We start from the raw sequence: 56,846 nt of genomic DNA on the forward strand, positions 1-56,846 counted from the left end.
CTCGCGGGAGGGAAGCCTGATCGACTTCGGTGTGGAGCACGCCATCGTGAAGAAGTCCGGGGCGTGGTACACCTACGACGGTGAGCAGCTCGGTCAGGGCAAGGAGAACGCGCGTAACTTCCTGCTGAAGAACGCCGACATCGCCGCGGAGATCGAGACGAAGATCAAGCAGAAGCTCGGTGTCGGGCAGCCCAAGCAGGTCGAGACCGCCGACGAACTCGCCGCTCGCCGCCCGGCGTGATTCGGGGTAGTCGGTGACCGACGACATCACCGACGGGGGCCAGGCGCACCACCTGGCCCCCGTCATCCCGCTGTTCCATCGGGGGAGAAGCGACGAGCGCGCTCCGAGCCGTGAGCGCACCGTGAACGATTGGCATACGACGTGGACCGCGTCCACGGATGACGACGAGGTCGTGCGCGGAGCGATACCGCAGCGGAACGAGGAACCTTCCGACAACGTGGCCGCGGCAGAGAAGTCACTGCTGAAGAAGCTCCGGGTGCGTTCTCTGTCGGTGCGCGAGGCAGGCGACATCCTTCGCTCGGCGGGCGTCGCCAGCGACGTCGCCGACGCGATCATCGACCGCTGCCTGCGTCACGGATATCTGGATGACCTCCGTCTGGCGGAGCAGCTGGTGTACACCGCCACCGAACGGAAGGGCCAGGGGCGCAACGCCATCATGCGCACGCTGCGCCAGCGCGGCATTGACTCGGCCATCGCGGAGGCCGCGCTCTCCGAGGTCGTGGATGACGACCGGGAACGTGCGCTGGAGTTCGCGCGGCACAAGGCGAGGGCCTTCCGTGACGTCGACCGCGACACGGCTCTTCGCCGCCTCGTCGGGCAGCTCACGCGTCGAGGCTACTCCGGCAGTGTCGCGATGGCGGCGGCCCGATCGGCGCTCGACGAGGCCGCGCCGACGGGCGTTCGCTTCACCGAGTGAGCCGGCCCGTCCGCGCCGCCGATCGGACCGAAGCCGTCGTTGCGGCTCGTAGAATGGCTGGATCATGACTTCTCCGTCTTCCGCGCCGACGTTGATCGCTCCCTCTGAGGCCGCACGTGCCAGCGACGGTCGCGCACGCACGTACGAGGTACGGACTTTCGGCTGCCAGATGAACGTCCACGACTCGGAGCGACTCTCGGGATCCCTGGAGAGCGCCGGCTACGTCCGTGCCGAGGCGGGCAGCGAAGCCGACGTCATCGTGATCAACACCTGCGCCGTGCGGGATAACGCTGCGGGGAAGCTCTATGGGACTCTCGGTCACCTCAAGAGCCGCAAGGAGAAGCACGAGGGAATGCAGATCGCCGTCGGCGGCTGTTTGGCGCAGATGGACAAAGACGCGGTGCTGCAGAAGGCGCCCTGGGTCGATGTCGTCTTCGGAACCCACAACATGGGTTCGCTCCCCGGGATGCTCGAGCGCGCGCGCCACAACGGCGAGGCGGAGCTGGAGATCCTGGAGTCGCTCGACGTCTTCCCGTCCACCCTTCCCACCAAGCGCGACGCGGTGCACAGCGGGTGGGTCTCGATCTCGGTCGGGTGCAACAACACCTGCACCTTCTGCATCGTCCCGAGCCTTCGGGGCAAGGAGAAGGACCGGCGGCCGGGCGACATCCTCAGTGAGATCCGCCTCCTGGTCGACGACGGCGCCATCGAGGTCACTCTCCTCGGACAGAACGTCAACAGTTATGGCGTGGAGTTCGGCGACCGCCAGGCCTTCGGAAAGCTCCTGCGCGCTGCGGGCGAGATCCCGGGGCTGGAGCGCATCCGCTTCACCAGCCCGCATCCGGCCGCCTTCACCGACGACGTGATCGACGCCATGGCAGAGACCCCGGCGGTCATGCCGCAGTTGCACATGCCGCTGCAGTCCGGATCGGACCGCATTCTCAAGGCCATGCGGCGGTCGTACCGCAGTGAGCGGTTCCTCGGCATCCTCGATCGCGTCCGTGAGCGGATCCCGAACGCCGCGATCACCACGGACATCATCGTCGGCTTCCCCGGGGAGACGGACGAGGACTTCGAGGACACGCTGCGCGTGGTGGAGAAGGCGCGCTTCGCGAGCGCCTTCACCTTCCAGTACTCCATCCGGGAAGGCACGCCCGCGGCGACGATGCCCGACCAGGTTCCCAAGCACGTGGTGCAGGAACGTTACGACCGTCTCGTGGCGTTGCAGGAGCGGATCTCGCTGGAGGAGAACCAGCGGCAGCGCGGTCGCCGGCTCGACGTCCTGGTATCGACGGGCGAAGGAAAGAAGGACACCGCCACGCGGCGCCTCACCGGTCGCGCGGAGGACAACCGACTCGTGCACTTCGAGGTGCCTGAGGGGTCCGAGGTTCCTCGCCCCGGAGACATCGTCAGCGTGACGGTCACGCACGCCGCACCCTTCCACCTTCTCGCCGACAGTCTCGACGGTACGCCGTTGACGGTGCGCCGCACCCGCGCGGGCGACGCGTGGGACCGTGCGCAGGCGGAGTCCTGCGGTGTGCCGGTCTCCGGCGCGGCCGATGGCCCCCGCGCCGTGGGGCTGGGGATGCCCACGCGCCGCGTCGGCTCGTGACCCCTGTCGCTCACGAGAGCGGCCCGCGCCTGTGGGCCATCGTGGGCGCGACGGGAACCGGCAAGACCGATCTCTCGCTGCGACTCGCCGAGGCTCTGATCGGCCGCGGCCGGGGAGCGGAGATCGTCAACGCCGACGCCATGCAGCTCTACCGTGGCATGGACATCGGCACCGCCAAGCTGCCGCCGTCTGAGCGGCGAGGTGTGGCCCATCATCTCTTCGATATGCTCGAGCCGAGTGAGGATGCCGCCGTCGCCTGGTATCAGCAGGCCGCGCGTGAGGCCGCCGACGATGCGTTCTCGCGCGGCGTCGACGTCATCCTCGTGGGGGGCTCCGGTCTCTACGTGTCGAGCGTCCTCTACGACTTCCGTTTTCCCCCTCGGGACGAGAGACTGCGCGCCGAGCTCGAGCGGGAGCTCGCGCAGCACGGCGCCGCAGCCCTCTACGAGCGCCTCCGTCACGCCGACCCGGCAAGCGCCGCCCGCATCGACCCCCGCAATGGGCGTCGGGTCGTGCGCGCCCTCGAGGTGGTCGCGCAGGGGGCCAAGGGGCACGGGGCTGCGCTTCCCGACCACCCGGTGCTCTGGCGTGGCGATACCACGGTCATCGGTGTCCACCTCGATCGCGCGGAACTGGTCGAGCGTCTGGACCGCCGTGTCGAGGGGATGTGGGCGGCGGGTCTGCTCGACGAGGTCCGCGCCCTACGGGATCGTGGCGTGGAACGTGGTACCACCGCGCGACGCGCCATCGGCTACGCGCAAGCGCTCGAGCAGCTCGACGGCCGGCTCGACCAGGACGAGGCGATCGCCCAGACGCAGAGCCTCACCCGGCGCTACGCGCGTCGCCAAGTGTCGTGGTTCCGCCGCTATCCGCACGTGCGCTGGACGGCCCCCGACGCCGACGCCGCGCGCCTGGCAGACTCGAGCGCATGACTGTCGCCATCCGACCCTTCGACCTCGCCGACACCGATGCGGTCGTCGCCCTGTGGCAGGAGACGGGACTCACCCGTCCCTGGAACAACCCGTACCAGGACATCCGTCGGAAGCTCACCGTCCAGCCCGAGTTGTTCCTGGTCGCCGTCGACGACAAGGACGTGGTCGGTACGGTGATGGCCGGATACGACGGCCACCGGGGCTGGCTCTACTACCTCGCCAGCGCCCCCGCCCGTCGCGGACAGGGCATCGGGCGACGTCTCGTGGAGGCCGCCGAGGAGAAGCTCATCGCCCTCGGATGCCCCAAGGTGCAGCTGATGGTGCGGACGGAGAACCTCGAGGTGCACGACTTCTACTCGGCGCTCGGCTTCGAGCCGTTCGAGACGTGGACGACGGCGAAACGTCTCATCTCCGACTGAGGGCTCAGGCGGCCGCCGCGGGGAACCTAGACTTGACCGGTGACCACCATCTCGTTCACCAAGGGCCACGGCACCGGCAACGACTTCGTCATCGTGCCCGATGTGGACGGCACCTTCCCGCTGACCGAGCGACAGGTCGCGGCGCTGTGCGATCGTCGCTTCGGAATCGGCGGCGACGGCGTGCTGCGGGTGGTGCGCACGAGCCACGTCGCCGACGCCGACGCCGAGGCGGATGCCGAGTGGTTCATGGACTACCGCAATGCCGACGGATCCGTCGCGGAGATGTGCGGGAACGGGATCCGTGTGTTCGCGAAGTACCTGGTCGAGACCGGCCTGGCCACGATCTCGGCGGATCAGCCGCTGCGGGTGGCGACGCGGGCGGGAACCAAGACCCTGACGAGGACCGAGGGCGGTTTCGAGGTCGACCTCGGTGTCTGGCGTCCCGAGGCCGACGAGGTGCTCGTGCGCGCCCGCGGCATCGACGTCGCGCGTCCCGGCCAGGGGATCGACGTCGGCAACCCGCACGTCGTTGTCGCGCTCTCCAGCTCGGACGAGCTCGACGATCTAGACCTCAGCGTCCACCCGCTCCTTCAGCCCGAGCCGTCGGCAGGGGCCAACGTCGAGTTCGTTGTTCCCGACGAGCCCCTCGTCCAGGACGGCGTGGGCGGGATCACCATGCGCGTGTTCGAACGCGGTGTCGGCGAGACCCTGTCGTGCGGAACGGGAGTGGCCGCCGCGGCGCTCGCTGTCCGGCTGTGGGCGGGGCCCGCGGCCCCCACCCAGTGGCGCGTCGCCGTGCCCGGCGGGACCCTCGGCGTCCGTGTCGAACAGCACGCCGACGGTGAGCACGTGTTCCTGTCGGGGCCTGCCACGCTGGTGTTCTCGGGCGAGGTCACCCTGGCCTGATCAGGTTGTCCGCGCCGCCGGGATGTCCGTCGCGCTCACGGGACGGAGATGGCCCCGGTCGGAGGACTGCCGTGACGGCGCACTTTGATGACGCGGAAGCCCCGCCCCGTCGCTGCGCGCGTCACGGTGTATCCGCCGGCAAGCGTCGCATCGAGCCACCTCTGCAACGAGTCCGATCCGAGGTTCCGCTGCACGACCAGCCAGGCGTCGCTGCGCTCATCCAAGCGGGGGATCCAGCGTTCGAGCAGGCCGTGGAGCTCGTTCTTGCCGACCCGGATGGGCGGATTGGAGCGGATGGTGCGGAAGACGACATCGTCGGGAACATCGTCGGGAAGCGCCGCGTTGACATTGGTGAGACCGAGATCGCGCGCGTTCCGGCGCACGAGATCCAGTGCACGTTCGTTCACGTCGACGGCCCACACCGTGGCGTGGGGGGCATCCAGCGCCAGGGTCAGGGCGATGGGCCCCCATCCGCAGCCGAGATCCAGAAGGTGACCGCCGGCCGGCGGCGGGGGTGTGTTGGCAAGCAGCACCCCGGTGCCCGAGTCCACGTGATCGGGACTGAAGACGCCGCCAGCGGTGGTGACCTCCACGGGTCGGCCCGCGAGGGTCACACGGATACGGCGGAGGTTCTCAGCGCTGGCCGGCGTCGCGCTGAAGTAGTGATCGCTGGCCATTGCCTTCGAGCGTAGCGGAGGACAGTCCGCGCGCGGGAGGCTAGAGTTCACGGGTGAACCCGGGTCGATCCACGGATCGACGAGGAAAAGGATGACATGACAGACACCAGCACTTCCCACGACGCCGACGAGACCTCGGTCGACCCGGTCGATCGGGTGCTCGCGCACGCCGAGGGACGCAGCGGAGTGCGCGTGTTCGGGGCTGCCCAGGCCTTGCAGCACGAGTCGACCGTCGCCTACGGCGACACCGACGGCGAGCAGTGGGATCGCGAGGAGCGGGCGGCACTGCGGCGGGTCGCCGGGCTGTCCACGGAGCTCGAAGACGTCACCGAGGTGGAGTACCGGCAGCTGCGACTCGAGAACGTCGTGCTCGTGGGTGTCTACCCGCAGGGCAGTCAAGAGGACGCCGAGAACTCCCTCCGGGAACTCGCCGCGCTCGCCGAGACGGCGGGAGCCGTCGTGCTCGACGGCGTGCTCCAGCGCCGGCCCCATCCCGACCCGGCGACCTACATCGGGCGCGGCAAGGCCGCCGAGCTCCGCGACCTCGTCGCTGCGGTCGGTGCCGACACCGTGATCGCGGACACCGAGCTCGCGGCGAGCCAGCGGCGTGCGCTGGAAGACGTCGTGAAGGTCAAGGTCATCGACCGCACGACCGTGATCCTCGACATCTTCAGCCAGCACGCGAAGAGCCGCGAGGGCAAGGCGCAGGTCGAGCTCGCCCAGCTCGAGTACCTCCTTCCCCGGCTGCGCGGCTGGGGTGAGTCGATGTCCCGGCAGGCCGGTGGCCAGGTCGGTGCGGGCGGGGCCGGAATGGGATCCCGTGGTCCGGGTGAGACCAAGATCGAGCTGGACCGTCGCCGCATCCGCACGCGCATGGCGCAGCTCCGCCGCCAGATCCGCGACTTCGCCCCCGCACGCGATGCCAAGCGTGCCGAGCGCAAGCGCCACACGATCCCGTCCGTCGCGATCGCGGGGTACACGAACGCCGGGAAGTCGAGCCTCCTCAATCGGCTGACCAGCGCGGGCGTGCTCGTGGAGAACGCGCTGTTCGCCACGCTCGATGCGACGGTCCGCCGCGCGCAGGCGTCCGACGGCCGCGTCTACACCCTCACCGACACCGTCGGTTTCGTCCGGAACCTCCCACACCAGCTGGTCGAGGCCTTCCGCTCGACCCTGGAGGAGGTCGGCGACGCGGACGTCATCGTCCATGTCGTGGACGGGTCACACCCCGACCCGGCGGCGCAGGTGACGACCGTACGCGAGGTGATGGCCGACGTGGGCGCCCGCTCCACTCGGGAGATCATCGTCTTCAACAAGGCCGACCTCGTCGACGACGACACCCGCCTGGTACTGCGAGGGCTCGAGCCGCAGGCGGTGTTCGTGTCGTCGCGGACGGGAGAAGGGATCGACGAGCTGCGAGCGGCGATCGAGGAGGCCCTGCCGCTTCCCGCCGTCGAGGTGCGCGCTCTGGTTCCGTACGACCGCGGCGACCTCGTCAACGCCGTGCATGAGTCGGGTCACTTGCTCTCGACCGAGCATCACGAGGACGGCACGGTGCTGCACGCCCACGTGAACGAGCGTCTCGCGGCCGAACTGGCTCCCTACGCCGTCGCCGCCGGCTGACCGGGGTCGTCGGTCGCGCCGCCCGCACCCGCGAGAGGAAACGGCGGCACTCCCGGAGGGGCGAAGCCGAAGACGGTCCCGAGGAAGGCGAGTTCGCTCTCCAAGGCGTGCACGATGGTCTCGGTGCGGCGGAAGCCGTGTCCTTCGCCCTCGTAGAGCACGTAGGCGTGCGGAACGCCCCGCGCCGCCAGCGCGTCGCGCACCGCCTCCGACTGCGAGGGCGGGACGACGGCGTCCTCGTCTCCCTGGAGGATCAGAACGGGCACGCGCAGACGGTCGGCGTGCTGCAGCGGGGAACGCTGGATGTAGAGCTCCTCGGCCTCGGGGAGCGGGCCGATGAGACCGTCGAGGTAACGTGCCTCGAAATCGTGGGTGTCGGTGGCGAGGGTGCGCGCGTCGGCGACGCCGTAGCGCGAGACGCCTGCGGCGAACACGTCCGTGCCGACGAGTGCGCCCAGCACCGTCCATCCTCCCGCGGAACCGCCTTCGATCGCCAAGCGGTCACCATCGGCGACACCGGCGTCGACGAGACCGCGCGCGGCCGCGGCGACGTCATCGACGTCGACGATGCCCCACTGCCCGCGAAGGCGCTCGCGGTACTCCCGGCCATAGCCGGTCGAGCCGCCGTAGTTCACGTCGAGCACCCCGATCCCACGGCTCGTGAAGAACGCCGTCTTCGTGTCTGCGACGCCGGCGACGTGAGAGGTCGGGCCTCCATGGACCCACACGAGGTACGGCGGACGCTCGCCGGCGGGGCCGGTGACCTCGGGATTCGTCGGGGGATAGTCGAACGCGTGCACCGGGCCGTGTGGCCCCTCCACGGTGAGGCGGCGCGGCTCCGGAAGCCAGCCCGCGTCGAGCGGGAAGGCAGCACCCCGGACCAGCTCGACGGAGCCGTCGACCCCCACGAGCCAGATCCCGGTGACGCCCGGCGCGGTTCCGGAGACGAGGGCCGCACCCGCCCGTGACGCCTCCACGAGCAGGCGGGACCGCGGCGGCACGGCAACAACCGTGGTCGCACCCGACGGTGCGATCAGCACCAGCTCATCGTCTCCGTCGGTGCGTACCGCGAAGAGGCCGTCTGCTCCGCAGAGGCCGTACCACCGCGATCCCAGGGTCCACAGGGCCCCGCCCGTGTCGGCGTCGGCGGGAGCCACGGCATCGGCCGGAGTGCCCGCGGCGAGGCGCGCCAGGTCTCCCCGGTAGAGGTTCCACCGGCCGGTGCGGTCATCGACCCAGATGAGGTCGCCGTTGGCTGTCCAGGTGGGCTGGAGCGCAGAGGTCACGCCCGAGGTGATGTCTCGCACCGACTCGACCCCGGAGGAACCGAGGCGACCGACGCGGATCACCGTCCGGTCCCACGGCATGTGGGGATGGTCCCAGGCGACCCAGGCCAGGTGGGCGCCGTCGGGGGAGAGGGTGGGCTGGGCGAGGAAGTCGCTCCCCTCCGCGAGCACCTCGACGCGTCCGCCGTCGGTATCGATGGAGACGATCGATCGCGTCGGGACCGGACGGCCGTCGTGCACCTCGCGGACCGCCAGCAGCCGGTCGCCGTGGACGGCCAGACCGCCGAACCGCGTCGAGTCCGCCTCGGGGGTCAGCGGTGACGGGGCGGCGCCCGGCGAGAGCCGCCACACGCGCTGATCGGATTTCTCCACGAAGAACAGGGTGCCCTCCGCGGTGGTGGCCCACGACCCTCCGCCGTACTCGTGGACGCGAGAGCGGGCGCTGAAGGGAGCCGGCAGCACGGTGGCGACCTCTCCCGTGCGCGTCCGGCGGAAAATCGCCGTGCGTCCGCCTTCGGAGGCGACAGACTCACCCCACCAGATCTCGTCGCCGACGAAGGCCGCGCCCTCGAACCGCGGGGCGGCTGCGGCCGCATCGGCGGCGGAGAGAGGGGAGGGCCAGGAACCATAGGGAAGCGAGGCACGCATGCCTCCACGCTACGCCCGCCTGCAACACGACGTCACACATCCGTGGCCGCGGGAGCCGCGCCCTATAGTGGTGCCATCGACGCCCGGCACCGCCGGGCAGGAGCGACAGCCGAGCCCGGCACCCGCCCGCGATGACCGTCCCCGACCTGCGTCGGAGTGATGGCCGCGGCCCGCCGGCCTCCCTCGATGCGCGTTGCGCATCCCGCCCCTGACCCGAGAGCTGTGATGTCGACCCCCGAACCCGCATCGGTGCCCGTCTCGTTCGAGATCTACCCGCCGCGCACGCCCGAGCGGCTGCCCGCGCTCCACGAGACGATCCGCCAGCTCGCCTCCGCGGATCCGTCGTTCATCTCGGTCACCTTCGGCGCCGGGGGATCCCACGGCGGAGCGTCGCTGGATGTCCTCACGCACATCCTGACCGAGACGCATGTCTCGCCGCTCGCGCACCTCACCTGCGTCGGAAGCACGTACGCGCAGGCGGGTGCACTCATCCGGGAGTTCCTCGATGCCGGCATCACCCGCTTCCTCGCCCTGCGCGGGGATCCTCCCGCCGGATCGGCCGAAGGCGACGACTTCCTCGGCGATCTCGAGACCGCCGCGCAGCTGGTGCAGCTGATCGACCGGGTGCAGGCCGAGCGTGCACCCTACAGCGAGGAGAGCGTGCCGGGCCTGCCCGGAGCTGCGCGCGTCGCCCCGCGCGAGAAGGTGCAGATCGCCGTCGCCGCGTTCCCCAACGGGCACCCGCGGTCACGGCACCGGCACGAGGACATCGATGCGCTGCTGGCCAAGCAGGCCGCGGGAGCCACCCTCGCCATCACGCAGTTGTTCTTCCACGCCGAGGACTATCTCGATTTCGTCGATCGCGCCCGCACCGCGGGGGTCGTGATCCCGATCCTTCCCGGTCTCATGCCGATCACGTCGCGCTCGCGCCTGGAGCGCGTGCTGGAGCTCACGGGGGAAGCCCGCCCGACGGCGCTCGCCGCCGCACTCGAGCAGGAGACCGACCCTCGCCGCCAGCGGGAGGTCGGGGTGGCCGCCGCCGCCGATCTCGTCCGCGCCGTCGTCGCCGGCGGTGCGCCGGGCGTCCATCTCTACGCGTTCAACAACCACGAGACGGTGCTCACGGTGCTCCGCGACGCCGGCATCCTTCTTCCCGAACAGGAGCAGTCATGACTTTCCCCTCCGGCACGATCCTCGGCTACCCCCGCATCGGGCGTCGGCGTGAGCTCAAGCGCGCGATCGAAGCGCACTGGGCGGGAGGCCTCGACGAGGCCGGCCTGCAGGAAGCCGCCGCCGGGATTCGTTCCCGCACACGGGCGCGGCTGGCCGAGCTCGGGCTGGGGGCGCGTGATTCGGCGATTCCCGAGAGCTTCTCCTTCTACGATCAGGTCCTCGACGCGATCGCGACGCTCGGAGCGCTCCCCGCTCGGTTCGCCGATCTGCGGGGGGCGGACGGGCGCATACCGTTGTCGGCATACTTCACTGCGGCCCGGGGCGATCAGGATCGGGCGCCGCTGGAGATGACGAAGTGGTTCGACACCAACTACCACTACCTCGTTCCCGAGATCGGGCCGGAGACGGCATTCTCGCTCTCGGATCGTCGGGTGATCGACCAACTGAAGGAGGCGCGGAGCGAGGGCTACCTCACGCGACCCGTGCTCGTCGGGCCGGTGACCTTCCTCGCGCTCGCGAAGGCTGCTCCCGGCGCGCCGTCGGGCTATCGGCCGCTTGATCGGCTGGCGGAGCTGGTGCCCGTCTACCGCGAGCTCCTGGCCGAGCTGCAGCAGGCCGGAGCCGAGTGGGTGCAGCTGGACGAGCCGGCGCTGGTCAGCCAGTCGCTGGGCTATGACGACGACGAGCTCGCCGCTGCCGCACGCCACGCCTACGCGGTTCTCGGATCCGCCTCCGCGCGGCCGTCCCTCCTGGTGGCGGCCCCGTACGGGCAGCTCTCCGACGTCGCCTGGCGCACGCTGGCGGCGGCGCCGGTGGAAGCGATCGCGGTCGACCTGACGCGCGGCCGAGTACCGGCGGCGGTGCCGGGGCTGACGGAGAAGACGTTGGTCGGCGGTGTGATCGACGGGCGGAATGTGTGGCGGGGCGACCTCGAGGTGGCGTGGGATCGGCTGGAACGACTCCGCGAACTCGGCGCCGCGCACGTATCCGCGGGCACGTCGACCTCCCTCCAGCACGTTCCGCACGACGTCGAGGACGAGCCCGACCTCGACCGCAGGCTCGCGTCGTGGCTCGCGTTCGCCGACCAGAAGACGGGGCAGGTCGCCGCCCTCGCCCGCGCGCTCGAGAACGGGCGTGAGAGTGTGCGTGAGGAGTTCGCCGCGGCGTCGGACGCCTGGCGGGACCGCCGGAGCACGCCGGGGGTGCGAGACGGAAAGGTGCGGGAGCGTCTGGCGTCCCGCACCTCGGAGACCGCGCGGCGTGTTCCGTACTCCGACAGGCTGTCGGCGCAGGAGGAGTTGGACCTGCCCCTCCTCCCGACGACGACGATCGGCTCGTTCCCGCAGACAGCCGAGATCCGCCGGGCGCGTGCCGCGCGTCTGTCCGGTGACCTGTCCGACGCCGAGTACGACGGCTTCCTCAGAGACGAGATCGCCCGGGTCATCGCGCTCCAGGAGGACCTGGGCCTCGACGTCCTGGTGCACGGCGAGGCCGAGCGCAACGACATGGTCCAGTACTTCGCCGAGAACCTCGACGGCTTCGCCGTGACCCGCAACGGCTGGGTGCAGTCGTACGGGTCGCGCGCGACGCGCCCGTCGATCCTCTGGGGCGACGTGTCACGGCCCGGCGCCATCACCGTGAGGTGGTCGGAATACGCTCAGTCGCTCACCTCGCGGCCCGTGAAGGGAATGCTCACCGGCCCGGTGACGATCCTCGCCTGGTCGTTCGTCCGGGACGACCAGCCCCTCCGCGAGACGGCCGACCAGGTGGCGCTGGCCCTGCGCGACGAGATCGCCGATCTGGAGGAGGCAGGCATCCGGATCGTCCAGGTCGACGAGCCTGCGCTTCGTGAACTGCTGCCCCTGCAGAAGGCGGCGCAGCCCGAGTACCTGGACTGGTCCGTGGGATCGTTCCTCCTGGCCACGGCGGGAGCGCGACCCGAGACCCAGATCCACACCCACCTGTGCTACTCCGAGTTCGATGTCGTCATCGAGGCGATCGCGGCACTCGATGCCGACGTCACCTCGATCGAGGCGGCCCGAAGCGGAGGCGAGGTCGTCTCGGACATCGCGGCGGCGGGCTTTGCGCACGGCGTCGGGCCGGGCGTGTACGACATCCACTCGCCCCGGGTGCCGTCTGCGGACGAGATCGCGACGACCCTCGAGCGCGCCACCGCCGCACTGCCTCTGCGCCAGCTGTGGGTCAACCCCGACTGCGGACTCAAGACCCGCGGGTACGTCGAGACCGTCGAGGCTCTTCGTCACCTCGTCGCGGCCACCGCGACCGTGCGAGCTCGCGCCACGCAGGACGCCTGAGCGAAGGCCCCTGGCGCGTCGGATGCCGCGACGCGCCGGGGTCTTTCGTGGCAGAGCCGAGTACGTCGTCGCGGAGATGTCGTCGGAGCGTGCGCGCCACGTGTCTAGACGGCGCGCAGGACCGCGACGACCTTCCCCAGCACGACCGCGTCGTCACCCAAGATCGGCTCGAACGCGCTGTTGCGGGGGAGGAGCCACGTGTGCCCGTCGCGCTGACGGAAGGTCTTCACCGTCGCCTCGCTGTCGAGCATTGCGGCGACGATGTCGCCGTTGTCGGCGGTGGCCTGTGACCGGACGACGACCCAGTCGCCGTCGCAGATGGCGGCGTCGATCATCGAGTCGCCGCTGACCTTCAGCATGAACAGCTCGCCCTTGCCGACCAACTGGCGGGGGAGCGGGAAGATCTCCTCGACCTGCTGATCCGCGGTGATCGGAACCCCCGCGGCGATGCGGCCGACCAGCGGCACCATTGCAGCGTCGCCGACGGCGGGGGCGAGGTCGGCCGGGTTCTCCGCGGCGGTGCCGGGAAGGTCGATCAGCACCTCCATGGCGCGGGTCTTGCCGGGGTCACGGCGCAGGTAGCCGCTCAGCTCGAGCTGGTTGAGCTGATGCGTCACGCTGGACAACGACTTGAGCCCCACGGCGTCGCCGATCTCGCGCATGCTCGGCGGGTATCCGTGCCGGGCGATCGAGCGCTGGATCACTTCGAGGATGGCCAGTTGCTTGTCGCTCAGACTCTTGCGTCGCCGGGTCTGGGACCTCTCGCGAGAACTCCGCATGTCGTCCATGGACGAGGCTCCTCTCGGTGCTCCGGAAGGCACTCGCCTTCGAATGTCGGAGGTAGGTGATGGGGTCTGATCATCGAAACCGTATCCGGTATCGATGGAGAACTCCCGGACCCGAGCGCGTGTCGCGTTCGATTCATCTGCGATCACTCTCCGCTTGACAGCACCAGAATATCGAAGATACATTCGGAAAAGAGATTCGCACCCGGTTCTCCCGGCCGAGCGTCGGGTGCGAATCTCTGATCCTCAGGAGGAGCCATGACCACCATCGAGTTCGCCGCCCGCACGATGCCCGCTCGCCGCACGCGGCTGCGCATCACGTCGCGTGGACGGCGTGCGCTGGCCGTCGTGGCGTCGCTGCCCGCCGTGATCGCTCTGGCCATCGCGGTCATCTCCGGAGGAGCCGCGCTCGCGTCGGGCGAGGCGGGAGCGCCAGCGGGAGAGTTCCAGACGGTCACGGTGCTGCCGGGCGACTCGCTGTGGTCGATCGCGGAGGAGGTGGCGCCCGCCGCCGACCCGCGGGACGTCGTGGACGCGATCGTCCGCCTCAACGCCCTGGGATCCTCCGAGCTGGCAGCCGGCTCGACGCTCGCGATCCCCGCGGAGTACGTCGACGCGCGCTGACCCGCCCTACCATGGGTGGAGTGACGCTTCGTCTGGATGACCTGCCCCTTCGTGACGATCTCCGTGGGCTCGTGCCATATGGCGCGCCACAGGCGCCCCTCCCGGTCGCCCTGAACGTCAACGAGAACACACACCCCGTCCCCGAGGACGTCGCCGACGACATCCTCGACTCGATCGCGCAGGCCTTGCGGGAGATCAATCGCTACCCCGACCGTGAGTTCACGACGTTGCGCGAGGGCTTCGCGGACTATCTCGGGCACGGGATCACGCGCGAGCAGATCTGGGCCGCGAACGGGTCCAATGAGGTCCTGCAGCACGTGCTGCAGGCCTTCGGCGGGCCGGGGCGCCGCGCGTTCGGTTTCAGCCCGACCTACTCGATGTACCCCCTCCTGACGCGTGCGACCGGAGCCGAGTACGTGTCGGGCACGAGGGAGTCCGACTATTCCCTCTCGATCGAGTCCGCCGTTCGGCAGGTCGAGGAGGTCGATCCCGACATCCTGTTCCTCTGCGCGCCGAACAATCCCACCGGCACCCCGCTCCCGCTCGAGGTGATCGAGGCGGTCTACGCGCACAGCCGGGGAATCGTCGTCGTCGACGAGGCCTATCAGGAGTTCGCCCCGCGTGACGAGCCGTCTGCGCTCACCCTCCTCCCCGGGCGCGGCCGCCTCGTGGTCTCGCGCACGATGAGCAAAGCCTTCGCCTTCGCCGGTGCGCGAGTGGGCTACCTCGCCGCTGACCCCGCCCTGATCGATGCCTTGCGCCTCGTGCGCCTGCCGTACCACCTGAGCGGGCTCACGCAGGCGGCCGCGGTGGCCGCTCTCCGTCACGCTCCGACGATGCTGGGCATGGTCGATGAGATCGTGGCGCAGCGCGACCGGATCTCGGCGACGTTGGATGCCCTGGGCTACCTGCCGCACGAGACGTCGACCAATTTCGTGCTCTTCTCGGGGGTGGAGGATCCGGCGGCCACGTGGTCCGCTCTGTACGAGCGAGGCGTGCTGATCCGCGACGTCGGCATCCCACACAGCCTGCGCGTCACGGCGGGCACGGAGGCGGAGTCGACCGCGTTCCTCGACGCGCTCGCCTCGGTGTAGCGCCGGTCGTGCGGCCGCTGCTCGGTAGACTCGGCCCATGACCACATCTGCGCCCCGCGTGGCCTCCCTCCGTCGCGCGACGAGCGAGTCGACGGTCGAGCTCGAGCTCGACCTCGACGGCACGGGAACGAGCACCATCGAGACCACGGTCCCCTTCTTCGACCACCTCCTGACCGCCTTTGCCAAGCACTCGCTGACCGACCTCACGGTGCGGGCGTCGGGCGACACGCAGATCGATGCGCACCACACGGTGGAAGACGTCGCGATCGTGCTGGGACAAGCCATCCGCCAGGCGCTGGGCGACAAGTCGGGGATCTCCCGGTACGGCGACGCCCTCGTCCCGCTCGACGAGGCTCTGGCTCAGGCCGTCGTCGACATCAGCGGTCGCCCCTACCTCGTGCACGGTGGCGAACCCGAGGGCTACGAGTTCCACCTCATCGGCGGGCACTTCACGGGTTCCCTCGTTCGCCACACCTTCGAGGCGATCGCCTTCCACGCCGGGCTCACGATGCACGTGACGCTCCTGAGCGGGCGTGATCCGCACCACATCGCCGAGGCGGAGTACAAGGCGTTCGCTCGTGCGTTCCGGCAGGCGAAAGCCCTCGACCCGCTCGTCCACGGGGTCCCGAGCACCAAGGGAGCTCTGTGACGGACGGATCGGCGCCCCTCGTCGCGGTTCTCGACTACGGATCGGGCAACGTCCATTCCGCGGTGAAGGCCCTGGCCTCCGCCGGCGCGGACGCGCGACTGACCTCGGATCGTGGTCTCATCCAGGATGCGGCAGGGCTTGTCGTTCCCGGCGTCGGCGCGTTCGCGGCGGTGATGGCCGCCCTTCGCGAGAGCCGGGGCGACGAGGTCATCGAGAGACGCCTGGCGGGGGGTCTTCCCGTGCTCGGCATCTGCGTGGGCATGCAGGTCCTGTTCGAGCAGGGCGTCGAACGGGGACAGGTCGCCGAGGGCCTCGGACAGTGGCCGGGGACGATCGTCGAACTCGATGCTCCGGTGCTTCCGCACATGGGCTGGAACACGGTGCGAACAGGCGAAGGCTCGACGCTGTTCCGGGGGGTGGAGGAGGAACGCTTCTACTTCGTGCACTCCTACGGACTGCCGACGTGGGAACTGGATGTCATCCGGCCCTTCCGTGCGCCCGCCGTCACGTGGTGCGACTACGGGGCGCCCTTCGTCGCGGCCGTCGAGAACGGACCGCTCTCGGCCACGCAGTTCCACCCGGAGAAGAGTGGCGAGGCGGGGATCCGGCTGCTGGCCAATTGGATCGAATCGCTCCCGCACGGCTAGTCTCTCTCCTTGTGTGTACGCGCCGCCGCGCGTCTCGAACCACCCCACGGAGCCATGAACGATTTCGCGTCCACCCCTGAACTGATCCTCCTTCCCGCGGTCGACGTCGCAGACGGCAAGGCCGTCCGGCTCACGCAGGGCGAGGCGGGAACCGAGACGAGCTACGGCGACCCCGTCGACGCGGCGCTGCAGTGGGCGCAGGAGGGTGCGCGCTGGGTGCACCTCGTGGACTTGGACGCCGCCTTCGGGCGAGGGAACAACGCGCCGGTGCTCCGCAAGGTCATCAAGCAGCTCCGCGGCGTGCAGGTGGAGCTCTCCGGCGGCATTCGCGACGACGCCACCTTGGAAGCGGCCCTGGAGTCCGGCGCGGCCCGCATCAACCTCGGCACCGCAGCGCTGGAGAACCCGGAGTGGGCGGCTGATGTGATCGGCCGCTACGGCGATGCCATCGCGGTGGGACTGGATGTGCGGGGGACGACGCTGGCGGCCCGCGGCTGGACGCGCGAGGGCGGCGACCTGTGGCAGGTGCTGGATCGCCTCGAAGACGCCGGGTGCAGCCGCTACGTCGTCACCGATGTGACCAAGGACGGCACTCTGCGGGGTCCGAACGTCGAGCTGCTGCGCGAAGTCGTCTCGCGCACACCCAAGCCGGTGGTGGCTTCGGGCGGCGTGTCGAGCCTTGACGACATCGCCGCGCTGCGGGAGCTCGTTCCGCTCGGCGTCGAGGGTGCGATCGTCGGCAAGGCACTGTACGCGGGGGCGTTCACCCTCGCCGAGGCTCTGGATGTCGCCGGAGCCTGAGGACGCCTGCCACCCCGCCGCAGACTCGGCCGGGGTGCCGTGGGCCGGTCGCCGGTTCGAGGAGAACCCCCACGCGGGCGACGACGGATCGGCAGACCCCGCCCTGTTGGCTGCTCTCCTCCGGTTCCGCGCCGGCGACGGGTCGCAGACCGAGGTGGTCGACGCTCTGCGTTCGGCGCGGGTGCTGGCTCCGCTGGTCGCCGAGAAGGGTGAGGAAGGCGTGGCTCCCAGTGGCCTTGCCGTCGACAAGACCCAGGAGCTGTCGGTCGTCACCGTCGCCGCTCCCGACGGGCGTCGCGTGCAGCCGGTGTTCTCCTCCGTCGAGACCCTCGCGCGATGGGATCCCGCCGCGCGCCCGGTTCCGGTGGAGGCGGTGCGCGCCGCGCTGGCCGCCTCTGCCGATGACACCGACCTGATCGTCCTGGATCCGACGTCCGAGACCGAGTTCGTCGTGCGTCGTCCGGCGGTATGGGCGATCGCCCAAGGCAAGGAGTGGGAGCCGAGCCCCCTCTCTCCGGCGGTCCACGCCGCGCTCCAGGAGAGCGTCGCGCACGAACTGGCGGTGCTGGACGTCTCCGTGGCGGCGGGCGATCCCGATGCGCGGTTGCGCGGTCCTGAGCTCGTCGTCACGCTCGAACTCATCGACGGGCTGGACCCCGCGGTGCTCGACGCGATCCTGGCGCGCCTCGCCCAGCGATGGGCGGCCGACGACCGTATCGCGGTCCTCGTCGACTCGCTCTCGGTGAAGCTCCGGCGCGGACGGTAAGCCGTCAGGTCACGGGGCCGGTGTACTTCTCCCCGGGACCCTTCCCGATCGGGTCAGGAATGACCGACGCCTCGCGGAACGCGAGCTGGAGGGAGCGGAGGCCGTCGCGGAGCGACCGCGCGTGCATGTCGCTGATCTCGGGTGCTCCCGCCGTGATGAGGCCCGCGAGCGCGTTGATCAGCTTTCGAGCCTCATCCAGGTCTCGCTGCGTCTCGGGGGAGTCGGCCAAGCCGACCTTGACGGCGGCGGCGCTCATGAGGTGAACGGCGGTCGTGGTGATGACCTCGACCGCCGGGACGTCGGCGATGTCGCGCGTGGCCGATTGTGCGGCGCGCTCCTGTTCCTCCCAGCGGCGCTGCCGCTCGTCGTCCGGCCCGGAAACGGGCTGCTCGGCCAGGAAGTCGTCGTCGCGCGACGGAATCGTGTCCACGTTCTGCTCTCTGCTAGACTTGGCGCGCACCGGAGTGTTCTGCTCCGGATCGAAAGAGGATCACATCCCACCCGCGCTTGCCGCTCCAGGCTACCGGGTCTTGCGCTCCACCCCGTCCAGGCGGGGTCGTCCCCCGTCGAGATCGTGGGGGAGCAGGGCGTGGAACTGAACGCCGATGTGCGCATCGAGCGGGTGGACGTGGTCATCTTCCGCCCCCGTCCCGGACCCGGGTCGGGGTTGCAGTCCCCGCACGAACAGGAGTCCCGCACATCAGCGATCCCCGCACCAACGACCGCATCCGCGTCCCCGAGGTCCGCCTCGTCGGCCCCGCGGGTGAGCAGGTCGGCGTCGTCCGTATCGAGGTGGCGCTGCGTCTTGCCCAGGAAGCCGATCTCGATCTGGTCGAGGTGGCCCCCAACTCGAAGCCGCCCGTGGTCAAGATCATGGACTACGGCAAGTTCAAGTACGAGGCAGCGCAGAAGGCCAAGGAAGCTCGCCGCAACCAGGCCAACACCGTCCTGAAGGAGGTGCGCTTCCGACTGAAGATCGAGGCGCACGACTACACGACCAAGCTCAAGCGCGCCGAGGGCTTCCTGCAGGCGGGCGACAAGGTCAAGGCCATGATCCTCTTCCGCGGACGTGAGCAGTCCCGCCCCGAGCAGGGTGTGCGGCTGTTGCGCAAGTTCGCCGAGGACGTGGCCGAGTTCGGCACGGTGGAGTCCAACCCCACGATCGACGGACGCAACATGGTCATGGTCATCGCCCCGCACAAGAACAAGTCCGAGGTGAAGACTGAGCAGAACGCCCAGCGTGCTGCCAACAAGGAGGCTGCGCGTCAGGCGCGCAGTGCGACGGGCACCGAGTCCGACGACGCCTCCGCCGCCGAGCCCGCTCCCGCGGAGTAAGGCTGCCGCAAGGCCCACGAGCTCCCGCCCCGCGGGAACCACAACGAAGGAAGAATCATGCCGAAGCAGAAGACCCACTCGGGCGCCAAGAAGCGCTTCAAGGTCACCGGAAGCGGAAAGATCAAGAAGCAGCAGGCGAACCTCCGCCACAACTTCGAGGGCAAGCCGACCAAGCGCACTCGTCGCTTGTCGGCCGACAAGATCCTGGCCCCGGGCGACGCCAAGGTCGCCAAGAAGCTCCTCGGCATCTGATCGCCGACGCACACCCTAGGAAGTAGAAGAAATGGCTAGAGTCAAGCGGGCCGTCAACGCCCACAAGAAGCGTCGCGTCATCCTCGAGCGCGCGTCCGGCTACCGCGGACAGCGTTCGCGCCTGTACCGCAAGGCGAAGGAGCAGGTCACCCACTCGCTCGTCTACGCGTACCGCGACCGCCGCAAGCGCAAGGGCGACTTCCGCCGCCTGTGGATCCAGCGCATCAACGCCGCCAGCCGCCAGAACGGCCTGACGTACAACCGCTTCATCCAGGGCCTCGGCCTGGCGGGCGTGCAGGTCGACCGTCGCATGCTGGCCGAGCTCGCCGTCAACGAGCCCGCCGTGTTCGCCTCGCTCGTCGAGACGGCCAAGAAGGCACTGCCGGCCGACGTGAACGCGCCCAAGGCGTAACGCACGGCAGATACAACGTCCGAGAGGGCGCTCTCCTCGTGAGAGCGCCCTCTCGTCGTTCTCGGTGCATCGTGGGGGAGGCGGACGGTGACGCGCCTCTACACTGAGAGCGTGCTCGAGAACCCCCGTTCCCCGCGCGTGCGCGCTGTCGCCAAGCTCACCAAGCGCAGCGCCCGGCAAGAGACCGGCCTGTTCCTCCTGGAAGGACCGCAGGCGGCCCGAGAAGCCCTGGCCTACCGCGCCGAGTCGATCGTCGAGTTGTTCGCCACTCCGAGCGCGAGTGACCGACACCCCGAGCTGCTGGCCGCGGCCGAGCGCGCCGGCATCCGCGTCGAGCAGACCACCGACGCGGTACTCGACGCGATGGCCGACACCGTCACGCCGCAGGGCATCGTCGCGGTCGCCCGGCAGACGCCGGCGGCGATCCAGGACATCTTCCTCGGAGCCCCGTCTCTGATCGCGATCTGCGAGGAGGTGCGAGACCCCGGCAACCTCGGCACCATCATCCGGGCCGCCGATGCCGCGGGAGCAGACGCCGTGATCCTCACGGGGCGCACGGTCGACCCCTACAACCCGAAGGTCGTCCGGGCCACGACCGGTTCCCTGTTCCACCTGCCGATCGCCCTCGCCGCAGACGTCGGCGAGGTGGTGGACCGCGCCCACAGCGCGGGCCTTCGTGTCGTGGCGGCCGACGTGGGCGGGGGCGACTTCCTCGCCCATCGCGGTGATCTGGGGGCACCCACCGCCTGGCTGTTCGGGAACGAGGCCCGCGGTCTCGACGAGCGGGCGCTGTCGCTGGTCGACCTCACCCTGCGCCTCCCGATCTTCGGCCGCGCGGAGTCGCTGAACCTGGCGACGGCGGCCAGCGTGTGCCTGTACGAGAGCGCTTTCGCACAGCGATCCGCGACTCCCTGACGACCCGACGGCACCGGCGTCCGGCACGCGGACGCTGCTGTTTCGCGCGTGTTCCGTCGCGTCACGATTGGATGAAGACTGCTGTGGATAATCCTGGACGCCAGCTGAAAAACGAATACGCTGGCCGGATGACGGGCTCTGCAGACGGGGCGGCTCCGCCCACCTCGAACATCTCAGTACGACGCGGCGACCCTCTGGTGGTCATCGAACACGTGCAGAAGCACTACGGCGATTTCCACGCCCTGAAAGACATCGACCTCACGGTCAACCGGGGCGAAGTGGTGGTGGTGATCGGCCCGTCCGGGTCGGGCAAGTCCACGCTCTGCCGCACGATCAATCGGCTCGAGACCATCACGAGCGGCACGATCCGCATCGATGGGAAGGAGCTGCCGAAGGAGGGCAAGGGCCTGGCCGCTCTGCGCGCCGACGTCGGGATGGTGTTCCAGTCGTTCAACCTCTTCTCCCATCTGACGATCCTCGAGAACGTCACCCTCGGACCGATCAAGGTCAAGGGGATGAAGAAGGGCGAGGCCGAGACCCTCGCGCGTCAGCTGCTCGATCGCGTCGGCGTCGGGCACCAGGCCGAGAAGCTGCCGGCCCAGTTGTCGGGCGGCCAGCAGCAGCGCGTCGCCATCGCCCGCGCACTGGCCATGAAGCCGAAAGTGATGCTCTTCGACGAGCCCACCAGCGCCCTCGACCCCGAGATGATCAACGAGGTCCTCGACGTCATGGTCGGTCTCGCGCAGGACGGCATGACCATGATCGTCGTCACTCACGAGATGGGCTTCGCGCGCAAGGCGGCCGACCGAGTGGTGTTCATGGCCGACGGGGAGATCGTCGAAGAGGCCGCTCCCGACCAGTTCTTCACGAACGCGCAGAGCGACCGCGCGAAGGACTTCCTTTCCAAGCTCATCACGCATTGAACGCGTCCGCGCCCTGCACCGGCGCGGCGATCTACGGACGACACGAAACGAAAGAGGAGATCACATGCGACTGACACGTATCGCGGCCGCCGCGGCCGGAATCGCCATCGCGGCACTGACGCTCACGGCGTGCAACAGCGGCACGCCGGGCGCGGGACCCAACGAGCCGGGTGGAGAGACCACCGAGAACCCCTGGACCGTCGCGACCGACGTGTCGCTGGAGGGGAGCCCCACCTTCGACGCGATCAAGGCGCGCGGAAGCGTGAACATCGGCGTCAAGGAGGACCAGCCGAACCTCGGTTACCTCGACCCGGCCACGAGCGTGCGCAGCGGCTTCGACATCGACATCGCTCGCTGGATCGCGGCATCGCTCGGCTACGACGAGGACAAGATCAACTACGTCGTCGTCGACTCCGCCAACCGCGAGCAGGCGATCATCAACGGCCAGATCGACTACTACGTCGGCACCTACTCGATCACTGACGCACGCAAGGAGCAGATCTCCTTCGCCGGCCCGTACTTCGTCACCGGGCAGGGACTCCTGGTCGCCAAGGACTCCTCGATCACGGGCGTCGACGACCTCACCGCCGACACGGTCGTGTGCTCGGTGACGGGCTCGACCTCGATCCAGCGGATCAAGGACGAGACGCCGGCGAAGACGGTGGAGCTGAGCAAGTACTCGGAGTGCGTCGAGCAGGTCAAGAACGGCCAGGCCGACGCCGTTACGACCGATGAGGCGATCCTCATCGGCTACGCGGCGTTCGACCCCGACAACCTCAAGGTCGTCGGAGAGCCGTTCAGCGAGGAGCGCTACGGCGTCGGTGTGGCCAAGGGCGACACCGCGTTCGTCGAGTTCGTCAACGCCATGCTCACCGACGGCGGGGACGTCTGGACCGCGATCTTCGAGAAGAACCTGGGTCCGGCGGGCGTTACGGGCACCCAGCCGGCGGTCGACCCGGCCGAGTGATGTCCGGGTGGGGGCGGCCTCGGCCGTCCCCACCTCCGTCCCCTTCAGGAACAGGAGCACCGTGGAACAGATCTTCGCGTACCCCGACCTCTGGCAGCAGGCGCTGGTCGGCACCCTCGTGCTGTTCTTCGCGGGCGGTGCCATCGCCATCGTCCTCGGGTTCGTCGTGGGGGCGATGCGGGTATCGCCCATCCCGATCGCGCGCGCCGTCGGAGCGGTCTACGTCAACGTCATCCGGAACACGCCGCTCACCCTCGTCCTGTTCTTCTTCGCCTTCGCCGTGCCGATCCTCATCGAGGTGCCACGCGGCAGCTTCCTGCTGCTCGCGATCCTCGGCCTCGGTATCTACACCGCGACCTATGTCGCCGAGACGCTCCGCTCGGGCATCAACACCGTTCCGGTCGGCCAGGCCGAGGCCGCGCGCGCCCTGGGCATGGGGTTCGGCCAGGTGATGGGCTACGTCGTGCTGCCGCAGGCCGCGCGGTCCGTGATCCCGCCGATGATGAGCGTGCTCATCGCGCTCCTGAAGAACACGACGGTGGCCGCCGGGTTCTCGGTGATGAACCTCGGGAGCATCCGCGCCAACATGAGCGAGAAGGGGGAAAACCAGATGATCACGATCCTCCTCGTCATGGTCGTCTTCGTGGTGATGGTCTTGCTGCTCGCCTGGCTGCAACGCACTCTTGAGAAGAAGTGGAGGATCGCACGATGAGCTCCGTCCTCTACGACGTCCCCGGTCCCCGGGCCATCGCACGCAATCGCCTCATCGGCGTCGTGACGGTCCTCGTCGTCGTCGCCGCCGTCGCGTTCCTGGTGTGGCGTCTGTTCGACACCGGACAGTTCTCCGCCCAGAAGTGGAACCTCTTCACCTACACGCGGGTCTGGCAGATGATCGGCCAGTCCACGCTGGCCACGCTTGCCGCCTTCGCCGCGGCCGCAGTCGGAGCACTCGTCCTCGGATTCGTGCTGGCGATCGGCCGGCTCTCCGACCATGCGTGGGTCCGCGTCCCGTTCACCGCCCTCGTCGAGATCCTCCGCGCAGTGCCGGTGCTGATCTTCATGATGCTGCTCTTCTACGGCCTTCCCGTCATCGGCATCCGCGTCAGCAGCTACTGGGCCGTGGTCATCGCCCTGGTCGCATACAACGGTTCCGTCCTCGCGGAGGTGATCCGCGCCGGCGTCGAGTCGCTCCCACGCGGTCAGAAGGAGGCCGGCTACGCGATCGGCCTGCGCAAGGCCGGGGTCTTGCGCCTGATCCTGTTGCCGCAGGCCATCCGCGCGATGATGCCGGTCATCATCGCCCAGCTCGTGGTGACCTTGAAGGACACGGCGCTCGGCTTCATCATCACCTACCCCGAGCTGCTGTACACGGCGAAGCTCCTGGGCAGCAACCCGCAGTACGGCTCGCCGCTGATCCCGTCGGCGATGATCGCCGGAACCATCTACGTGGCGCTGTGTCTCGCCCTGAGCTACCTCGCCTACCTCGTGCAGAAGCGCGTGCGCCGGTCGCCACGGGCCACCGGTGTCACGAGGGCCGACGTCACGGCGCACGAGGTGACGGACACGCAGCTGATCGGGGCGCAGTCGGCGGCTGACATCGCGTCGGCTCGTCGGAGTGCGGGCAGGCGCGACGCCAGCGGTCGATAGCGCCCGCTGCCCGGCGGCGGGAGACGAACCGCCGGAACGCCGCCGGTAGACTCGACTCTCGTGTCTGACGCCCCTCACCCCGACTCGCCGGAGATCACTCCCGACGCGGTCGAGAGCGCGGTTGCCGCCGCCCTCGCCGCGATCGACGCTGCCGCGACGACCGCCGATCTGAAAGCCGCACGCAACGCGCACGTCGCGGAGGGCTCACCCCTCGCGCGTCTGAACGCGCAGTTGCGTCATGTCCCCGCCGACCGCAAGGCGGAGTTCGGAAAGCTCGTCGGGCAGGCACGTGCCCGCGTCGCGCAAGCCGTGGCGGCACGCGAGTCGGCGCTGGAGGCGGCGGAGACGGCCGCGCGCCTGGAGGCCGAGCGCGTCGACATCACGGCGCTGCCGCATCGTGGGCGCATCGGCGCCCGCCACCCCCTGACTCTCCTTCAGGACCAGATCGGCGACATCTTCGTCGGAATGGGATGGGAGGTGGCCGAGGGGCCCGAGCTCGAGCACGAGTGGTACAACTTCGACGCCCTCAACCTCGACGCCGACCACCCCGCGCGGCAGATGCAGGACACCTTCTACGTCGATCCGGTCTCCTCGCATCTCCTGCTGCGGACGCAGACGAGCCCCGTGCAGATGCGCTCGATGCTGACCCGAGACCTTCCCATCTACATCGTCTCGCCGGGGCGCGTCTACCGGACCGACGAGTTCGACGCGACCCACCTGCCGGTCTTCAGCCAGTTCGAGGGCCTCGTCGTCGACAAGGGCATCACGATGGCGCATCTGCGCGGCACGCTCGATCACGTCGCCCGCGCACTGTTCGGCGCGGAGGCCAAGACACGACTGCGCGCCAACTACTTCCCGTTCACCGAGCCGTCCGCCGAGCTCGACCTCTGGCACCCCACCTTCAAGGGCGGTGCCCGCTGGATCGAATGGGGAGGCTGCGGGATGATCAACCCCAACGTGCTGCGCGCCGCGGGCATCGACCCGGAGGAGTACTCCGGCTTCGCCTTCGGGATGGGGATCGAGCGGACGCTGATGTTCCGCTCGGACGTCAAAGACATGCGCGACATGGCCGAAGGCGATGTCCGGTTCAGTGAGCAGTTCGGAATGGTGGTCTGATGCGCGTCCCGCTGTCGTGGCTTCGCGAGTACGTCGACGTCGCCGGGGGGGCGACCCCCGACGATGTGCTGGCATCGCTCGTCTCCGTCGGCTTCGAAGAGGAGGACGTCCACGGCTTCTCGCTGACCGGACCGATCGTCGTCGGTCAGGTGCAGGAGTTCGTCGAAGAACCCCAGTCCAACGGCAAGACCATCCGCTGGTGCCAGGTCGATGTCGGCGAGGCGCACGGGGGAGTGCGGGGCATCGTCTGCGGTGCCGGCAACTTCTTCCCCGGCGACAAGGTCGTCGTGACCCTGCCGGGCGCGGTGCTTCCGGGGCCGTTCCCGATCGCCGCCCGGAAGACCTACGGTCACGTCTCCGACGGCATGATCGCCTCGGCGAAGGAACTCGGTCTCGGTGAGGAGCACAGCGGCATCCTGCGTCTGGTCGAGCTCGGACTGGACCCCGAAGTGGGCACCGACGCGATCGCTCTGCTCGGGCTCGATGACGTCGCCGTCGAGGTCAATGTCACCCCCGACCGTGGCTACGCCCTGAGCCTGCGCGGTATCGCCCGGGAGTACTCCCACGCGACGGGAGCGACGTTCCGTGACCCCGCCGATCGGCCGTTCGAGTCGCTGGAGCAGCCCACGTCGGGCTTCGACGTGTCCGTCGTCGACGACGCGCCGTTGCGGGGACGCGTCGGTGCGAGCGAGTTCGTGGTCCGGGTGGTGCGCGACGTCGATCCGACCAAGCCCACCCCGGCCTGGATGGTCGCCCGTCTCACCCTCGCCGGCATCCGCCCGCTCGGCATCCTCATCGACATCACCAACTACGTGATGCTGGAACTCGGAAACCCCATCCACGGGTATGACCTCGACCGCCTGAGCGGGGGCATCACCGTCCGGCGTGCTGCCGCGGGCGAGCATCTGGTGACCCTCGACGGAAAGGACCGCGCGCTCGACCCGGAGGATCTGCTGATCACCGATGACTCGGGCCCGATCGGTCTGGCGGGGGTGATGGGCGGGGCGAGCACGGAGATGACGGGCGCCACGCGCAACGTGCTGATCGAGGCCGCCGTGTTCGACCCGGTCACGATCGCGCGGACCGCGCGTCGGCACAAGCTCCCCTCGGAGGCGTCCAAGCGCTTCGAACGCGGTGTCGATCCGCTCGTCCCGTTCGTCGCTGCCCGGAGGGTCGCCGACCTCATGGTCGAGTACGCGAGCGGAACCCTCGACCCCGTCGGCGGGGCACTGTTCGCGGAGGTCTTCGCGGCGTCGATCGATCTTCCGCGCGACTTCGCGGCGCGTCTCATCGGGGTTGCGTACACCGACGCCGAAGTCGTGGCGGCGCTGGAGACGATCGGGTGTGAGGTGTCGAGCGATGACGCCGGCAGCTGGTCGGTCATCCCGCCGACGTGGCGTCCGGACCTGACCGACAAGTGGACGCTCGTCGAGGAGGTCGCGCGGATCACCGGATACGACCGCATCCCCTCCGTCCTGCCGCTCCCGCCCTCGGGTCGCGGATTCACGCCGTCGCAGGCGGGGCGGCGTCGAGTCGCCAACGCGCTGGCGGCGGCGGGGCTCGTGGAGACGCCGTCGTTCGGGTTCACGACCGAGGAGCAGAACGACCTCCACGGATCGGCAGACGGCGCGCATCTGCCGAGCGTCAAGCTCGCCAATCCGCTCGACGGACAGGCGCCGTTCCTCCGCCGCACGCTGGTGCCGGGGCTCCTGCAGGTCGCACACCGCAATGTCGCTCGCGGGCTGACCGACCTGGCGCTGTTCGAGATCGGCACGGTGTTCATCCCGGCGCCGGGCGTCCGGTACGGCACGGATGTCGTGCCTCCGCCCGCGGTGCGCCCGGATGCCGCGACGCTCTCGATGCTCGATGCGGCCATCCCGCCGCAGCCGCGCCACGTCGCGGTGCTCCTCGTGGGTGATCGCGTCGCCAAGCAGCCGGGGCAGCCGGCTGTCGCCTTCGACCTCGCCGACGCGGTGGATGCCGTCCGCGCCATCGGGGCGGCCGCAGGCTTGTCGCTCGACATCGTCCAGACCACGCGCGCCGCCCTGCACCCCGGGCGTGCCGGAAAGGTGCTGGCCGGCGAGGTCGAGGTGGGCTACGTGGGAGAGCTGTTGCCGTCGATCTCGGCGGAGGCAGACCTGCCCGGGCGCGTCCTGGTCGCCGAGCTGGATCTCGATCGTGTGCTGGACACCGCGCGCGGACGCGTCGTCGCGACGGCCCTCTCGGCCTATCCCGCCGCCACACAGGACGTCTCGCTCGTCGTGGACGTCGCCGTCACGGCGGCCGAGGTCGAGCGCGCGATCGTCGATGGTGCCGGCGAGCTGCTGGAGGCGATCGATCTCGTCGACGACTACCGCGGAGCGGGCCTTCCCGAGGGGGCGAAGAGCCTCACGTTCGCCCTCCGGTTCCGGGCGCCCGATCGTACCCTCACCGCTGCCGAGGCGACGACGGCGAAGCTCGCCGGGGTCGCTGCGGCGCGGGAGCGATTCGGCGCGACGCTTCGCGAGTGAGGGCGGCGCGCCGCCGACTCACCCGCGTCCGGGAGTCGGCGAGTCGCTCACCGAGTGCCCCAGTTCCAGGCGGGCACGTCGAGGAACCCCTGACCCTCGATCGCTGTGCCGTCGGCGGATGAGCGCAAGCTCACCCGCGCCGCATCGGGCAGAGCCTCGACCAGGGCCGCGGCGTGCGACACGACGATCACTTGCGTCCGCGTGGCGGCGCGCTGGATGAGCTCGGCGAGCGGAGCCAGGAGAGAGGCGTGAAGACTTGCCTCCGGCTCGTTCAGAACGACCAGCGGTGCGGGTCGTGCCGGCAGCAGCGCCGCGCACAGCAGCAGATAGCGCAGGGTTCCGTCCGACAGCTCGCCGGCATCGAGCCGCCGCAGGAGCCCGGGCTGGCGCAGGCCGATCCGGAAGACTCCGTCGTCGGCGTGGATCTCCACCGATGCGCCGGGGAAGGCGTCGTCGACCGCCCGAGCAAGACCTTCTCCCTCTCCCGCTTCGGTGATCGTCGCCCACACCGCCGCCAGGTTCGCCCCGTCGTGGCCCAGCAGATGTGAACGCGTCCCGATCTGAGGACGGCGCGCGGGCGCATCGGCGTCGGTGCGGAACTGGTCGTAGAACCGCCACGAGGTCAGTGTCCGACGAAGTGTCAGCAGCTCCGGCGCCGTGTCGCCATCGGCCAACTCGGTCAGCATCGTCGCCGACGACTCGAGCGACTGGGCGAGGCTCCGCCACCCGTCCTCGCGGACCCGTACGTGGGCCCGGGAACGGTCGATGAGGACGGTGGACGGCTTGGCCACCGCTCCCGCGAAGACCTGCTCCCGTTTGATCTCCGGATCGCGCGCGAACGCGCTCCGCTGGTCGGTCTGGGGGATCCCCAGATCGATGAGGTAGCCGAGCTCGTCCGCGGCGACGCCCAGCTGCACCGCGACCGGCCGGCGCCGGACTGTGCCCTGGGAGCCACCGTCTTCCGGACCCGCCCACAAAACCGAGGGGAGCCCGCCCTCGCGGGCCAGCGCTCCCACCACATCACCACTTCCGGCCGACGCCAACAGGCGCAGGGCGCGGTACAGGTTGGACTTGCCCGATCCGTTGGGGCCGGTGACGACGGTGAGAGGGTGCAGTGGCACGACGACGTCTCGCAGGGAGCGGTAACCGGCGACGGCGAGGGTGCGGAGCATGACACCACCCTGCCATCGGCGGCCGACACGGGCCCGTGAACGCGAACGCCTAAGCTGGGGGAGATGAGCGAGGACGCAACGAATCACGACCGGCCCGCGCCGGCACTGCGGATCGAGGGTCTGAGCAAGCGCTTCGGGGCCAAGGTCGCCGTTGACGGCATCGACCTCGAGGTACCGGCAGGGTCGTTCTACGGACTGGTCGGACCGAACGGAGCCGGAAAGACGACGACGCTGTCCATGGCCACCGGGCTCCTCCGACCTGACACGGGAAGGATCTGGGTCCACGGCGTCGACGTCTGGGCAGACCCCACGACCGCGAAGCGGATGATCGGCAACCTCGCCGACGGGGTGCGCCTGTTCGACCGCCTCACCGGCGAGCAGCTCATCACGTACACCGCGATGATGTTCGGGCTGCCGCGAGCCGAGATCGCCCCGCGCGTGGCCGACCTCATCGCGATGATGGATCTGCGCGAGGCCGCCGGGACGATCGTGGCCGACTACTCCGCCGGGATGACGAAGAAGATCGCCCTCGCGTGCGCGCTCGTCCACGCGCCGCGGCTGCTCGTGCTCGACGAGCCGTTCGAGTCCGTCGATCCGGTCTCGGCCGCCAACATCGAGGACATCCTGCGTGGCTACACCGCGTCGGGCGGGAGCGTCATCGTCTCGAGTCACTCGATGGATCTCGTCCAGCGCATGTGCGATCACGTCGCAGTCATCGCCGGAGGCCGCGTGCTGGCGGCCGGCACCACCGACCAGGTGCGCGGGGACTCGAGTCTCCAGGACCGCTTCATCTCACTGGTCGGCGGTCGTCACACCACACAGGGGCCCGAGTGGTTGCGACAGTCCTGAGGCTGCGGTACCGCATCCTCGCGAACGACCTCTCCCGCCGGCCGTGGCAGCTCGTCGGGTTCTGCTTCGGGATCCTGGGGGCGGTGTCGGCCCTCGGCCTCCTTGCGGTGGGTGCCGTCGTGCTCGCCCTCACTCAGCCGGAGGGGACCGGAGGCGTCATCACCGTCGTGGGCGGCTCGGCGCTGCTCCTGGGCTGGGTCATCGGTCCGCTCGTGGTCGCCGGTCTCGATGCGACCGTCGATCCGGCGCGGCTGGCGCCCTTCCCCCTGACACGCCGTGACACGATGCTCGCACTGGCAGCGGCGGGCGTCTCGGGCGTTCCGGGACTGGCGACGACCCTCGCCGCGGTGCTCGCATCGCTCGTCTACCTGCGGACACCGATGGCCGCAGTCGTCGCGGTGCCGATGGGGGCGCTGGCCGCGATGACCTGCGTCGTGGCGGCCCGACTCGTGGGGTCCTTGTCGTCCGGGCTGGGCAGCAACCGCAAGGGACGCGAGATCGTGGGAACGCTCGTCCTCGCGGTGGTCATCATGACCGGGCCGATCCTCTCGGGCATCGTCGCGCTGCTGGACCGCACCGCCGATCTCTGGCCGCGGCTGCAGGCGGTCGCAGCGATCCTGTCCTGGACCCCGCTCGGCGCCGCGTGGGCGGTGCCGGCCGACGTCGCCGCAGGCATGCCCCTGTCGGCTCTGGCCCGTTTCGCCGTGGCGTCAGCGACGCTCGTCGTGCTGTGGCTGGTGTGGGCGCGCTCGCTCGACGCGGCGGTCACGACTCCGGTGCGCTCCACCTCGCGCGCCGTACGGCCCGGCTCGCTCGGGCTGTTCGGTCGCTTCCCCGCCACTCCCATCGGCGCGACGTGGGCCCGTTCGCTCACCGCGTGGCTGCGCGATCCCCGGTATCTTCGGCAGCTGATCGTCGTCCCGCTCCTCCCGCTCCTGCTGGGGCTGACGGGAGGGGTGACCGACTCGCCCTTCATCGTTTCCAGCGTGATCGTCGCCCTGGTCCTGGCGATCGCGACGTACAGCGACATCTCCTATGACGGCACCGCCTTCGCCTCGGTGCTCGCCTCCGGCATCCGCGGCCGGGACGACCGCTGGGGGAGGCTCCTGGGTGCTGCCAGCGTGGGCGTCCCGATCGTCGTGGTCCTGGCCGTTCTCACGACTCAGCTGGCGGGAGCCCCGGAACGCCTGCCCGCGACCCTCGGGGCATCGCTCGGCCTGCTGCTGGCAGGGTACGCCGTCGCCGCCGTGTCCTCGGCGCTCCTCGTGACCCCCGTGGCCGCTCCCGGTGACAGCCCCTTCAAGACGGTCCCCGGGCAGACGTTCGTCAGCGGCCTCCTCGTCTTCGTCGTGATGGCCGCGATCTTCGTCCTCGCCCTTCCCTCCCTCGTGCTGGCCGTCCTGTCTGCGGCCACCGGCAACGGCGCGTTCGGCTGGGCGGCCCTCGCCGTGTCGCTCGTCGTCGGCGTCGGCGGGAGCGCCGCCGGGGTGGCCATCGGGGGTCGCATCTTCGATCGTGGCGCCCCGGAACTGCTCCAGCGGATCAAGGCGTTCCCGACGCGCTGAGGGTGGCGCTTCTCGGCGTCCGCCATGAGCGGACGGCCTGGCGTCAGCGCGGATCTCCTGCTGTGCTGAGCAGATGCGGAGAATCCTCATCCTCGGCGGCACCGGATGGTTGAGTGGTCGCGTCGCCCGGCGATGGACGGAGCGGGGCGCCGAGGTCGTCTGCCTCGCGCGCGGTTCCCGACCGGCGCCGGCGGGCGCGACCCTCGTCGCCGCCGACCGTTCCCGCCCCGACGCCTACGCCGCCGTCGCGGCAGAGCGCTGGGACGACGTCATCGACATCTCGTCGCGGCCCGGCCACGTGCGCGCGGCGCTGGCTGCCCTGGCACCGCGCTCGGCGCACTGGACGTACGTGTCGAGCGTCTCGGTGTACGCCGACAACGAGACCCCGGGTGCCGACGAGACAGCCGCAGTGGCCACCCCGGTCGCCTCCGACCACGGTGCGGACGCGGATTACGCGGGAGCGAAGGCGGCCGCCGAGGCCGCGGTGGCGGCGGCCGGGCTGACCTCGGCGATCATCCGGCCCGGACTGATCGTGGGCCCGGGCGATCCCACCGATCGGTTCGGATACTGGCCGGCGCGCTTCGCCGCCGCGGGGGCGGAGCCGGTTCTGGTGCCCGAGACGGAGGGACTGTTCGCACAGACGATCGATGTCGACGACCTCGCGGAGTTCATCGTGACGGCGGGGGAGCGGCGACTGTCCGGACCCGTCAACGCCGTCGGCCCGTCCCTGCCGCTCGCGGACGTGCTGCAGGGAGCGCGGACTGTGGCGGGCCACACGGGCGATCTCGTCTCGGCGCCGGCTGAGTGGCTCGTTGCCGAGGGGGTCTCGTACTGGGCGGGACCGCGCTCGCTCCCGCTCTGGCTTCCCGCCGATCTCCCCGGGTTCGCTACGCGCGACGATCGCCGATACCGCGCCGTGGGGGGCACCGCGCGTCCCCTCCACGTCACGCTGGAGCGCGTGCTGATCGATGAGCGCGTCCGTGGCGTGGATCGCACGCGTGCGGCCGGTCTCCTCCGCAGCGAGGAGCGCGCGCTCCTCGAGCGTCTGTGACGACACGCGCCGACGCGGATTTGCAGAGGCGTGCGCATCGCCGCTATCGTCGCGACATGCTCTCGGCCGCGACGCAGACCCCCCTCGTGGTCTTCCGCGCGCGCCGACGCCAGGGCGGCCGCCGACTCTAGGCGACCCCGAACGCTCCCCGTCGTTGTCGGGTGGAGCCGCCGGTGTCGCCGTCTCCGGCCCCGCTCCCTCAGACAATAAGGTTGGACAATGACCTATTCGGTCGCCGTTTCCGGCGCTTCCGGCTATGCCGGCGGAGAGATCCTGCGCACGCTCGCCGCCCACCCCGACATCGACATCCGCACCGTCACGGCGCACTCCTCCGCGGGACGACGCCTCGTCGACGAGCAGCCGCACCTTCGGTCGCTCTCGCACCTCACGATCCAAGAGACGTCGGCAGAGACGTTGTCCGGGCATGACGTCGTGTTCCTCGCTCTCCCTCACGGGCAGTCGGGCCCGTACACCGACGCGCTGTCAGAGGTGCCGCTGGTCATCGATGCCGGCGCCGACCACCGGCTGACCTCGGCGGCGGCATGGGACGAGTTCTACGGCGGTGTCTTCCACGAACCGTGGACGTATGGCGTGCCGGAGCTTCCGGTCGCGGGCGGCAAGCAGCGGGAGGCGCTCCGGGGTGCGACGCGCATCGCCGCGCCCGGCTGCAATGCGTCGACGGTCGCGCTGAGCGTCGCACCCGGTATCGCCGCCGGTGTCGTCGATCCGCGGGACGTGGTGTCGGTGCTCGCCGTCGGGCCGTCCGGCGCGGGGAAGAGCCCCAAGACGCACCTGCTGGCGGCCGAGATCCTCGGTAGCGCGAACCCGTACGCGGTCGGCGGCACCCATCGCCACATCCCGGAGATCGCGCAGTCGTTGATCGCGGCCGCGGGAGAGCGGGGGGCGGAGGTCGCCCGCAGCCTCCGACTGTCCTTCACCCCCGTGATCGTCCCGATGTCCCGCGGAATCCTCGCCACCACGGTCGTGCCGCTCCGGCCCGGTGTCTCCGACGCCGACGTCCGAGCCGCGTGGGAGGAGGCCTATGACGGGGAAACCTTCGTCCAGGTCCTCCCCGAGGGGCAGTTCCCGCGCACGGCCGACGTGATCGGTGCGAACACCGCGCTTCTCGGGGTCGCGGTCGACCGGCGGGCGGAGAAGGTCGTGATCGTGGCCGCCGTCGACAACCTGATGAAAGGCACGGCCGGTGCCGCCGTCCAATCCATGAACATCGCCCTCGGTCTTCCCGAGGATCGGGGCCTGACCGTGAACGGAGTCGCGCCGTGAGCGTCACCGCTGCCCAGGGATTCGATGCGGCGGGAGTCGCCGCCGGACTGAAGTCCACCGGAGCACGCGATGTCGCCGTGGTCGTCAACCGCGGCCCCCACTTCGCCGGTGCCGCCGTGTTCACCAGCAATCGCGCGAAGGCCAACCCCATCCTCTGGTCGGAGCAGGCCGTCGCCGATGGCCGGGTCCACGCGGTGGTCCTCAACTCCGGGGGAGCGAACTGCTTCACCGGGAGCTTCGGGTTCCAGACCACCCACCAGACGGCGGAGCTGGCGGCCGAACTGCTGGACGTCAGCCCCGGCGACGTCCTGGTGTGCTCCACCGGGCTCATCGGCACCGGTGACGAGGAGTTCCGCCGCAAGGTGCTCGAGGGGACGCGCGAGGCGGTCGCCCAGTTGCGGGGTGACGGCGGAGACGACGCCTCGCTGGCGATCATGACGACCGACTCCCGCCCCAAGCGCGCGGTCTCCGCCGGCTCGGGCTGGACGATCGGCGGAATGGCCAAGGGGGCGGGGATGCTGGCCCCGGGGCTGGCGACCATGCTCGTGGTCCTCACCACCGACGCCATCGTCTCCTCGGCCGACCTCGACCGGGCGCTGCGGAGCGCGACGCACGTCACCTTCGACCGCCTGGATTCCGACGGCTGCATGTCGACCAACGACCAGGTGACGCTCCTCGCGAGCGGTGCCACCGGAGTGACGGCGGATCTCGATGAGTTCACCCGCGTGCTCACCGAGGTCTGTCAGGACCTCGCCCAGCAGCTCCAGGCCGATGCCGAAGGCGCCAGCCACGACATCTCCATCCAGGTCGTCCACGCCGCCTCCGAGGAGGACGCGGTGACGGTGGGACGCTCGGTCGCCCGCAACAACCTCTTCAAGGCCGCCATCTTCGGCAATGACCCCAACTGGGGGAGGGTGCTGGCGGCGATCGGGACCACCCAGGCCCGGTTCGACCCCTACGACGTGGACGTCTCGTTCAACGGCGTCCGGGTGTGCAGCCACGGCGCCCCCGACCGCCCGCGTGAGGACGTCGACCTGACGCCACGCTCGACCGAGATCCTCATCGACCTCAAGGCGGGGGACGCGGAGGCCACGATCCTCACGAACGACCTCACCCACGACTACGTCCACGAGAACAGCGCGTACTCCTCATGACCGATCTCCAGCAGACCACTCCGGAGCAGGCGGCGCAGAAGGCCGGCGTGCTCATCGAGTCGCTGCCCTGGCTGCAGCGCTTCCGCGATCAGGTGATCGTCATCAAGTACGGCGGCAACGCGATGATCTCCGAGGAGCTGCAAGAGGCGTTCGCGCAGGACATCGCCTACTTGCGCTTCGTCGGGGTCAAGCCGGTCGTCGTGCACGGCGGCGGTCCGCAGATCTCGCAGATGCTGGATCGGCTGTCGATCCCCAGCGAGTTCAAGGGCGGCTATCGGGTCACCTCCACAGAGGCGATCAGCGTCGTGCGGATGGTGCTCACCGGCCAGATCAACCCGCAGCTGGTCGCACGGATCAACGCCTTCGGACCCTTCGCCACGGGCCTGTCCGGAGAGGACGCCGGGCTGTTCCGCGGGCGTCGCCGAGGGGTCGTGCTCGATGGCGTGCCACACGATCTCGGCTACGTCGGCGATGTCGTGGCCGTGGATCCGCAACCGGTGCGCGATCAGCTCGATGCCGGGCGCATCCCGGTGGTCTCCTCCATCGCCCCCGACCAGGACAACCCCGGGCAGTCGTTGAACGTCAACGCCGACGCCGCCGCCGCCGCCCTCGCTGTCGCGTTGGGTGCCTCGAAGCTCGTCGTGCTCACCGACGTGCCGGGGCTCTACGCCGATTGGCCCCGTCGGGACTCACTCGTCTCGCATCTGACCGCCGACGAACTGCGGGAGATGCTCCCTCGTCTGGAGTCGGGCATGATCCCCAAGATGCAGGCGTGCCTCGACGCGGTCGACGGCGGGGTCGACACGGCCGCGATCATCGACGGCCGCCAGCCGCACTCGGTGCTGGTGGAGATCTTCACGGAAAAAGGAATCGGAACAGAGGTCGTGGCGTGATGGAGGACGACGTGCAGACGCAGGTGGGAACACTGACTCAGACGCGGTGGCAGGAGGACGCGACGCGCGACCTGGTCCGAAACGCCGCCGATCGTCTCGCGCTCCTCACCCGCGGTGAGGGCGCCTATGTGTGGGACGACGAGGGCAAGCGCTACCTCGACTTCCTCGGCGGCATCGCCGTGACGTCGCTCGGTCACGCCCACCCCGTGTTCGTCGAGGCGGTGACCAGGCAGGCGGCCACCCTCGCGCAGGTGTCGAACTTCTTCGCCACGCCGCCCCAGCTCGACCTGGCCGCGCTCTTGAAGCGACTGGCAGGCACCGGCCCCTCGGGCCGGGTGTACTTCGCCAACTCGGGCGCCGAGGCCAACGAGGCGGCGTTCAAGCTGGCCCGGCTCCACGGTGCGGCCGAGCGCACCGGTACCGCCCGGCCCCGCATCCTCGCCCTGAAGAACGCCTTCCACGGGCGGACGATGGGAACGCTCGCCCTCACCGGCAAGTCGGCGATGCAGCAGCCGTTCCTCCCGATGGTCCCCGGCGTCGAGTTCATCGACACCACGATCGAGGCCCTCGAGTCGGCGATCGATGAGACGGTGGCCGCCGTGTTCATCGAGCCGATCAAGGGCGAGGCGGGGGTGGTGGATCTGCCGGAGGGCTTCCTTCGTGCCGCCCGTGAGCTCACGGCGCAGCACGGGGCGTTGCTGATCCTCGACGAGATCCAGACCGGTGCCGGGCGCACCGGCGAGTGGTTCGCTTTCCAGAGCGCCGGCATCGTCCCCGACGCGATCACGGTGGCCAAGGGCATCGCCGGAGGCTTCCCGATCGGCGCCCTGATCACGTTCGGCGACACCGGTGAGCTCTTCTATCCGGGAACCCACGGCTCGACCTTCGGCGGCAATCCGCTCGCAACCGCCGTGGGAGCCGCTGTCCTCCGCGAGATCGAGCGTGCCGACCTGCTCGCCAACGCCCGTGAGCGCGGTGCCCAGCTGCGGGATCGCATCGCCGCGATCGGCTCGCCGCTCGTGGCGGGAACGCGCGGACGGGGGCTGCTCGTCGGCGTCGCGCTCAGCCATCCCGTGGCCGGAGCCGTCGTGGCGGCGGCACAGGAACATGGCCTCATCGTCAACGCCGCCAACGACGACACGGTGCGGCTGGCCCCGGCGCTGACGATCGGCGACGTGGAGGTGGAGGAGTTCGTGGAACTGTTCACCCGCGCGCTGCGCACCGTCGAAGACGCCCTCATGCTCGATGACCACACGAACTCGGAGACCCCCGCATGACCCGCCACCTCTTGCGCGACGACGATCTCAGCCCGGCCGAACAGTCCGAGATCCTCGATCTCGCCCTGTCGCTGAAGAAGGACCGCTGGAAGCTGAAGCCGCTGGAAGGCCCTCAGACGGTCGCGGTGATCTTCGACAAGTCCTCGACACGCACGCGCGTGTCGTTCGCCGTCGGCATCGCCGACCTCGGTGGCTCGCCCTTGATCATCTCGACCGCCAACAGCCAGCTCGGAGGAAAGGAGACCCCCTCCGACACGGCGCGCGTGCTGGAGCGTCAGGTCGCCGCGATCGTGTGGCGGACCTACGCGCAGTCCGGCCTGGAGGAGATGGCGCGGGGAACCCGGGTGCCGGTCGTCAACGCGCTGAGCGACGACTTCCACCCCTGCCAGCTGTTGGCAGACCTCCTCACGATCCGCGAGCACAAGGGCGAGCTCCGCGGCCTGACGCTCGCGTTCTTCGGCGACGGCAAGTCGAACATGGGGCACTCGTACGTGCTGGCGGGCGTCACGGCCGGCATGCACGTCCGCGTGGCCTCACCGGTCGACTATGCGCCTCGCGAGGACGTGATCGCCGATGCTGATCGGATCGCCGCGGAGACCGGGGGATCGGTCACGCTCTACACAGATCCGCTCGAAGCCGCTGCCGGTGCCGATGTCGTCGTGACCGACACGTGGGTCTCGATGGGGAAGGAGGAGGAGAAGATCGCCCGCCTCCGCGACCTCGGCGGTTACAAGGTCACTCAGGAGACGATGGCGCTCGCCGATGACGCGGCGATCTTCATCCACTGCCTCCCCGCCGACCGCGGCTACGAGGTCGACGCCGAGGTGATCGACGGCCCGCAGAGCGTCGTGTGGGACGAAGCCGAGAACCGCCTCCACGCGCAGAAGGCCCTTCTGGTCTGGTTGCTGCGCCAGCAGTGACCGTGACGGGGTCAGCGTGAGCGACCGGTGGCGGGCGGTGACGCCGGGTCTTCGGTGGCTGACCGCCCCGGCCCGCGTCGCGGGCGTCGACCTCGCGCGCGGACTCGCGGTCCTGGGCATGCTGACCGCGCATCTGCTGTCGATCGCCCCGTTCGACGGTGCGGACCCGAGCACGTGGCTCGATGTCGTCAACGGTCGGTCGTCGATCCTGTTCGCCGTCCTGGCGGGGGTCTCGATCGGTCTCCTCAGCGCGGGGGCCGACGGAGCGCGCCGGCGGGTGATCCGCGCGCGGCTCGCGGTGCGTGCGGGAGCGGTGTGGCTGCTGGGCGTCGCGCTGGTGGCGACCGGCGTCCCCGTGTACGTGATCCTCCCCGCCTACGCCGTGCTGTTCCTTCTGAGCCTTCCCCTGCTCTCACTGGGCGCACGGCCGCTGTGGGTGATCGCCGCGGTCGTGGCGATCGTGTCGCCACTCGTGCAGCCGTTCCTCGACGACGCGCTGCCGTGGGAGTCCCCGGGTGGCGCCGACATCGCGCTCCTCATCGGCTGGCACTATCCCTTCACGATTTGGTTCGCCTTCGTCGCGGCCGGTCTCGCGGTGGCGCGATCGGGATTCGGGCCACGCGCGCCGTTACGGCTCGTGCTGGGCGGCGGGGCTGCGGCGGTGCTCGCCGGCGTCGGTGCGACCCTGATCCCCGACGAGACGCTCTCGGACGGGTGGGCGGGCCGAGCCCTCGCCGTCTCCGCGCATTCCGGAGGCCTCCCGGAAGTGATCGGATCGGGAGGGTTCGCCCTGGCGGTGCTCGGCGTGTGTCTCGCGGTCTGCCGGACACCGGTGGCGCCGCTCGTCCTCCCGCTGCGGGCGGTGGGAGCCATGCCGCTCACCGCGTACACCGGCCAGATCCTGCTCTGGGCGGCCTGGGCCGCGCTCGCGCTCGGCACGACCTCGGATCTCGGGGCCTTCCGGGCCCTGAACCCGCTCCCGGTTTTCGTCGGCGGAACGATCCTGATCTGCACGGTGTGGGCGCTCGCCTGGGGGAGGGGGCCCTGCGAGCGCGTCATCGCGGCGCTGGCCTCACGCCTGGTTCCCGGGCCGCCCCGGGCGCGCGACTAGGCTGACACGGTGACCGAATCTGCTGCGCATGGGACGAACGAGGGTGCTCTCTGGGGAGCGCGCTTCGCGACGGGACCCTCTCCCGAGCTCGAGGCTCTCAGCCGCTCGACGCACTTCGACTGGGCGCTCGCCCGTTACGATCTCGCCGGCTCTCACGCTCACGCGAACGCTCTCCACGCAGCCGGGTATCTCACCGATGAGGAGATCGTCCGCATGCACGCCGGGCTCGACGCCCTGGCCCGCCGGATCGAGGATGCGACCCTCGTCGCCCAGCCGGGAGACGAGGACGTCCACGGTGCGCTCGAGGCGGCGCTGATCGCGGAGGTCGGACCCGGGCTGGGAGGTAAGCTCCGCGCGGGACGCAGTCGCAACGATCAGATCGCCACGCTCGTGCGGCTCTATCTGCTCGACCACGCCGGCGTGATCGCGCGCGACCTGCTCCGCGTGATCGACGCGGTCGTCGCACAGGCCGAGGCGCACGCCACGGCGATCATGCCGGGCCGTACGCATCTGCAGCACGCGCAGCCGATCCTTCTCGCCCATCACCTGCAGGCGCACGCCTGGCCCCTGGTGCGCGACCTGGAGCGCCTCCGCGACTGGTCTGCGCGGGCGCGCGTCTCGCCGTACGGCGGCGGCGCGCTGGCCGGGGCCACGCTGGGACTGGATCCGCAGTCGGTCGCACGGGAGCTGGGTCTGGATCGGCCCGCCGAGAACTCGCTCGATGGCACCTCGGCGAGAGACGTCGTGGCGGAGTTCGCCTTCATCACGGCCATGATCGGCGTGGATCTGTCGCGCTTCGCGGAAGACGTGATCCTCTGGAATACGCGCGAGTTCGGATTCGTCACGCTCGACGACGGCTACTCGACGGGGTCGAGCATCATGCCGCAGAAGAAGAACCCGGACATCGCGGAGCTCGCGCGGGGCAAGGCGGGGCGTCTGATCGGGAACCTCTCCGGCCTGCTCGCGACGCTCAAGGGGCTTCCCCTCGCCTACAACCGCGACCTGCAGGAGGACAAGGAGCCGGTCTTCGATTCGGTGGCGACGCTGGAGGTCGTCCTTCCCGCGTTCGCAGGCATGGTGGCGACGCTGCAGTTCCACACCGATCGGATGGCTGAGCTTGCGCCGGCGGGATTCTCGTTGGCCACCGACGTGGCCGAGTGGCTCGTCACGCAGGGCGTCCCGTTCCGTGACGCGCACGAGATCTCCGGTGCCCTCGTGCGCGCCTGCGAGGCGCGGGGGATCGGCCTGGAGGATGCCGACGATGCCCTGCTCGAGTCGGTGTCCGCTCATCTTCGTCCCGCGGTGCGTGACGTCCTGTCGATCGAGGGCTCCGTGGCGAGCCGTACCGGCGCCGGCGGAACCGCTCCGGTGCGGGTGAACGAGCAGCGCGCCGAGCTGGTGGCGCGTGCGCAGGCCGCAGCTCGCACGCTCTCCGTCTGACACCGCAGACCTTATCGATTTCAAACATAAGCAAAACACTTATCATCTGGAAAGATAAGTGATAAGCTTATCGTCATGTCGAACGTCGTCGTCACCATCGCCGACATCGTCGGCTCGCGTCTCCTCGAGGATCGAAGCGAGGCGCAGGCGGTGATCGAGTCGGCCGTCGCTCGCGTGGATGATGATCTGCCGCTTGCGCGGCACCGCCTCGCCGCGACCGTGGGCGACGAGTTCCAGGGGGAGTACGCCACTCTCACCGACGCGCTCCGGTCGCTCCTGCTGGTCCAGCTCGCGCTCCCCGACGGCATCGAACTGCGCTTCGGCGTCGGCATCGGGCCGATCGAGGAGGTGACCTCTCCGGGAGGAGGGATCTCCGACGGGCCGGGATGGTGGGCGGCGCGCGAAGCGATCGATGGGGTCCACCGACTCCAGGACCGCGCCGTTCCGTCCGCGCGCACGCGCGTTGTCGCAGGTGTGGGGGAGGATGCCGTCATGAAGACGGAGGCGCGCATGGCCAACGCCTACCTGCTCGCCCGCGACGAGGTGGTCGGTGCCATGAGCGAGCGCGCGCGACGACTCACCTACGGGCGGTGTCTCGGGCGCACGCAGCGGGAACTCGCTGCGGCGGAGGGCATCACCCAGCCCGCGGTCTCTCAGGCGCTGGCCGGTGCGGGAGCGCCCGCCGTGATCGCCGGGTTCACCGCGCTCGGAAAGGACGACGCGTGATCGGTGCCGGGCTCGTCCTCCTGGGTGTCGGCGTGGGCGACCTGCTCCGGCAGTACGCCCCCTCGCGGCTGCGCATCGGCGCGACCGTGCTCGCGGCAGTCGCACTCATCGTCCTCGCCGCCGGCGCCGATGCGATGGTGTGGGCCTTCGTTGCCCTCGGCACCGCGGTCCTGTGGACCTGGGGAACCCCGGATCGACGCGGGGGACCCGCCGGGCTCTGGCCGGTCGTGCTCGTCGCGGCCGTCTGCCTCGTCGCGGTTGCCGTCACCGGGATCCGCGCGGACCAGGGGCCGTGGGGCGAGCTCTGGCCGACGGCGGGTCCGCTCAGCCGGGTGAGCGCCGACGTGGCCCTGTTCGTGGTGGGGGCCGTGGCCTTCCTGGCGGAATCGGGAAACGTCGTCGTCCGCGCGTCGTTGCGCGATGCTGCCCTGCCTGACGCCGACGGCATCACGCTGAAGGGCGGTCGTCTGATCGGACCGCTCGAGAGGCTCCTCGTCTTCTCCCTCACTCTGACGGGGGCCTTCACCCTCCTCGCCGCCGTCCTCGCCGCCAAGGGGATCGTCCGCTTCCCCGAGATCTCCCGTGACAGCGGCTCGGGCCTGCGCGCCGAGTACTTTCTCATCGGGAGCCTCGTCAGCTGGGCGACGGCGCTGGGCGTCGCCTTCCTCCTGTGGTGGGGGACCCTCGGCTGACCGCCGCCTCGTGTCCGGGCGACGGGACGGCGAACGTGCGCTGATAGCCTGGAACGCGTGTCTGAAACCGTCGTGAGCGCCCTCGCGCCCGCCAACGATCCGACGTTCGCGAACGTCTGGGACGAGATCGTCTGGCGCGGCCTGGTGCATGTGTCCACCGGCCAGGAAGCGCTGCGTGCGCTGCTCGGCGGGGACCCGATCACGTATTACTGCGGGTTCGATCCGACCGCGTCGTCATTGCACCTCGGGCACCTCGTGCAGCTGCTCACGATGCGTCGCCTGCAGTTGGCGGGACACCGACCCCTGGGGCTGGTGGGCGGATCGACCGGGCTGATCGGCGACCCCCGTCCGACGGCCGAGCGCACGCTGAACTCCCGCGAGACGGTGTCCGAGTGGGTGGCGAGCCTCCGCGCGCAGGTGGAGCGGTACCTCAGCTTCGAGGGGGACAACGCCGCGCGCATGGTCAACAACCTCGACTGGACGGCGCCCCTGAGCGCCATCGATTTCCTCCGCGAGATCGGGAAGCACTACCGCGTCGGCACGATGCTCAAGAAGGATGCCGTCGCGGCGCGGCTGAACTCCGACGCGGGGATCAGCTACACCGAGTTCAGCTACCAGATCCTCCAGGGACTCGACTTCCTCGAGCTGTACCGCCAGTACGACTGCGTGCTCCAGACGGGGGGGTCCGACCAGTGGGGAAACCTCACCAGCGGCACCGACCTGATCCACCGCGTCGAAGGCGTCTCCGTGCACGCGATCGGGACGCCGCTGATCACCAACAGCGATGGCACCAAGTTCGGCAAGAGTGAGGGGAACGCGATCTGGATCGACGCGGCGCTCACGAGCCCGTACGCGTTCTACCAGTTCTGGCTCGCGACCGCCGACGCGGACGTCGTCGAGCGGCTGAAGGTCTTCACCTTCCTCACACGCGAGGAGATCGAGGCCTACGCCCGGCTCGTCGAGACGGAGCCCTTCCGCCGGGCAGCCCAAAAACGACTCGCGGAGGAGGTGTCGACGATCGTTCACGGGCCGGAGGCGACGGCCGCGGTGATCGCGGCGTCCGAAGCGCTGTTCGGACAGGGCGACCTGGCTGCGCTGGATGCGGCGACCCTCCGATCCGCCCTCGAAGAACTGCCGCACGCACGGGTGCCCTCGGGAACGCCGGTGGTCCAGGCGCTGGTGGAGACCGAGCTGGTCTCCAGCCTCAGCGAAGCGCGTCGCGCGATCGCCCAGGGCGGCGTCTCCCTCGACGGCGAGAAGGTCACCGACGACACCGCAACCGTCGCCGGCACCCTCCCGGGCGGCGTCTCCGTGCTGCGGCGGGGAAAGAAGACCCTCGCCGGCGTCTTCGTCGACTGATCGTGCCGTTCACACCCGCGCACGCGGCGGTCGCGCTGCCGTTCGTGCGCACCCCGCTCCTACCGGCCGCGATCGCGGTGGGCGCGATGGCGCCCGACGTGCCGCTCTTCGTGCGTGGCACACCGGTCACCTATCAGGTGACCCACACCAACGTCGTGGTGTCCGGTCTCGTTGCCCTGCTCCTCCTCGTGCTCTGGTACGGCCTGTTCCGCCCCGCCGTGCGGGAGGTCTCCCCGAGGTGGCTGGCCGAGCGACTTCCCGCCGAGTGGGACCGCGCCGGCGCCGGCGCGTGGCAGGCTGCGCGGGCGCCCCGCCCGGGAGCGCAGCACCGAGTGTGGCGTGAGAGCGGAGTGTTCGCGGCCCTCGTCGCGGTCTCTCTCGTCCTCGGCGTCCTCTCGCACATCGCGTGGGACGCGTTCACGCACGAGGGCCGGTGGGGACTGACGCTGATCCCCGCGCTCGACGAGATGTGGGGTCCGCTTCCCGGCTTCAAGTGGCTGCAGTACGGGTCGGGCGTGGGAGGCGTGGCGGTTCTCGCGGCCTTCGGCGCCTTCTGGATCTCCCGCCGGCCACGGGTGGCGTCGTCCCGGGTGCTTCCCGGTGCGGCGCGGTGGGCCTGGTGGATCTCCCTTCCCGTTGCGCTCATCGCCGCGTGGCTGATCGGATCGGTCGTCTACAGCGCAGACCCCGAGGTGACGGCGCACCATCTCGCCTACCGCGTGCTGCCGCCCGCCTGTGCGGTGTGGGGTCTGGCGACGATCGTGCTCTGCGCGTGGATCCTCGTGCGTCGACGCTCCGCCTGACCGCCCGTCTCGTTCTCGCCGCTGCCGCGCACGGATCAGCGCGACGCCGCCCCGGGGTCGGGATGGCCGAGCACCCGCCATGCCTGGTACCGGACCCGCTCGTACGGGTCCGATGTGCACGTCTCCACCGCTCCCCGGGGATCGTCGATCCCGTGGCTGGCGATGACCTTCAACGCCATCTCCCTCACCCGCCACGCGTCGTCGGACAGTGCGTCGAGCACGATCTCCGGGTGGGCGGGAGGGCCGATGTGGAGCAGGCCGCGCGCCCCCCACACGCGGCGCCACGTCGCCGGCCATCCGATCGTCCCGCCGAGCCAGGAGATGTCGGGCCACGCCGGGTCATCGTCGCCGGCGGAACCGCTCAGGAGCGCTTCGCACCAGGCGACGATCCGGTCGCGTCCGAAGAGCTCGCAGGCGGTGAGCACTCGATCCTTGGGCCGGCCCCCCGGGGCGGGGAGGGTCATCGGACGCTCCCCGGACGGCGATGCTCGCTGGTCCATTGGGCACGGTCGCGTCCCCAGGGACGCGGTGCGCGAAAGCGGGCGCCGGGGAAGGCGGGGGCCGCGGTGGTGAGCGAGACGCCGTCGACGGCGAACGACTGCAGATGTCCCGTCGCGTCGATCGGAGGGGCCGTCGATGCGCCGGGCGGCCGGGGGAGGCCGAGCAGCTCCGCGGCGATCCGGCGCAGGTTCGTGCTCGCGAGCCAGGATCCGCCCTCGACCGCTCGACGGTGCAGGAGTTCGAGGGCAGCCGCCGCGAGCAGATACCCCGCGCTGTGATCGAGGGCCTGGGCGGGGAGCGCTCCAGGGCGATCGCCGTCCTGCGACTCCTCCCACGCGATGCCCGAGTCGGCCTGCACCAGACTGTCGAACCCTCGGCGGGTGGGATCTGGCCACGCGGTGAGTTGGAGCACGATGATTCCGGGGCGGCGCGGGGCAAGGGATGCCGCGGACACACCCCGCCGCTCCAGCCCGTCGGAGCGGTAGCCCAGCACGACGACGTCGGCGGATGCGAGGAGCGCATCGAAGGTGGCGCGGTCGGCACCGCCGCCGAGGTCGAGGAGCGCCGATCGCTTCCCGTGCCCGGTGTCGAGGTGCTGCCAGGGGAGCTCCGGAAGATGCGGTGGGTCGATCCGGACGACGCCGGCTCCCCACAGCGCCAGGGTCCGGCTCGCCACCGGCCCGGCAATCACCCGCGTGAGGTCGAGCACCCGCGTGCCGGCCAGCGGGCGCTCCTCATCCGAAGACGGGACAGGTCGAGCCGGCGCGTCCGCGAGGCGGGTGGTCTCCACGAGGGCACGCGCGCGCAACTCCTCGTCGACGGCGGGATCCGCGGGCCGGACCGTGACGCAGAGACCGCCGCGAGCCGTCACGCTGGCGGCGATGCGCTCTGCCGGCCGCCTCGCCAGCTCTGCCCGCACGCGCTCGAGCTCGTCGGCACCGGCGGGGAGCTGGAGAGCAGACAGGAGCGCCCGGCGGTGGTGCGGGTAGTTGGCATGAGTGCGCACCCAACCATCCGCCGCACGGAAGAAGCCGGAGAGGGGAGCGAAGGCGCGGGGCATGGATCCGTCGACGCGAAGCCAGCGCTCGCTCGTGTAGGCAACGGCGACGGCCATCGGATCCAGAGGGCGCGCCCGTGTTCCCACGAGGGAGGCCCGTGCGTCTTCGGCCGCGGTCACGGCGGTCCAGGCGAGGGAGGCGACGTCGGTGCTGGCGGCGAGAGGAACGGGATCGGGCATGGGGGCACGCTACGCCGGGGCCCCGCGGTGCGCGACCCCGTGCCGCGATGCCGGGCCGCAAGCCCCGGAATCACGGGGCTCGTGGCCGCGACACGCCCGGGATGCAGGCCCGATTTGCCGAAGGGCCAGAACCCACGTAACTTATTACTTGTTCGCCCCACAGGGAAGAGCGAGAAGGCCGGAAGGCCTCGCCCCCTCAAGCGGAGAACCACCTCCACCCCACACACCTCCTACTGGAGGAACCAGGGCCTTAGGGTCTAGGATGGAGTGTCCACCTCGTGGACCGCGGTCGTCGACTGCTCCGAGGATCTGAAGATCCCGGCGAGTCGATTTGACAGACGGAACGAGATGGATAAGATAGAGAAGTTGCCCTGCGGGGGAGGCTGAGAGGCCGAACAGCAGGAGCATCCGATCCTTGAGAACTCAACAGCGTGCACTTGTCAAATGCCAAAAAACCTCGATTCAGCTTCGGCTGAATGAGATTCCTTTGGATCAAAGTCCGGCACTCCGGTGCCGGCAACGGATAGTCAGCAATGACATCCCTTTGGTCAGATCAAACTCGCTGCTCCGGTCATTTTCCGGCTGGTCGCAGCAACATTTCTTTACGGAGAGTTTGATCCTGGCTCAGGATGAACGCTGGCGGCGTGCTTAACACATGCAAGTCGAACGGTGAAAGCGGAGCTTGCTCTGCTGGATCAGTGGCGAACGGGTGAGTAACACGTGAGCAATCTGCCCCTGACTCTGGGATAAGCGCTGGAAACGGCGTCTAATACCGGATACGAGCTGCGAAGGCATCTTCAGCAGCTGGAAAGAACTTCGGTCAGGGATGAGCTCGCGGCCTATCAGCTTGTTGGTGAGGTAACGGCTCACCAAGGCGTCGACGGGTAGCCGGCCTGAGAGGGTGACCGGCCACACTGGGACTGAGACACGGCCCAGACTCCTACGGGAGGCAGCAGTGGGGAATATTGCACAATGGGCGCAAGCCTGATGCAGCAACGCCGCGTGAGGGACGACGGCCTTCGGGTTGTAAACCTCTTTTAGCAGGGAAGAAGCGAAAGTGACGGTACCTGCAGAAAAAGCGCCGGCTAACTACGTGCCAGCAGCCGCGGTAATACGTAGGGCGCAAGCGTTATCCGGAATTATTGGGCGTAAAGAGCTCGTAGGCGGTCTGTCGCGTCTGCTGTGAAAACCCGAGGCTCAACCTCGGGCCTGCAGTGGGTACGGGCAGACTAGAGTGCGGTAGGGGAGATTGGAATTCCTGGTGTAGCGGTGGAATGCGCAGATATCAGGAGGAACACCGATGGCGAAGGCAGATCTCTGGGCCGTAACTGACGCTGAGGAGCGAAAGGGTGGGGAGCAAACAGGCTTAGATACCCTGGTAGTCCACCCCGTAAACGTTGGGAACTAGTTGTGGGGACCATTCCACGGTTTCCGTGACGCAGCTAACGCATTAAGTTCCCCGCCTGGGGAGTACGGCCGCAAGGCTAAAACTCAAAGGAATTGACGGGGACCCGCACAAGCGGCGGAGCATGCGGATTAATTCGATGCAACGCGAAGAACCTTACCAAGGCTTGACATATACGAGAACGGGCCAGAAATGGTCAACTCTTTGGACACTCGTAAACAGGTGGTGCATGGTTGTCGTCAGCTCGTGTCGTGAGATGTTGGGTTAAGTCCCGCAACGAGCGCAACCCTCGTTCTATGTTGCCAGCACGTAATGGTGGGAACTCATGGGATACTGCCGGGGTCAACTCGGAGGAAGGTGGGGATGACGTCAAATCATCATGCCCCTTATGTCTTGGGCTTCACGCATGCTACAATGGCCGGTACAAAGGGCTGCAATACCGTAAGGTGGAGCGAATCCCAAAAAGCCGGTCCCAGTTCGGATTGAGGTCTGCAACTCGACCTCATGAAGTCGGAGTCGCTAGTAATCGCAGATCAGCAACGCTGCGGTGAATACGTTCCCGGGTCTTGTACACACCGCCCGTCAAGTCATGAAAGTCGGTAACACCTGAAGCCGGTGGCCCAACCCTTGTGGAGGGAGCCGTCGAAGGTGGGATCGGTAATTAGGACTAAGTCGTAACAAGGTAGCCGTACCGGAAGGTGCGGCTGGATCACCTCCTTTCTAAGGAGCATCTGGCACCGAGGCTCTTCGGAGTCGACGTGTCCAGGCGCCGGATCAGGGCCGAACGTGTCCTGCCGGTTAGCTCATGGGTGGAACATTTGACGAGGTGCCGGAGGGTGACCTTCGAACTCAGTACGCTGCTTGCAGCTGGAACCGTTCGGAGCAAGTCGTTCGGCACATGCACGCTGTTGGGTCCTGAGGGACCGGATGTGCTCTTCGGAGCCAACCAAATCCTCAGGACCTTTTCTGGCGGTCGCAGTGCGACACGCGGAGAGGGTACCGCCCGTACTTTGAGAACTACACAGTGGACGCGAGCATCTTTGAGCCGGCTTCGGTCGGCTCATATAGATGATCTTAAAGATCATTAGTCAATTTCGAGTTGGACTTCGGTCCGATCCGATACTGATTCAAACTCATGTGATTTCAAGTCTTTAAGAGCAAACGGTGGATGCCTTGGCATCTGGAGCCGAAGAAGGACGTAGCAATCTGCGATAAGCCTCGGGGAGTGGATAAGCACACCTTGATCCGAGGATCTCCGAATGGGGAAACCCCGCTGGGCGGCGTGCCGACCCAGTGACTCCCGCCTGAATATATAGGGCGGGTAGAGGGAACGTGGGGAAGTGAAACATCTCAGTACCCACAGGAAGAGAAAGCAACCGCGATTCCGTTAGTAGTGGCGAGCGAAACCGGAACAGGCTAAACCGAGTACGTGTGATATCCGGCAGGAGTTGCGTATTCGGGGTTGTGGGACTTTTCGGACTGTTCTGCCGAGCAGTCAGCGTTACAAGAAGGTATAGACGAACTGGATTGAAAGCCAGGTCATAGAGGGTGCCAACCCCGTAGTCGAAATGCCTCCCTTGGCGCGAGAAGTATCCCAAGTAGCACGGGGCCCGAGAAATCCCGTGTGAATCTGTCAGGACCACCTGATAAGCCTAAATACTCCCAGATGACCGATAGCGGACAAGTACCGTGAGGGAAAGGTGAAAAGTACCCCGGGAGGGGAGTGAAATAGTACCTGAAACCGTTTGCTTACAAACCGTTGGAGCAGCCCTAGCAGCTGTGACAGCGTGCCTTTTGAAGAATGAGCCTGCGAGTTAGCGATACGTGGCGAGGTTAACCCGAGAGGGGTAGCCGTAGCGAAAGCGAGTCTGAATAGGGCGATTCAGTCGCGTGTCCTAGACCCGAAGCGAAGTGATCTATCCATGGCCAGGCTGAAGCGACGGTAAGACGTCGTGGAGGGCCGAACCCACTTAGGTTGAAAACTGAGGGGATGAGCTGTGGATAGGGGTGAAAGGCCAATCAAACTTCGTGATAGCTGGTTCTCTCCGAAATGCATTTAGGTGCAGCGTTGCGTGTTTCTTGCCGGAGGTAGAGCTACTGGATGGCCGATGGGCCCTACAAGGTTACTGACGTCAGCCAAACTCCGAATGCCGGTAAGTGAGAGCGCAGCAGTGAGACTGTGGGGGATAAGCTTCATAGTCGAGAGGGAAACAACCCAGACCACCAACTAAGGTCCCAAAGCGCGTGCTAAGTGGGAAAGGATGTGGAGTTGCCTTGACAACCAGGAGGTTGGCTTAGAAGCAGCCACCCTTGAAAGAGTGCGTAATAGCTCACTGGTCAAGTGATTCCGCGCCGACAATGTAACGGGGCTCAAGCACGCCACCGAAGTTGTGGCATTGACATTATTGGTAGGCCTTCGTGGTCCAGCCGTGTTGATGGGTAGGAGAGCGTCGTGTGGCCAGCGAAGCGGCGGTGTGAACCAGCCGTGGAGGCTACACGAGTGAGAATGCAGGCATGAGTAGCGAAAGACGTGTGAGAAACACGTCCTCCGAAAGACCAAGGGTTCCAGGGTCAAGCTAATCTTCCCTGGGTAAGTCGGGACCTAAGGCGAGGCCGACAGGCGTAGTCGATGGACAACGGGTTGATATTCCCGTACCGGCGAAGAACCGCCCCAATCAATCCAGTGGTGCTAAGTGCCCGAATTCCTCTGTATCGATCCCTTCGGGGTGAGAACGTTGGAGCTAGCGCACGACCCCATGCTGGTGCGGTTAGCGTATTAACAGGTGTGACGCAGGAAGGTAGCCCAAGCCAGGCGATGGTTGTCCTGGTGCAAGTGCGTAGGCCGAGAGATAGGCAAATCCGTCTCTCACATAGGCTGAGACACGATGCGGATAAAAAGTGGGTGATCCTATGCTGCCGAGAAAAGCATCGACGCGAGGTTCTAGCCGCCCGTACCCCAAACCGACTCAGGTGGTCAGGTAGAGAATACCAAGGAGATCGAGAGAATCGTGGTTAAGGAACTCGGCAAAATGCCCCCGTAACTTCGGGAGAAGGGGGGCCTTCGACGTATTAGGACTTGCTCCGAAAGCGTTTGGAGGCCGCAGAGACTAGTGGGTAGCGACTGTTTATTAAAAACACAGGTCCGTGCCAAGTCGCAAGACGATGTATACGGACTGACGCCTGCCCGGTGCTGGAAGGTTAAGAGGACGGGTTAGCGCAAGCGAAGCTCAGAATTTAAGCCCCAGTAAACGGCGGTGGTAACTATAACCATCCTAAGGTAGCGAAATTCCTTGTCGGGTAAGTTCCGACCTGCACGAATGGCGTAACGACTTCCCAACTGTCTCAACCGCGAACTCGGCGAAATTGCATTACGAGTAAAGATGCTCGTTACGCGCAGCAGGACGGAAAGACCCCGTGACCTTTACTACAGCTTGGTATTGGTGTTCGGTGTGGCTTGTGTAGGATAGGTGGGAGACTTTGAAGCAGGGACGCCAGTTCTTGTGGAGTCATTGTTGAAATACCACTCTGGTCACTCTGGATATCTAACTTCGAACCGTAATCCGGTTCAGGGACAGTGCCTGGTGGGTAGTTTAACTGGGGCGGTTGCCTCCCAAAAAGTAACGGAGGCGCCCAAAGGTTCCCTCAACCTGGTTGGCAATCAGGTGGCGAGTGTAAGTGCACAAGGGAGCTTGACTGTGAGACTGACAGGTCGAGCAGGGACGAAAGTCGGGACTAGTGATCCGGCAGTGGCTTGTGGAAGCGCTGTCGCTCAACGGATAAAAGGTACCTCGGGGATAACAGGCTGATCTTGCCCAAGAGTCCATATCGACGGCATGGTTTGGCACCTCGATGTCGGCTCGTCGCATCCTGGGGCTGGAGTAGGTCCCAAGGGTTGGGCTGTTCGCCCATTAAAGCGGTACGCGAGCTGGGTTTAGAACGTCGTGAGACAGTTCGGTCCCTATCCGCTGCGCGCGTAGGAAATTTGAGAGGATCTGACCCTAGTACGAGAGGACCGGGTTGGACGAACCTCTGGTGTGCCAGTTGTTCTGCCAAGAGCACCGCTGGTTAGCTACGTTCGGGATGGATAACCGCTGAAAGCATCTAAGCGGGAAGCCGGCCTCAAGATGAGATTTCCATGCCTTCGGGCGAGAGGCTCCCAGCCAGACTACTGGGTTGATAGGCCGGATGTGGAAGCGCGGTAACGCGTGAAGCTGACCGGTACTAATAAGCCGATGACTTGATAACACACCGTTTTGGTGCTTGCGTCCACTGAGTGGTTCTCGATGTACGGTCGAGAACCGCATGACAATGACATTGTTGTGCAGACTGAAACATCAATAGTGTTTCGGCGGCCATAGCGTGAGGGAAACGCCCGGTTACATTCCGAACCCGGAAGCTAAGCCTCACAGCGCCGATGGTACTGCAGGGGGGACCCTGTGGGAGAGTAGGACACCGCCGGACTTCTTTCGTGAAATGGCCACCCAGAGTTGGGTGGCCATTTCTCGTTAACGGACTCGGGAAGGGATGCCGTCATGGCAGCAGACGACGAACGACCTCGTGGAGCGGGGAGGCCGCGCTATGCGGCGTCGAACTCTGGTTCCCGTCGTCCCCGCCCTGGCGATGATGGTGCCGGCTCCCGGCGTCCGCGTCGCGAGGGTGACTCGGCCCGCTCTGCAGGAGATCGCCGCGAGCGATCCTCCGGTGATGCCGGCGCGAAGCGTTTCCCCGGAGACCGCGAGGGCGGTCGAACCCGTAAGCCGCCGTGTGAGGGCGAGCGGAAGCCGTTCACGCCGCGCGATGGTGAGCGTAAGTCGTTCGCTCCGCGTGAGGGCGAGCGTCAGCGGTTCACGCCGAGGAACGATGAGCGTTCCTCTCGTCCCGCGCGCGACGGCGATCGCTCGGCCCGGCCTTTCCGGGAGGGCGGGCGTCCCGGGTCAGGCGCCCATGAAGGCGCCCGCCGTGCGACCGATCGTGGCGGCCGTCCCGTCCGGGCCGGGGGAGAACGTGGCGGCTTCCGTTCGACGGGATCCGCCGAGAGGCGTTCATCGCGACCGCCCCAGGCAGACGATCGCCGGCGCGAGCGCGGTCCGGAGGTTCCTCCAGAGGTCACCGGACGCGACCTTCACGGCGCCGCGCGAAACGAGCTGAAGACCCTCAGCAAGGAGAATGCCGAAGAAGTCGCACGCCATCTCGCGATGGCCGCTCGGCTGATCGATGAAGACCCCGCACTCGCTCACGAGCACGCCCTTGCCGCCTCGCGTCGTGCGGGGAGAATCGCGGTGGTGCGCGAGACGGTAGCGATCACCGCGTACGCGAACGAAGAATTCGCGCTCGCGTTGCGGGAGCTGCGCACGTACCGCCGGATCTCCGGACGCGACGATCAGATCGCGCTCATGGTCGACAGCGAACGTGGGGTCGGTCGTCCGGACCGTGCACTCGAAGTCGGTCGCGCCGTCGACCGTGCGGTGTTGCCCGTCGATGTCCGGGTCGAGTTGGCGATCGCCATGTCCGGTGCACGTCTGGACCTCGGTCAGACGGCGCGCGCCCTGCAGGAGCTGGACATCCCCGAGCTCAACCCTGACAAGGCGTTCTCCTGGAGCCCCGCGCTGTTCGCCGCGCGCGCGACGGTGCTCGAAGAACTGGGCCGCGAGGAGGAAGCGGCGCAGTGGCGCCGCCGTGCGGACATCGCCGCCGAGGCGCTCGGAATGGGTGACGCGGACTTCGAGGTGCTCGAAGTCGATGAGATCGAAGAGATCGACCTCCCCGAAGAGTCCGACCCGCACGAGCAGATCGACGCGGCCGACGGCAGCGTCGACGACACCGCGGAGGACGGCTCGGAGGAGATCCGCTGATGGCGTTGTTCTCCCGTCGATCCCCGGCCGCCACGCCGCTCGACGACGTCGACCTCGTGCTGGCCGACCTCGATGGGGTCGTGTACGCCGGACCCCACGCGCTGCCTTATGCGGTGGACAGCCTCAATCGGTCCGCGCAGTCCCGGCGACTGGCCTTCATCACCAACAACGCCTCGCGCCGCGACGCGGTGGTCGCCGCGCATCTTCGTGAACTCGGTCTTCGCACCGAACCCGGCGACGTCGTCACGAGCCCCCAAGCGGCGGTACGGCTGCTGCGTGAGCGCGTCACACCGGGCGCCCGGATCCTCGTCATCGGCGGGGACGGCCTGACCTATGAGGTGGAGAAGGCCGGCTTCGTCGTCGTCCGCAGCGCCGACGATGCGCCGGCGGCGGTCGTCCAGGGTTTCGCGCCCGAGCTCGGCTGGGCCGACCTCGCCGAAGCGGCCTACGCGCTCGCCCTCCCCGAGGAGGAGGGCGGGATCCCGTGGATCGCCACGAACACGGACTGGACCATTCCGCAGGCGCGGGGCATCGCCCCGGGAAACGGCACGCTCGTCTCTGCCGTGCATACGGCTGTCGGCCGCTTGGCGACGGTTGCCGGTAAGCCGGAGACGCCGATCTTCGAGGAAGCCGTGGCCCGTTTCGGCGCGGAGCGTCCGCTGTTCATCGGCGACCGGCTCGACACCGACATCGCCGGTGCCCAGGCATCCGGCATCCGGTCTGCCCTCGTGCTCACCGGTATCGATCGACCCAAGCACGTCTTGGCCGCACCGACCTCTTCGCGGCCCGACTACATCCTCGGCGATCTGCGGGAACTGCACGAGCCGTATCCGGAGGTCACGACGGCCGGTGATGTCACGACGGTCGGCGGCGCGAGAGTCCAGGTCGACGGTGCGGATGTGCGGATCCTCGAGGAGGGCGACCGTCCGATCGACCTCGTTCGCGCCGGCGCCGCGGCGATCTGGTCGACGGGGCGTGCGATCTACGGCTTCCGCGTTCCCGAGCGGCTCTACGCCGATCCCTTCCATCGTCCGTGAGGTCGGCGCGTATCGTGGAGGCATGTCCATGGATACCGCCGGGAGCGACGAGCGCCGCGAAGACCTGCTGTCCACGCTCGAGGTGATCGAAGGGCAGCCGCTCGCCGAGAGAGCGGCCGCCTACGCCGCTCTGCACGACGAGCTCGCGCGCCGGCTGGAGTCCGGGCCTCGCGACCTGCACGCATGACGTCCCGGCTCGACGCGGCGATCGCGGCCCGTGGTCTCGCGCGCTCGCGCACTCATGCGGCGCACCTCATCGACGCAGGGCTCGTCACGGTGGACGGCGTCGGGATCGTCAAGGCCTCGGCGCGGGTGCCCGACGACGCGGAGATCGTGGTCGCCGCCGCCGACCATTACGTCAGCCGGGCCGCGCACAAGCTCATCGCGGCACTCGACGCCTTCCCCATCGACGTCGCCGATCGCTGTGCGCTGGACATGGGAGCCTCGACGGGCGGATTCACGCAGGTGCTCCGCGAACGCGGTGCGCGTCCCGTCCTCGCTGTCGACGTCGGACACGGTCAGTTGGCGGCCGAGATCGCCGGCGACCCGGAGGTCGTGGCGGTGGAGGGCTTCAACGTGCGCCACATGACGCCCCGCACGCTGCACGAGGCCACCGGGATCCCCGATGCCCCCGGCGTCGTGACGGGTGACCTGTCCTTCATCTCGCTCACCCACGTCCTCTCGCCCGTACGGGAGGTCCTGGCCGACGGCGGGGATGTCGTGCTCCTCATCAAGCCGCAGTTCGAGGTGGGGCGCACGGGCGTCCGCGAGGGGCTGGTCACCGATCCAGGGCGGCGCGCCGACGCGGTCGCCGGCGTCCTGTGGTCCGCGTGGGACGCAGGGCTGGCGACGCACGGAGTGATCTCCTCTCCCCTCGTCGGCACGCACGGGAATGCGGAATACCTCGCTCACCTGCGTGTGAGGCGCGCCGACCACGACGGCGGCAATCCGACAGAATGGTTGAGCACCGTGAACCGACTGGCGGGAGCCTGATGACCACTCGCGAGATCCTCGTCGTCGCCCACGCGCAACGGGCGGACACCATCGCCGCTGCCGCACGCGTCATCGGTGCCCTCACGTCCGCGGGCGCCCGGGCGGTCCTGCCCGGAGACGACGACGCGCTGATCGATGCGCTCTCCGGCGTGGGCGAGTTCGCGGTCCTCGGCCGTGACGTCGCGGTGGACCAGATCGAACTGGCGATCGTCCTCGGGGGAGACGGCACGATCCTGCGGGCCGCGGAGATCGTGCGCGAGGGCAGCGCCCCCGTGCTCGGCATCAACATGGGCCACGTCGGGTTCCTCGCCGAGATCGAGGCCGACGACATCGACGACGCGATGAGGCGCGTCATCGCACGCGACTACGACGTCGAGGAGCGAATGGCGCTCTCGGTACGGATCAAGGACGCGACCGGCGCCGTGATCTACGAGACGTGGGCGCTGAACGAGGCGACGGTCGAGAAGGCGTCTCGGGAACGGATGATGGAAGTGGTCATCGAGGTGGACGGCAGGCCGCTGTCGACCTTCGGGTGCGACGGCATGGTCGTGGCCACCCCGACGGGGTCCACCGCGTACAACTTCTCCGCGGGGGGACCCGTGATCTGGCCCACCGTCGAAGCGATCGCGGTGGTTCCGCTCTCCGCGCACGCCCTCTTCGCCCGGCCGCTCGTCGTCGGGCCCGAGGCCTCGGTTGCGATCGAGGTGCTCGAGCGCACGTACGGCACCGGCATTCTCTGGTGCGACGGGCGACGGTCCCACGACCTGCCGCCGGGGGCGCGGGTCGTCGTGCGTCGTTCGCCGACGCCGGTACGGCTCGCGCGCCTGCACCCCGCGCCCTTCACCGATCGGCTCGTCCGGAAGTTCCGTCTTCCGGTGGCCGGGTGGCGAGGCCCGGCGGGCGCGGTGGCGGAGACGCCGTGATCGAGCAGATGGTGCTGCGCGACCTCGGGGTGATCGCGCAGGCGACGCTTCCGATGGGTCCCGGGTTCACGGCGATCACCGGGGAGACCGGCGCGGGCAAGACGATGGTCGTCACGGGTCTCGGGCTCCTCCTCGGGCAGCGTGCCGACTCCGGTGCGGTGCGCTCGGGAGCGGCGCAGGCCTCGGTGGAAGGCGTCTGGATCGTGCCGGAGGACGGTGCCGTCGCCGAGCGCGTACGAGAAGCAGGCGGCGATGTGGAACCGGTCGGTGGCGGTGAGGCCGAGTTGTATCTCGGGCGCACCGTCTCGAGCGAAGGACGAGGGCGCGCCACGGTGGGCGGCCGCACGGCCCCCGCGGGGGTGCTCGCCGATCTCGCCGACCGCCTCGTCGTCGTCCACGGTCAATCCGACCAGCTGCGGCTGCGGAGTGCGGCCGCGCAGCGCGACGCGCTCGATCGCTTCGCCGGCGCGCCCGTTGCCGATGCCCTCGCGCGCTACCGCACCGAGTGGGACCACGCGCGGGACCTTCGCGACGAGCTCGACCAGCTGGTGGCGGCCCGTGACTCTCGCGCCCGCGAGGCGGAGGAGCTCCGCGAGGCGCTGGAGGAGATCGAGCGGATCGACCCGCAGC

53 protein-coding genes and 3 rRNA genes (2 of these 56 cut by a window edge) are annotated in these 56,846 nt (G+C 68.8%); 48 read left to right on the top strand and 8 right to left on the bottom strand.

Annotation, left to right across the window (positions count from 1 at the left end; translation table 11 throughout):
* From recA to dapF, 6 genes are all read left to right on the top strand, one after another.
* A protein-coding gene (recA, locus tag AVP41_RS07875; RefSeq protein WP_067163034.1) for a recombinase RecA crosses the window boundary here: on the top strand, nt 1-241 show its end. The gene continues 806 nt to the left of window position 1, outside the view; the window shows 241 of its 1,047 coding nt (coding positions 807-1,047); the start codon falls outside the window, past its left edge; its stop codon occupies nt 239-241.
* A 13-nt stretch (nt 242-254) separates the two neighbouring features.
* Nucleotides 255-938 (top strand): regulatory protein RecX, encoded by a 684-nt coding sequence (locus AVP41_RS07880; RefSeq protein WP_067163036.1) that lies wholly within the window; start codon nt 255-257, stop codon nt 936-938.
* A 64-nt stretch (nt 939-1,002) separates the two neighbouring features.
* On the top strand, nt 1,003-2,550 hold the full coding sequence (miaB, locus tag AVP41_RS07885; RefSeq protein WP_067163038.1) for a tRNA (N6-isopentenyl adenosine(37)-C2)-methylthiotransferase MiaB: 1,548 nt from the start codon (nt 1,003-1,005) through the stop codon (nt 2,548-2,550).
* Complete coding sequence (gene miaA / locus AVP41_RS07890) at nt 2,547-3,482, top strand: tRNA (adenosine(37)-N6)-dimethylallyltransferase MiaA (RefSeq protein ID WP_067163039.1); 936 nt, start codon at nt 2,547-2,549, stop codon at nt 3,480-3,482. The genes miaB and miaA overlap by 4 nt, the downstream gene beginning before the upstream one ends.
* On the top strand, nt 3,479-3,901 hold the full coding sequence (locus AVP41_RS07895; protein ID WP_067163042.1) for a GNAT family acetyltransferase: 423 nt from the start codon (nt 3,479-3,481) through the stop codon (nt 3,899-3,901). Before miaA ends, AVP41_RS07895 begins: the two co-directional genes overlap by 4 nt.
* Before the next feature lie 39 nt (nt 3,902-3,940).
* A complete protein-coding gene (dapF, locus tag AVP41_RS07900; RefSeq protein ID WP_067163044.1) occupies nt 3,941-4,807 on the top strand; it encodes a diaminopimelate epimerase in 867 nt (288 codons plus the stop codon).
* Between the two features lie 35 nt (nt 4,808-4,842).
* Here the strand turns inward: dapF and AVP41_RS07905 are convergent, their stop codons facing one another.
* Complete coding sequence (locus AVP41_RS07905; RefSeq protein WP_067163046.1) at nt 4,843-5,484, bottom strand: class I SAM-dependent methyltransferase; 642 nt, start codon at nt 5,482-5,484, stop codon at nt 4,843-4,845.
* A gap of 96 nt (nt 5,485-5,580) precedes the next feature.
* Between AVP41_RS07905 and hflX the strand changes: the two genes are divergently transcribed.
* Entirely contained in the window at nt 5,581-7,107 is a 1,527-nt protein-coding gene (gene hflX, locus AVP41_RS07910) for a GTPase HflX (protein ID WP_067163048.1), read from the top strand.
* Here the strand turns inward: hflX and AVP41_RS07915 are convergent.
* Nucleotides 7,086-9,041, bottom strand: coding sequence for a S9 family peptidase (locus AVP41_RS07915; protein ID WP_067163050.1), 1,956 nt, complete (start codon nt 9,039-9,041; stop codon nt 7,086-7,088). The genes hflX and AVP41_RS07915 overlap by 22 nt on opposite strands.
* 225 nt (nt 9,042-9,266) lie before the next feature.
* Between AVP41_RS07915 and AVP41_RS07920 the strand changes: the two genes are divergently transcribed.
* Nucleotides 9,267-10,214 (top strand): methylenetetrahydrofolate reductase, encoded by a 948-nt coding sequence (locus tag AVP41_RS07920; RefSeq protein WP_082829113.1) that lies wholly within the window; start codon nt 9,267-9,269, stop codon nt 10,212-10,214.
* Nucleotides 10,211-12,529 carry a 5-methyltetrahydropteroyltriglutamate--homocysteine S-methyltransferase gene (gene metE / locus AVP41_RS07925; protein ID WP_067163054.1) on the top strand — a complete coding sequence of 773 codons (2,319 nt, stop codon included), beginning with the start codon at nt 10,211-10,213 and terminating at the stop codon, nt 12,527-12,529. Before AVP41_RS07920 ends, metE begins: the two co-directional genes overlap by 4 nt.
* A 104-nt stretch (nt 12,530-12,633) precedes the next feature.
* On the opposite strand, the gene lexA is transcribed toward metE, so the two are convergent.
* Nucleotides 12,634-13,308, bottom strand: a complete 675-nt coding sequence (gene lexA, locus AVP41_RS07930) for a transcriptional repressor LexA (protein WP_067163179.1) — start codon at nt 13,306-13,308, stop codon at nt 12,634-12,636.
* A gap of 264 nt (nt 13,309-13,572) precedes the next feature.
* On the opposite strand from lexA, the gene AVP41_RS07935 reads away from it, so the two are divergent.
* Genes AVP41_RS07935 through AVP41_RS07960 form a run of 6 tightly spaced genes read left to right on the top strand, consistent with a single transcriptional unit; the run spans nt 13,573 to nt 17,895 of the window.
* A complete protein-coding gene (locus tag AVP41_RS07935; protein WP_067163057.1) occupies nt 13,573-13,938 on the top strand; it encodes a LysM peptidoglycan-binding domain-containing protein in 366 nt (121 codons plus the stop codon).
* A gap of 11 nt (nt 13,939-13,949) precedes the next feature.
* Nucleotides 13,950-15,032, top strand: coding sequence for a histidinol-phosphate transaminase (locus AVP41_RS07940; protein ID WP_082829115.1), 1,083 nt, complete (start codon nt 13,950-13,952; stop codon nt 15,030-15,032).
* 37 nt (nt 15,033-15,069) lie between these two features.
* Entirely contained in the window at nt 15,070-15,681 is a 612-nt protein-coding gene (gene hisB / locus AVP41_RS07945; protein ID WP_067163059.1) for an imidazoleglycerol-phosphate dehydratase HisB, read from the top strand.
* A complete protein-coding gene (gene hisH, locus AVP41_RS07950) occupies nt 15,678-16,328 on the top strand; it encodes an imidazole glycerol phosphate synthase subunit HisH (protein WP_067163061.1) in 651 nt (216 codons plus the stop codon). The genes hisB and hisH overlap by 4 nt, the downstream gene beginning before the upstream one ends.
* Nucleotides 16,329-16,382: 54 nt before the next feature.
* Nucleotides 16,383-17,129 (top strand): bifunctional 1-(5-phosphoribosyl)-5-((5-phosphoribosylamino)methylideneamino)imidazole-4-carboxamide isomerase/phosphoribosylanthranilate isomerase PriA, encoded by a 747-nt coding sequence (gene priA, locus AVP41_RS07955; protein ID WP_067163064.1) that lies wholly within the window; start codon nt 16,383-16,385, stop codon nt 17,127-17,129.
* Complete coding sequence (locus tag AVP41_RS07960; RefSeq protein ID WP_067163066.1) at nt 17,113-17,895, top strand: SseB family protein; 783 nt, start codon at nt 17,113-17,115, stop codon at nt 17,893-17,895. The genes priA and AVP41_RS07960 overlap by 17 nt, the downstream gene beginning before the upstream one ends.
* A 4-nt stretch (nt 17,896-17,899) precedes the next feature.
* Here AVP41_RS07960 and AVP41_RS07965 read toward each other — a convergent pair whose 3' ends face one another.
* Nucleotides 17,900-18,325, bottom strand: coding sequence for a DUF1844 domain-containing protein (locus tag AVP41_RS07965; protein ID WP_442922784.1), 426 nt, complete (start codon nt 18,323-18,325; stop codon nt 17,900-17,902).
* A gap of 269 nt (nt 18,326-18,594) precedes the next feature.
* On the opposite strand from AVP41_RS07965, the gene infC reads away from it, so the two are divergent.
* From infC to pheT, 10 genes are all read left to right on the top strand, one after another.
* Nucleotides 18,595-19,230 carry a translation initiation factor IF-3 gene (gene infC / locus AVP41_RS07970; RefSeq protein ID WP_082829117.1) on the top strand — a complete coding sequence of 212 codons (636 nt, stop codon included), beginning with the start codon at nt 18,595-18,597 and terminating at the stop codon, nt 19,228-19,230.
* A 57-nt stretch (nt 19,231-19,287) separates the two neighbouring features.
* On the top strand, nt 19,288-19,482 hold the full coding sequence (rpmI, locus tag AVP41_RS07975) for a 50S ribosomal protein L35 (RefSeq protein ID WP_005048908.1): 195 nt from the start codon (nt 19,288-19,290) through the stop codon (nt 19,480-19,482).
* A gap of 31 nt (nt 19,483-19,513) precedes the next feature.
* Complete coding sequence (gene rplT / locus AVP41_RS07980) at nt 19,514-19,894, top strand: 50S ribosomal protein L20 (protein ID WP_067163069.1); 381 nt, start codon at nt 19,514-19,516, stop codon at nt 19,892-19,894.
* Between the two features lie 111 nt (nt 19,895-20,005).
* Entirely contained in the window at nt 20,006-20,809 is an 804-nt protein-coding gene (locus AVP41_RS07985) for a TrmH family RNA methyltransferase (protein ID WP_067163188.1), read from the top strand.
* Between the two features lie 128 nt (nt 20,810-20,937).
* Nucleotides 20,938-21,732 (top strand): amino acid ABC transporter ATP-binding protein, encoded by a 795-nt coding sequence (locus AVP41_RS07990; protein ID WP_067163071.1) that lies wholly within the window; start codon nt 20,938-20,940, stop codon nt 21,730-21,732.
* 64 nt (nt 21,733-21,796) lie between these two features.
* Nucleotides 21,797-22,699: a glutamate ABC transporter substrate-binding protein gene (locus AVP41_RS07995; protein WP_067163073.1), complete on the top strand. Its 903-nt coding sequence runs from the start codon at nt 21,797-21,799 to the stop codon at nt 22,697-22,699.
* 61 nt (nt 22,700-22,760) lie between these two features.
* Nucleotides 22,761-23,411 carry an amino acid ABC transporter permease gene (locus AVP41_RS08000; RefSeq protein ID WP_067163075.1) on the top strand — a complete coding sequence of 217 codons (651 nt, stop codon included), beginning with the start codon at nt 22,761-22,763 and terminating at the stop codon, nt 23,409-23,411.
* Nucleotides 23,408-24,346, top strand: a complete 939-nt coding sequence (locus tag AVP41_RS08005; protein ID WP_067163078.1) for an amino acid ABC transporter permease — start codon at nt 23,408-23,410, stop codon at nt 24,344-24,346. Before AVP41_RS08000 ends, AVP41_RS08005 begins: the two co-directional genes overlap by 4 nt.
* A gap of 60 nt (nt 24,347-24,406) precedes the next feature.
* Nucleotides 24,407-25,462, top strand: coding sequence for a phenylalanine--tRNA ligase subunit alpha (pheS, locus tag AVP41_RS08010; protein WP_067163080.1), 1,056 nt, complete (start codon nt 24,407-24,409; stop codon nt 25,460-25,462).
* Nucleotides 25,462-27,972 (top strand): phenylalanine--tRNA ligase subunit beta, encoded by a 2,511-nt coding sequence (gene pheT / locus AVP41_RS08015; protein ID WP_067163082.1) that lies wholly within the window; start codon nt 25,462-25,464, stop codon nt 27,970-27,972. Before pheS ends, pheT begins: the two co-directional genes overlap by 1 nt.
* 47 nt (nt 27,973-28,019) lie before the next feature.
* Here pheT and AVP41_RS08020 read toward each other — a convergent pair whose 3' ends face one another.
* On the bottom strand, nt 28,020-29,144 hold the full coding sequence (locus tag AVP41_RS08020) for an AAA family ATPase (protein ID WP_067163084.1): 1,125 nt from the start codon (nt 29,142-29,144) through the stop codon (nt 28,020-28,022).
* Between the two features lie 63 nt (nt 29,145-29,207).
* On the opposite strand from AVP41_RS08020, the gene AVP41_RS08025 reads away from it, so the two are divergent.
* The 14 genes from AVP41_RS08025 (at nt 29,208) to AVP41_RS08090 (ending at nt 44,268) form a co-directional block, all read left to right on the top strand.
* Nucleotides 29,208-29,993: an ABC transporter ATP-binding protein gene (locus tag AVP41_RS08025; RefSeq protein ID WP_067163086.1), complete on the top strand. Its 786-nt coding sequence runs from the start codon at nt 29,208-29,210 to the stop codon at nt 29,991-29,993.
* Complete coding sequence (locus AVP41_RS08030; RefSeq protein ID WP_067163088.1) at nt 29,975-31,558, top strand: hypothetical protein; 1,584 nt, start codon at nt 29,975-29,977, stop codon at nt 31,556-31,558. Before AVP41_RS08025 ends, AVP41_RS08030 begins: the two co-directional genes overlap by 19 nt.
* A gap of 73 nt (nt 31,559-31,631) precedes the next feature.
* On the top strand, nt 31,632-32,609 hold the full coding sequence (locus AVP41_RS08035; protein ID WP_067163089.1) for an NAD-dependent epimerase/dehydratase family protein: 978 nt from the start codon (nt 31,632-31,634) through the stop codon (nt 32,607-32,609).
* Between the two features lie 219 nt (nt 32,610-32,828).
* Entirely contained in the window at nt 32,829-33,893 is a 1,065-nt protein-coding gene (gene argC, locus AVP41_RS08040; RefSeq protein WP_067163091.1) for an N-acetyl-gamma-glutamyl-phosphate reductase, read from the top strand.
* Nucleotides 33,890-35,047: a bifunctional glutamate N-acetyltransferase/amino-acid acetyltransferase ArgJ gene (gene argJ / locus AVP41_RS08045; RefSeq protein WP_067163092.1), complete on the top strand. Its 1,158-nt coding sequence runs from the start codon at nt 33,890-33,892 to the stop codon at nt 35,045-35,047. Before argC ends, argJ begins: the two co-directional genes overlap by 4 nt.
* Nucleotides 35,044-35,940, top strand: a complete 897-nt coding sequence (gene argB / locus AVP41_RS08050) for an acetylglutamate kinase (RefSeq protein ID WP_067163094.1) — start codon at nt 35,044-35,046, stop codon at nt 35,938-35,940. The genes argJ and argB overlap by 4 nt, the downstream gene beginning before the upstream one ends.
* Complete coding sequence (locus AVP41_RS08055) at nt 35,940-37,217, top strand: acetylornithine transaminase (RefSeq protein ID WP_067163095.1); 1,278 nt, start codon at nt 35,940-35,942, stop codon at nt 37,215-37,217. The genes argB and AVP41_RS08055 overlap by 1 nt, the downstream gene beginning before the upstream one ends.
* Nucleotides 37,214-38,137, top strand: a complete 924-nt coding sequence (gene argF, locus AVP41_RS08060) for an ornithine carbamoyltransferase (protein WP_067163097.1) — start codon at nt 37,214-37,216, stop codon at nt 38,135-38,137. Before AVP41_RS08055 ends, argF begins: the two co-directional genes overlap by 4 nt.
* Before the next feature lie 16 nt (nt 38,138-38,153).
* The gene (locus tag AVP41_RS08065) at nt 38,154-39,248 is read left to right on the top strand and encodes a heparan-alpha-glucosaminide N-acetyltransferase domain-containing protein (protein WP_082829116.1); all 1,095 of its coding nucleotides are present in this window, start codon (nt 38,154-38,156) and stop codon (nt 39,246-39,248) included.
* 9 nt (nt 39,249-39,257) lie between these two features.
* Nucleotides 39,258-40,688, top strand: a complete 1,431-nt coding sequence (gene argH / locus AVP41_RS08070; protein ID WP_067163100.1) for an argininosuccinate lyase — start codon at nt 39,258-39,260, stop codon at nt 40,686-40,688.
* 75 nt (nt 40,689-40,763) lie between these two features.
* Nucleotides 40,764-41,414 carry a SatD family protein gene (locus AVP41_RS08075; protein ID WP_067163102.1) on the top strand — a complete coding sequence of 217 codons (651 nt, stop codon included), beginning with the start codon at nt 40,764-40,766 and terminating at the stop codon, nt 41,412-41,414.
* The gene (locus AVP41_RS08080) at nt 41,411-42,106 is read left to right on the top strand and encodes a hypothetical protein (RefSeq protein ID WP_067163104.1); all 696 of its coding nucleotides are present in this window, start codon (nt 41,411-41,413) and stop codon (nt 42,104-42,106) included. The genes AVP41_RS08075 and AVP41_RS08080 overlap by 4 nt, the downstream gene beginning before the upstream one ends.
* 57 nt (nt 42,107-42,163) lie before the next feature.
* Nucleotides 42,164-43,465, top strand: coding sequence for a tyrosine--tRNA ligase (gene tyrS, locus AVP41_RS08085; protein WP_231902708.1), 1,302 nt, complete (start codon nt 42,164-42,166; stop codon nt 43,463-43,465).
* Nucleotides 43,466-43,467: 2 nt separating this feature from the next.
* Nucleotides 43,468-44,268 carry a DUF4184 family protein gene (locus AVP41_RS08090; RefSeq protein ID WP_067163111.1) on the top strand — a complete coding sequence of 267 codons (801 nt, stop codon included), beginning with the start codon at nt 43,468-43,470 and terminating at the stop codon, nt 44,266-44,268.
* Between the two features lie 35 nt (nt 44,269-44,303).
* On the opposite strand, the gene AVP41_RS08095 is transcribed toward AVP41_RS08090, so the two are convergent.
* Together AVP41_RS08095 and AVP41_RS08100 are read right to left on the bottom strand one after the other, a co-directional pair.
* Nucleotides 44,304-44,732, bottom strand: a complete 429-nt coding sequence (locus AVP41_RS08095; protein WP_157532429.1) for a HEAT repeat domain-containing protein — start codon at nt 44,730-44,732, stop codon at nt 44,304-44,306.
* Complete coding sequence (locus tag AVP41_RS08100) at nt 44,729-46,006, bottom strand: CoA transferase (protein ID WP_067163116.1); 1,278 nt, start codon at nt 46,004-46,006, stop codon at nt 44,729-44,731. Before AVP41_RS08100 ends, AVP41_RS08095 begins: the two co-directional genes overlap by 4 nt.
* Nucleotides 46,007-46,607: 601 nt before the next feature.
* Between AVP41_RS08100 and AVP41_RS08105 the strand changes: the two genes are divergently transcribed.
* The 3 genes from AVP41_RS08105 to rrf all read left to right on the top strand — a co-directional run bounded on the left by AVP41_RS08105 (nt 46,608) and on the right by rrf (nt 51,872).
* A 16S ribosomal RNA gene (locus AVP41_RS08105) occupies nt 46,608-48,131 on the top strand.
* 421 nt (nt 48,132-48,552) lie between these two features.
* Nucleotides 48,553-51,656 (top strand): 23S ribosomal RNA (locus AVP41_RS08110).
* Between the two features lie 99 nt (nt 51,657-51,755).
* Nucleotides 51,756-51,872: ribosomal RNA gene (gene rrf, locus AVP41_RS08115) — 5S ribosomal RNA — on the top strand.
* Together the 16S, 23S and 5S rRNA genes form the textbook arrangement of a ribosomal RNA operon.
* Before the next feature lie 581 nt (nt 51,873-52,453).
* Here the strand turns inward: rrf and AVP41_RS16620 are convergent.
* Nucleotides 52,454-52,648, bottom strand: a complete 195-nt coding sequence (locus tag AVP41_RS16620) for a hypothetical protein (RefSeq protein ID WP_157532430.1) — start codon at nt 52,646-52,648, stop codon at nt 52,454-52,456.
* A 45-nt stretch (nt 52,649-52,693) separates the two neighbouring features.
* Here AVP41_RS16620 and AVP41_RS08120 point away from each other — a divergent pair, with 45 nt between their 5' ends.
* The 6 genes in view from AVP41_RS08120 to recN are tightly spaced (at most 22 nt apart) and all read left to right on the top strand, a layout consistent with a single transcriptional unit that may run on beyond the window.
* Nucleotides 52,694-53,263, top strand: a complete 570-nt coding sequence (locus AVP41_RS08120) for a hypothetical protein (RefSeq protein WP_157532431.1) — start codon at nt 52,694-52,696, stop codon at nt 53,261-53,263.
* Entirely contained in the window at nt 53,263-54,300 is a 1,038-nt protein-coding gene (locus AVP41_RS08125; RefSeq protein ID WP_067163118.1) for an HAD-IIA family hydrolase, read from the top strand. The genes AVP41_RS08120 and AVP41_RS08125 overlap by 1 nt, the downstream gene beginning before the upstream one ends.
* Before the next feature lie 22 nt (nt 54,301-54,322).
* The gene (locus AVP41_RS16625; protein ID WP_157532432.1) at nt 54,323-54,487 is read left to right on the top strand and encodes a hypothetical protein; all 165 of its coding nucleotides are present in this window, start codon (nt 54,323-54,325) and stop codon (nt 54,485-54,487) included.
* A complete protein-coding gene (locus AVP41_RS08130) occupies nt 54,484-55,293 on the top strand; it encodes a TlyA family RNA methyltransferase (protein WP_067163121.1) in 810 nt (269 codons plus the stop codon). The genes AVP41_RS16625 and AVP41_RS08130 overlap by 4 nt, the downstream gene beginning before the upstream one ends.
* On the top strand, nt 55,293-56,216 hold the full coding sequence (locus AVP41_RS08135; protein WP_067163123.1) for an NAD kinase: 924 nt from the start codon (nt 55,293-55,295) through the stop codon (nt 56,214-56,216). Before AVP41_RS08130 ends, AVP41_RS08135 begins: the two co-directional genes overlap by 1 nt.
* Nucleotides 56,213-56,846 carry the start of a DNA repair protein RecN gene (gene recN / locus AVP41_RS08140; protein ID WP_067163192.1) on the top strand. 1,061 nt of this gene lie beyond the right edge of the window, so 634 of the gene's 1,695 nt are visible here — the first part of the coding sequence; the start codon lies at nt 56,213-56,215; its stop codon lies off the right edge, out of view. Before AVP41_RS08135 ends, recN begins: the two co-directional genes overlap by 4 nt.

Origin of the sequence: Microbacterium sp. TNHR37B (assembly GCF_001620065.1) — a bacterium.
Taxonomy (GTDB): domain Bacteria; phylum Actinomycetota; class Actinomycetes; order Actinomycetales; family Microbacteriaceae; genus Microbacterium.

Coding starts and splice junctions, on each gene's coding strand:
- miaB (WP_067163038.1), top strand. CDS start 1,003: ATGACTTCTCCGTCTTCCGCGCCGACGTTGATCGCTCCCTCTGAGGCC.
- AVP41_RS07895 (WP_067163042.1), top strand. CDS start 3,479: ATGACTGTCGCCATCCGACCCTTCGACCTCGCCGACACCGATGCGGTC.
- AVP41_RS07905 (WP_067163046.1), bottom strand. CDS start 5,484: ATGGCCAGCGATCACTACTTCAGCGCGACGCCGGCCAGCGCTGAGAAC.
- hflX (WP_067163048.1), top strand. CDS start 5,581: ATGACAGACACCAGCACTTCCCACGACGCCGACGAGACCTCGGTCGAC.
- AVP41_RS07915 (WP_067163050.1), bottom strand. CDS start 9,041: ATGCGTGCCTCGCTTCCCTATGGTTCCTGGCCCTCCCCTCTCTCCGCC.
- AVP41_RS07920 (WP_082829113.1), top strand. CDS start 9,267: ATGTCGACCCCCGAACCCGCATCGGTGCCCGTCTCGTTCGAGATCTAC.
- metE (WP_067163054.1), top strand. CDS start 10,211: ATGACTTTCCCCTCCGGCACGATCCTCGGCTACCCCCGCATCGGGCGT.
- lexA (WP_067163179.1), bottom strand. CDS start 13,308: ATGCGGAGTTCTCGCGAGAGGTCCCAGACCCGGCGACGCAAGAGTCTG.
- AVP41_RS07935 (WP_067163057.1), top strand. CDS start 13,573: ATGACCACCATCGAGTTCGCCGCCCGCACGATGCCCGCTCGCCGCACG.
- AVP41_RS07940 (WP_082829115.1), top strand. CDS start 13,950: ATGGGTGGAGTGACGCTTCGTCTGGATGACCTGCCCCTTCGTGACGAT.
- hisB (WP_067163059.1), top strand. CDS start 15,070: ATGACCACATCTGCGCCCCGCGTGGCCTCCCTCCGTCGCGCGACGAGC.
- priA (WP_067163064.1), top strand. CDS start 16,383: ATGAACGATTTCGCGTCCACCCCTGAACTGATCCTCCTTCCCGCGGTC.
- AVP41_RS07960 (WP_067163066.1), top strand. CDS start 17,113: ATGTCGCCGGAGCCTGAGGACGCCTGCCACCCCGCCGCAGACTCGGCC.
- rpmI (WP_005048908.1), top strand. CDS start 19,288: ATGCCGAAGCAGAAGACCCACTCGGGCGCCAAGAAGCGCTTCAAGGTC.
- rplT (WP_067163069.1), top strand. CDS start 19,514: ATGGCTAGAGTCAAGCGGGCCGTCAACGCCCACAAGAAGCGTCGCGTC.
- AVP41_RS07990 (WP_067163071.1), top strand. CDS start 20,938: ATGACGGGCTCTGCAGACGGGGCGGCTCCGCCCACCTCGAACATCTCA.
- AVP41_RS07995 (WP_067163073.1), top strand. CDS start 21,797: ATGCGACTGACACGTATCGCGGCCGCCGCGGCCGGAATCGCCATCGCG.
- AVP41_RS08005 (WP_067163078.1), top strand. CDS start 23,408: ATGAGCTCCGTCCTCTACGACGTCCCCGGTCCCCGGGCCATCGCACGC.
- pheT (WP_067163082.1), top strand. CDS start 25,462: ATGCGCGTCCCGCTGTCGTGGCTTCGCGAGTACGTCGACGTCGCCGGG.
- AVP41_RS08020 (WP_067163084.1), bottom strand. CDS start 29,144: ATGCTCCGCACCCTCGCCGTCGCCGGTTACCGCTCCCTGCGAGACGTC.
- AVP41_RS08025 (WP_067163086.1), top strand. CDS start 29,208: ATGAGCGAGGACGCAACGAATCACGACCGGCCCGCGCCGGCACTGCGG.
- AVP41_RS08035 (WP_067163089.1), top strand. CDS start 31,632: ATGCGGAGAATCCTCATCCTCGGCGGCACCGGATGGTTGAGTGGTCGC.
- argC (WP_067163091.1), top strand. CDS start 32,829: ATGACCTATTCGGTCGCCGTTTCCGGCGCTTCCGGCTATGCCGGCGGA.
- argB (WP_067163094.1), top strand. CDS start 35,044: ATGACCGATCTCCAGCAGACCACTCCGGAGCAGGCGGCGCAGAAGGCC.
- AVP41_RS08055 (WP_067163095.1), top strand. CDS start 35,940: ATGGAGGACGACGTGCAGACGCAGGTGGGAACACTGACTCAGACGCGG.
- argF (WP_067163097.1), top strand. CDS start 37,214: ATGACCCGCCACCTCTTGCGCGACGACGATCTCAGCCCGGCCGAACAG.
- AVP41_RS08075 (WP_067163102.1), top strand. CDS start 40,764: ATGTCGAACGTCGTCGTCACCATCGCCGACATCGTCGGCTCGCGTCTC.
- AVP41_RS08095 (WP_157532429.1), bottom strand. CDS start 44,732: ATGACCCTCCCCGCCCCGGGGGGCCGGCCCAAGGATCGAGTGCTCACC.
- AVP41_RS08100 (WP_067163116.1), bottom strand. CDS start 46,006: ATGCCCGATCCCGTTCCTCTCGCCGCCAGCACCGACGTCGCCTCCCTC.
- AVP41_RS08125 (WP_067163118.1), top strand. CDS start 53,263: ATGGCGTTGTTCTCCCGTCGATCCCCGGCCGCCACGCCGCTCGACGAC.
- AVP41_RS16625 (WP_157532432.1), top strand. CDS start 54,323: ATGTCCATGGATACCGCCGGGAGCGACGAGCGCCGCGAAGACCTGCTG.
- AVP41_RS08130 (WP_067163121.1), top strand. CDS start 54,484: ATGACGTCCCGGCTCGACGCGGCGATCGCGGCCCGTGGTCTCGCGCGC.
- AVP41_RS08135 (WP_067163123.1), top strand. CDS start 55,293: ATGACCACTCGCGAGATCCTCGTCGTCGCCCACGCGCAACGGGCGGAC.